We start from the raw sequence: 57,173 nt of genomic DNA on the forward strand, positions 1-57,173 counted from the left end.
CATGTCCTCGTCCCCCTCGTCCTCGCCGGTTTCGCCCTGGCGGCCCAGCGGCACGGCACCTACACCGCAACGTTCGCGACGGCGCTCGCCACCGCGATCCTCGGCGCCCTCGTCCCGCCCTTCCTCATCGTCTCCACGGCCGCGGCGCTCGGCCTGCTCCTGGTCGGATCCGGCGCCCGCCGGCTGCGCGCACTCGTGCTCCTGATCGTTCCTCCAGCCCTGCTCGGGCCGTGGGTCGTCAGCGTCGTCGAGGACTGGCGGCTACTCCTCTCGGGTCCCGGCCTGCTCTCGACTGCGGCGCCGCCGGAGCCGTGGAGAATCCTCGTCGGCGAGGCGGAGGCAGTCGCAGGACCGCTCGCAGTTCCCCTCCTCGCCGCCCTCGCCGCCCTCGTCGCCCTCGGTGCGCTGGGCTATGCGGTGAGGGGCAGGAGCCGTGCAGAGAGCGTCGGCCTGTGCGTCGCCGGTGCCGTGGCCGTCCTGGGGCTCGCCGCCGCGCTCGGCTCGGGGCGCGTCATCGTGGGTTCCGCCGAGACGGGAGTGGGCGCGTCCGCGCCGGCCCACCCGTGGACGGGCATCGGGCTCGAGCTCTGGATGGCGGGTCTGCTCATCGGCATGCTCGTGGGGAGCCGTGTGGTTCGTCGAGCGCAGGACGGCGGGGCCGCGCAGGGCACCCGACGGCAGCCGTGGCGGGTCGTGGCCACGACGTGCCTGGGCGGGCTCGTCGTGGTCCCCGTGCTCGTCCTGCTGGCGGAGTGGGGGATGGCCGGTCCGGGTCGCACCCTGACGGTCGGCGAGGCGACGCCACCTGCCGTGGCGGTTGAGCAGTCCGACGACCCTCTGAGCAACCGGCTCCTGCTCCTTCGTCCCTCCACCGAGGTGGTGGACTTCGTGCTGACCGGGCGCGAGCCCGGTGATCTGTTGCGGGACCTCGACCGCCCCGCCACGGCGGACGACCAGCCGCTCGTCGACGCGGTGGCCCGTCTCGTCGGTGGCCGGTCGACCGAGGTGCTCGATGCATCCGAGCTGGCCGACTGGGGCATCGGCTTCGTGCAGGCCAGGACCGACAGCGGCGACCCGCTGGCCCGCCGGCTCGATGCGACCCGGGGACTGACCCGGCTCGGCGCGAGCGAGCACGGCATCCTGTGGAAGGTCCAACCGCACGCCGGTGCCCCGGGTGCGACGCCGGTCGCGGCCCCGTCCAGAGCACGCATCGTCGACGGCGATGGGCGCCTGATCGCCATTGTGCCCACCCATGGTCCGCACGCCGCTGCAGAGGAAGGACTCCCTGCCGCCACGGGTCCCCGACGGCTCGTCGTCGCCGAGCCGTCCGAGTGGGCCCACCACGGTGTGGTGGAGGTCGACGGCCGTCGCCTGCAGCCGGTGGCAGGGCAGGCTCAGCCGAGCTACGACCTGCCCCCTGCCGGGGGTCTGCTGCGCATCGACCTGACGGCCCACCAGCCGTGGTGGCGGCTGGCCCAGGGCATCGGGCTCGTCATCGTCGTGTTCATGGCCCTGCCCTTCGGCAACCGCCGGTCGAGGAGGTCCGTGCCGTGAACGTACCGCGTCGACAGGGACCGCCCGATGGCGAGCCGCCCTCGCCAACGGCCCGGGGCCGATGGCTCCGCACGCGGCCCGCCCTGATCCGTCCTGCCCTCATCGCTCTGGCGGCTGCTGGGCTGGCGATCGGAGCGACCAGCGCCGAGGGCACGGTTGAGCTCGCAGCTCCCTCCGAACGCGCCGGGCTGCCGCAGGCGTCACAGGTGCTCGTCGAGTCCGCAGCCCTCGTCTGTCCCGGGCAGCAACGCGTCGGCACCCAGGGCATGAGAGACGTGGCCGGTATCGTGCACGTGGCCGCTGCGGCAGCGCCGGAGGCGGCGCTCGCCGGCCTGCCGCGTGCCACTCCTGAACCGGGTCAGGTATCTCTGCTCGACCCGGGGCGACGCACGATGGCGTCGACCGACCAACGGTTCGAGTCCGTCGCCGGTCCGGGAGATGGGAGTGCTCCCGTGGTCGTGAGCGGTGAGGGCGCGCTTGCGCCCGGCCTCGCCGCCACGCAGAGCTGGCTGCACACGGGCGACGACGATCGGGGCTTCGCTCTCACCCCCTGCCTCGAGCCGAGCGCGGACGTCTGGCTCGTCGGAGGTGGCGGTGGTGCGTCACGGACCGAGCGGGTCGTCATCACCAATCCCGGAGCCAATGCCGTCAGCGTGGCGGTCGAGGTCTTCGGTGCGGAAGGGCCCGTCGACGCCTCGGAGCGAACGGCCGTCTCGGTCCCTCCGGCATCGCGGCTGTCGATCTCCCTCGACGCCCTGGCACCCGACGAGCTCCGACCGGGCGTCCACGTCATCGCCACGGGCGGCGTCGTGTCCGCGGTGCTCAATGACGCCTGGATCGATGGTGCGACCGCACGTGGTGCCGACGATGCCACCGCGGCAGCGGCGCCGGCGCGGGACCTCGTGGTCGCTGGCCTCGAGGCCGCCCCGGCGGGCCAGGGAGAGCTGGTCCTGCGACTGGTCAACCCGGGGGACGCCGAGGCCCTGGCTCGGGTCACGCTGCTCACGGCGCGAGGCCCCGTGCAGCCGGCTGGGCTGCGGGCCGTCCGCGTCGGTGCAGGGTCGACGCTCGACGTTCCCCTCACGTTGGCTGCCGGGTCGAGCGGCCTGCGCATCATGTCGGATTCAGCCCTCACGGCTGCGGTCCTCTCCGACCGCCGCCAGGCGACGGGAGAAGACCGAGAAGGCGACTTCGGTTGGGCCCCCGCCCTGCCGCCCATTGCCGTCACCGGGGGAGTGGTCCTGCCCGGTCCGGTGCGTGCAGGGGAGACCCGAACGCTCCATCTGGTCGCCGGTCCGACAGGCGGAGAGGTCACCACGACGCTCGGCACCGGCGATTCCGAGCGAAGCATCACGACCCGGGTCGATGCGTTGACCGCGGTCAGCATCCCGCTCGGCGCCGCCGACCGGATCTGGACCTCCACGACGGCGCGTGACGTCCGCGCCGCCGTCACCGTCGCCTTCGCCGACGGCGGTGTCCCGTACTACAGCATCGTGCCGGTCCCGAGCGCCCCGACGACGGAGACGGCCGTCCCGGTGCGCCAGGTCACGAGCTAGGCCGGAGGCGCGACGGGCTCACCAGAGACCCATGCCGTATGCCGCTGGGCTCGGTCCCGTCCTCGTGCCCAGCCCTCCCGTCCCTTCAGTCGACTGTGCAGTTCGCGTCCGGACGTCGATGTCGAGTGTGCAGAACGCGCCGTTGCGAGTCCGACGCCGGGTGCACACTCGACGCGGGGCTGGGCGGCAACCCGTCAGTCGCCGAAGCCCGGGTCCAGCTCCTCGGGCGAGACGCCCAGCAGCCCGGCCACCTGCTCGGTGACGATGTCGGCCACGAGGGCGGCGACGTCGCGGGGGTCGGAGACGCGCGTCTCGACGGGACGCCGATAGACCACGATGCGGGCCGGGCGGCTGCCGGTGGCGGGGAAGAGCCGCCCGAGGGGAACCTCGCGGTGCTCCCATGGTGCGGGCCCGCGCGGGACGTCCTCGACGGCGAACTCGACGGCGGGAAACGCTCTGCCACACGTTGCCTCGAGACGAGCGGCGGCATCGAGAACGTAGTCGTCGAAGCGATCCCGGCGACTCGACATCGCGGGTACCGGTGGCCAGGCCAAGGGCCCCCGCGGGCCGCGGCCGTGGCGGTCGCGCCCGCGCGACCGGGAGGCCTGGGGCGGAACCTGCCGATGACTCGTGCTCACATCGACACTCTAGATCGGCTGCCTCGGCGTGGTGTGTCGTCGGGGCCGGTGGACCCGACTAGAGTCCACAGTCGTGGGCCTCACCCGTGGTTGCTCGAAGACCGGCTGCGCTCGTCCCGCCGTCGCCACCCTGACCTACGCCTACGCGGACCGGGCCATCGTCCTCGGCCCGCTCGCAACGTACGCCGAGCCCCACACCTATGACCTGTGTCGCGACCACGCCGAGCGGCTCACCGCACCTCGTGGCTGGAGCGTCGTGCGCGTCGGAGGGGAGTTCTCCGATCCGGTGCTCGCTGCGGACGACCTGTTGGCGCTGGCCGACGCCGTGCGCGAGGCGGGACGGCCGGGGTCGCACCGCCGTGCCGCCAGCGCAACGCGGACTGGGACCGGAGGTGACCAGTCGCCGCCGGGGCCCACGCCACGGGGCCAGGCCAGCGCGGAAGCGGGGTCCGGCGTCGTCGAGGCCCGGCGACGGGGGCACCTGCGGATGCTCAAGGACCCATGACGACTAAGGTCGTCGTCGTGCCCGTACTCACTGACTTCGTCAAGGCCTACGACGTGCGCGGGCTCGTTCCCGAACAGCTCTCGCCGGATGTGGCCCGCGCCCTGGGCATCGCCTTCGCCGAGGTCGTCGCGATCCCCGACGGCAAGGATCGCATCGTCATCGGGCACGACATGCGCCCGAGCTCCCCCGATCTGTCGGCTGCCTTCGCCGACGGCGTCACCGGACGCGGCGTCGACGTGACGCTCATCGGGCTGTGTTCGACGGACGGCCTCTACTACGCGAGCGGGGCGCTCGACGTCCCGGGGGCAATGTTCACCGCAAGCCACAACCCGGCCAGGTACAACGGCATCAAGCTGTGTCGCGCCGCCGCCAAACCGGTCGGGCAGGACACCGGCCTCCCCGAGCTGCGCGACCTGGCCCAGTGGCTGCTCGACGGGCGCTCCGGGCTGCCCGCTGCCCGGACCCCTCCCGGCACCATCGAGGTGCGCGACATGCTCGGCGAGTACAGCGCCTTCCTGCGCGGCCTCGTGGACCTCAGCGACTCCCGGCCCCTCAAGCTCGTGGTCGACGCCGGCAACGGCATGAGCGGCCTGACCGTGCCGGCCGTCCTGGGCACGGCCGCCGGACTGCCGCCTCTACCGCTGGAGATCGTGCCGCTCTACTTCGAGCTCGACGGGTCCTTCCCCAACCACGAGGCCAACCCGCTCGACCCGGCGAACCTCGTCGACCTCCAGGCGGCGGTGCGGGTGCACGGCGCCGATGTGGGGCTCGCCTTCGACGGCGACGCCGACCGGTGCTTCGTCGTCGACGCCGATGGTGAGCCGGTGTCACCGAGTGCGATCACCGGTCTCGTGGCCGCCCGCGAGATCGGCCGGGCACGGTCGGCTGGTGAACATGACGTGGCCATCGTCCACAACGCCATCTCCAGTGCCGCGGTTGCCGAGGTGGTCCGGGAGCACGGCGGCACACCGATCAGGACTCGCGTCGGTCACTCCTTCATCAAGGAGGAGATGGCCCGCACCGGCGCCGTCTTCGGTGGTGAGCACTCGGCCCACTACTACTTCCGGGACTTCTGGTTCGCGGACACCGGGATGCTCGCAGCCCTCCACGTCCTCGCCGCCCTCGGCGAACAGGATCGCCCCCTCGCCGAGATCGCCCACGCCTACGAGCGGTACGCCTCCTCTGGCGAGATCAACTCGACGGTCGAGGACCAGGCCAGCGCCGTGGACCGGGTGCGCGCGTGGGCGGTGGCCAGGGACGCCAGCATCGACGAGCTGGACGGACTGACCGTCGCCGCGCCCGAGTCCGAGTCCGAGGACGAGGACGAGGACGAGGTTTGGTGGTTCAACGTCCGGGCCTCCAACACGGAGCCACTGCTTCGGCTCAACGTCGAGGCCAGCGACCGTGAGACGATGACGCGGATCCGTGACGAGGTCCTCGGGCTCATCAGGGGCGCAACCGTCCCAGCCGGGGACGTGAAGGAGCGCCGCGAATGAACAGCGAGCCGAGCGACACCAGCAAGACCATCGAACCCTGGCTACGGGAGATCCTGCGCTGCCCGCGGTGCAAGGGTGTGCTCAGTGACGACCAAGGTCCAGACGACCCGGAACTTCGTTGTGCCGCATGCAAGCTCGCCTACCCGATCTCGGACGGTGTGCCGGTCCTCCTGGTCGACCTCGCGCGCCGGACCGACACCTGAACCGCATGTTCGACGAGTCCGGTCTCGACGACCTCGACGCCCTCGAGCGCCTCGACGCCAGTGGCACGCTTCGCGCCCTGGCCGGCGCCGGTGCGAGCGTCCGACGGGCCCTCGAGGCGTCGGTGAACGCTGGGCTGGAACGCCTCAACGACTTCGAGCCGCGAGGTGTCGTGGTCGCCGCCACGGGCGGGTCTGCCTGTGTGGCAGAGCTGTTCGAGGCGGTGGCCCGCGAGGGCGGGGCCATCCCGGTGCACAGCTGCACGAGCGCGCCGCTGCCCGGTTGGGTGGGTGCGCTCGACCTCGTGGTCGCTGTCTCGCAATCGGGCCGAGCGGAGGGTCCCGTGGCGCTCGCGGCCGAGGCGGCACGTCGCGGTGCGACGTTGCTCTCCGTCGGCGCGCCGGACTCACCCCTCTCGGAGCTCAGCGCACGATCACGCGGCATCCACATCCCGCTGGCCATGCCGGGGTCCTCGTCGCGCACCGCCATGTGGGCGCATGCCACGCCGCTGCTGCTCGCGGCCGATGCGCTCGGCGTCGCCACCGTGTCGACGGCCACCGTGAACGCTCTGGCGGACGTGCTCGACGAGCGGGCCGACGAGGTCGGGCCGTCGACCGAGTCCTTCGAGAACCCGGCCAAGACCTTGGCGGTGGACCTCATCGAGTCGTCCACCATCGTGCTCGGGTCGGGGCACCTGGGCGGAGTTGCCGCGCGTCGAGCCGTTGCGATGTTCGGTCGGACGGGCCGGGTGCCAGTCGCATCAGGGGTCCTGCCAGACGCGGCGAGCCAGGTCGTGGCCTGCTTCGACGGGCCCCTCGCGGGCGGGGAGTCGTCCGAGGTGGACGACATCTTCGCCGACCCCTACCTCGACGGCCCGCGGCGCCCTCCACTCCGGCTCCTGATGCTCCGGCACGCCTCCGACGCGGGGACGGAGCTGCAGGCCCTCGCGGATGCGGTCGTCGCGGCGGCCGAGGACGCCGGAGTCCGGGTCTCCCTCGTCGACGCCGTGTCCGACGACCCGCTGCTCCGGGTCGCGTCGCACGTGGCCCTCACCGACTTCGCCGCCACGTACCTCGCCCTCGGCCAGGGGTACGACCCAGCGACCTCGCCGCACGTGAGACTGCTGAGAGGCGCGCGCTAGAACGCGCCTCCCTGCCACCTACCATGTAGCCCATGGCAGGTGGACTGGTTGCGCTCCTCGATGACATCGCGGCCCTGGCGAAGCTCGCAGCGGCATCGATCGACGACGTGGGCGCAGCCGCAGCGCGGGCGAGCGCCAAGGCGACCGGCGTCGTCATCGACGACACGGCGGTGACACCGCGCTACGTCCAGGGCCTCCAGGCAGAGCGCGAGCTGCCCATCATCAAGCGGATCGCCCTCGGCTCCGTGCGCAACAAGCTGCTCATCATCCTGCCCGTGATCATGCTGCTCAGCCAGTTCCTCCCATGGCTGCTCACCCCCATCCTCATGATCGGTGGCGCCTACCTGGCATACGAGGGGGCCGAGAAGATCTGGGAGGCGGTGTCGGGACACCAGGAAGCCGAGCCTGCCGCAGTGATCGACGCGAAGCAGGAGGACTCCATCGTCTCCGGAGCCATCGCCACCGACTTCATCCTCTCGGCCGAGATCATGGTCATCGCCCTCAACGAGGTGGCGGACGAGCCGTTCGTCTCCAGGCTGGTCATCCTCATCGTCGTGGCCCTGCTCATCACCGGCCTCGTCTACGGGGTCGTGGCCCTCATCGTCAAGATGGACGACATCGGCCTGCGGCTCTCGCAGCGAGCCTCGTCTGGTGCACAGGCCGTCGGACGCGCCCTCGTCAAGGCGATGCCGGTGCTGCTCAGCGTCCTGTCGACCGTCGGCATCGCGGCGATGCTGTGGGTCGGCGGCCACATCATTCTCGGCGGGATCGACGAGCTGGGCTGGCACGGCCCCTACGACCTCGTCCATCACCTCGAAGACGCGGTCCGTGAGGTGGCGGGGGTCGGCGGAGTCCTCGCCTGGCTGGTCAACACCCTCGCGTCGGCCCTGGTCGGCCTCGTCGTCGGCGCCGTCATCGTCGGGGTCATGCACGTGATCCCGCGACGACGCGGAGCGCCGGCGCACTGACGGTAGAATCGGCCACTCCGGCGTGGGTGACGACCCGTGAGACCCAGAGGGGCGCGCCGGGTCCGCACACCAAGCCAAGGAGATCTTCCATGTCCTTTGACCACAAGGTGGCAGACCTGAGCCTCGCCCCGGCCGGCCGGCACCAGCTGCGCCTCGCGGAGCACGAGATGCCCGGGCTCATGGCCCTGCGAGCCGAGTACGCCGAGAGCCAGCCGCTCAAGGGAGCCCGGATCGCCGGCTCGCTCCACATGACGGTCCAGACGGCCGTCCTCATCGAGACCCTGACCGCTCTCGGGGCCGAGGTCCGCTGGGCCTCGTGCAACATCTTCTCCACCCAGGACGAGGCGGCGGCCGCCGTCGTCGTCGGCCGCGACGGGACACCGGACGACCCCGAGGGCGTGCCCGTCTTCGCCTGGAAGGGCGAGACCCTTCCGGAGTACTGGTGGTGCACCGAGCAGATCCTCAGCTGGCCGGCGGGTGCCGATGGCGAGGTCCGTGGTCCGAACATGATCCTGGACGACGGTGGCGACGCCACCATGCTGGTCCACCGGGGCGTCGAGTGGGAGGCTGCCGGCCAGGTTCCCGCGACGACCGACGAGGACTCCGACGAGTTCGCCGTCTTCAAGGAGCTGCTGCGCCAGAGCCTGGCCAGCGACGCCGAGAAGTGGACCCGCATCGCCGCTGGGATCAAGGGTGTCACCGAGGAGACGACGACCGGCGTGCACCGTCTCTACCAGCTCGCCGAGTCCGGTGACCTGCTGTTCCCGGCGATCAACGTCAACGACTCGGTCACCAAGAGCAAGTTCGACAACAAGTACGGCATCCGGCACAGCCTCATCGACGGCCTCAACCGGGCGACCGACGTGCTCGTCGGGGGCAAGGTCGCGGTCGTGTGCGGGTTCGGCGACGTCGGCAAGGGTGCGGCCCAGTCGCTGGCCGGCCAGGGGGCTCGCATCGTGGTCACCGAGGTGGACCCGATCTGCGCGCTCCAGGCGGCCATGGAGGGCTACCAGGTCGCGCGGCTCGAGGACGTCGTCGCCACCGCCGACGTCTTCATCACGACGACCGGCTGCTACGACGTCATCACCGCCGACCACATGTCGCAGATGAAGGACAAGGCGATCGTCGCCAACATCGGGCACTTCGACAACGAGATCGACATGGCGGGTCTCGCCCGGGTCCCGGGCGTCACCAAGACCGAGATCAAGCCGCAGGTCCACGAGTGGTCGTTCGCGGACGGCCAGAGCATCATCGTGCTCTCCGAGGGCCGCCTGATGAACCTCGGCAACGCCACCGGCCACCCGAGCTTCGTCATGAGCAACAGCTTCTCGAACCAGACGATCGCCCAGATCGAGCTGTTCACCAAGAACACCGACTACGACAAGCAGGTCTACACCCTGCCCAAGGTGCTCGACGAGAAGGTCGCCCGGCTCCACCTCGACGCCCTCGGCGTGCGACTCACCGAGCTGACCAAGGGCCAGGCCGAGTATCTCGGCGTGGACGTGGCCGGTCCGTACAAGCCCGAGCACTACCGCTACTGAGCACGTGGCGACGCCGCCCAGCCACACGCGGGCGTATGCCGCTGAGCTCGCCGAGCCCAGCGGCATACGTCAACGCGTGGCCGGGTCACCAGCCCGCGTGGTGGCGGGTCCGCGAAACCTGAACCGACGAAACCCGGGGTCGGTGGACCCGGGGTGCACGAGATCAAAGGCAACACATGAGAAAGCTCCTGAGCGGTGCCTTGGCGCTCACCCTCACCCTCGCGCTCGGCGCCTGCTCCACGCTGGAGGACGCCTTCATGAGCCCCGTGCCCACGGCCGTACCGCGGGCGGAGACGACGCCCGTCGCCGGGACGGCCACGACGTCCAGCGACAGTGCCGCGACGACCTCACGAGTGGTCGACCAGGCCACGCCCGAGTCGGCCATGGAGTCCTGGCTGAGTGCCCTGGTCGCCGGCGAGGGCGTCAAGGTCTGCGCCCTGATGGCGGCGGACGGCCAGCCGGTCAACAGCATCAAGGGCGCCGCTCCCCAGTGTGGGGAGAAGCTGTCGCCGCTGCTCAACTCGCTGCAGGAGCTCAAGGGGATGTTCGACGGCCTGAGCATCGACGGCGCGACCGTCATCGACGACCTGGCCACCTTCGAGGCGGCGACGGTGCGGCCCGCTGTCGCAGCACAGGTGATCCATCGGTTCAAGGCAGTCAAGATCAAGGACAAGTGGTTCGTCACGGAGTGACCCGGGCAGGAGCGCGCCTCCGCCGCATCCTGAGGGGCCGCGCTGCTGTGTGATGATGTGGCCATGACGTGCGACCCCACCCGGGGGCCGCGAAGGGAGAAGACGTGAAGGGTCGGGTTCTGGTCGTCGACGACGACCTCGCCCTCGCCGAGATGCTCGGCATCGTGCTGCGGAACGAGGGCCTCGAGGTCACCCACGTGGCCGACGGAGGCGACGCTGTCCCCGCCTTCCGGGAGGCGCGTCCCGACCTCGTCCTGCTCGACGTGATGCTGCCCGGCCTGGATGGCATGGAGGTGTGCCGTCGGATCCGCGCCGAGAGCGGCGTGCCGATCGTCATGCTGACGGCGCGGACCGACACGGTGGACGTCGTGGTCGGACTGGAGTCCGGGGCCGACGACTACGTCGTGAAGCCCTTCAAGCCACAAGAGCTCATCGCCCGGGTCCGGGCCCGACTCCGTCGCGGCGACGAGCCTGCGCCGGAGAAGCTGACGATCGGTGATCTCGAGATCGACGTCGCCGGACATTCCGTCAGACGGGACGGGAAGGCGCTCTCCTTGACGCCTCTGGAGTTCGACCTGCTCGTCGCGCTCGCGCGCAAGCCGTGGCAGGTCTTCACCCGTGAGGTGCTGCTCGAGCAGGTGTGGGGGTATCGCCACGCGGGCGACACCCGTCTCGTCAACGTCCACGTCCAGCGGCTGCGCTCGAAGATCGAGCACGATCCGGAGCACCCGGAGATCGTGGTCACCGTGCGGGGCGTCGGCTACAAGGCGGGCCCCGCCTGAGGCCTGCCGGCAACGGCAGTGCCTCGGAGTCGGCCGATGGAGATGAGTGAGCGGCCACAGCAGTGATGGAGATGGACGAAACCGTCCGGGGCCACCGGCCCCGGAGCCGCATGGAGCGGCTGGGGCACCAGCTGAGGAGGCTGTGGCGCCGGCCCCTCCACCTCTGGCGCGCCTCGCTCGGCTTCCGCGTCGTCGTGGCGACGATGCTGCTGGGCGTCCTCGTGCTCACGGCGGTGGGCACCTATCTCTACGGCTCCATCGCGCAGGGCCTCGTGGACGGGCGACAGAACATCGCCGCTGCCGACGCCCAGCGTGACGCGAAGGACACGCAGAACTACTTCCAGTACACCGACAAGGTGGACTCCACCGCAGACGTCAGCCAAGGGGCGACCGACCAGATCCGGTCGATGCAGCGCGACAGTGGGACGCAGGAGCGCTACGTCGTCCTGTCCCGCCTGGAGACGAACAACAACCCGAACATCATCGGGCCGATCGAGAGCGGCTCCGTCGGATCCCGCTTCATCCCCAAGGAGCTGTCCCGGGCAGTCGCGGAGAACCCGGATCAACAGCAGATGCAGATCACCACGATCGAGGAGGGCGACAGCACCGTCTCCGCGCTCGTCGTGGGCCAGCAGGTGGCGCTGCCGGTGGTCGGCGACTACGGCCTGTACTTCATCTATCCCATGCAGCGCGAACGGGACATCATCAACCTCGTCGGCCGGACGTTCCTGCTCGGTGGGATCGCCCTCATCCTCCTCGTGGGCGCCGTCGCGTTCGTCGTCACCCGGCTCGTCACCGACCCGGTGCGTCGCGCTGCGATCGTCGCCGAGCGCTTCGCGGAGGGAAACCTCAACGAGCGCATGCAAGCCAAGGGCGAGGACGACCTGGCGCGCTTGGGCAACTCGTTCAATGCCATGGCGGCGTCCCTGCAACAACAGATTGCCCAGCTCGAGAACCTGTCCCGGGTCCAGCAGCGCTTCGTCTCCGACGTCTCGCACGAGCTGCGCACCCCCCTGACGACGATCCGGATGGCCGTGGACCTCATCCACGACGCCCGGGGCACGTTCGACCCCACCGTGTCCAGGTCGGCGGAGCTGCTCATGGGCGAGCTCGACCGCTTCGAGTCCCTGCTGACGGACCTGCTCGAGATCTCGCGCTTCGACGCCGGTGCCGCTGTCCTCGAGATCGAGGCCACTGACCTGCGTGGCTGCGTCGAGCGTGCGGTCGACGCCCACCGCACCCTGGCCGGGCGCAAGGGCATCGAGCTGGTCGTCCGCGAGCCGAGCGTCCCCGTGGTGGCCGAGATGGACTCGCGCCGGATCGAGCGCGTTCTGCGCAACCTCATCGCCAATGCGATCGAGCACGGTGACGGCCGACCCGTCGAGGTCACCCTGGGCGCGAACGACTCGGCGGTGGCCGTCACCGTCCGGGACCATGGGGTGGGTCTGCGACCGGGTGAGGCGGCCCTCGTGTTCACCCGGTTCTGGCGAGCGGATCCCGCCCGTGCACGGACGACCGGCGGCACCGGTCTGGGACTTGCCATCTCGCTCGAGGACGCCAGGCTGCACGCCGGAAGGCTGGAGGCCTGGGGTGCCCCCGGGGAGGGATCGTGCTTCCGGCTCACCCTCCCGCGGCATGCCGATGCCACCATCACCGGGTCGCCGCTGCCGCTGAGTCCGCTTGCCGCCGAAGCCCATCGGGGCCGGGCTGATGCAGGCGACGAGGATCGGGACGCGTTTGATCGCGCATCCGACGACACCATCAAGCTGCGCCGCATCACCCGCACGCAAGAACCGACCGGAGCGGAGCACCCCTCATGAGGCCCGCCCTACTGCGCCGGGCCAAGGTCGTCCTCGCCGCCTTGGTGGTGGCGGGAGTGGCCGCCGGCTGTGCCGGGCTGCCGGACTCCTCGCGGGTCAGCGAGGGGCGTCGGCTCGACGAGCAGATCAACGATCCGTACCGCGTGACGGCGCAGTCACCCATGGCCGGCGCAAGCCCCGAGCAGATCGCCCGCGGCTTCATCCGTGCGGGTGAGGACCAGACTGAGACGCACGCCACCGCGAAGGCCTACCTCACGGCGCCGTCGGTGGGCCGATGGCGCTGGTCGGCCCACGACACGGTCATCTACAACGGGGCCAGCGACCTGCGCGTTCGCCAAACCGGAAACAGCTCCATCGAGGTCAGCGTGACGCCGGTGGGCATGCTGGCCACGGACGGACGCTACCGCGATGCCGAGCCGGGCACGGTGATGCGCACGACCTTCGGCCTGACGCAGGTGGCCGGCGAGTGGCGCCTCGAGCTGCCCGAAGAGGGATTCGGTGTCTGGCTGGAGGCGAGCGCCTTCGACAACCTGTACGTCGCCGTCCCCGTGCACTATGTCAGTCCCTCGGGCCGGGAGCTGATCCCGGACACGCGTTGGTTCCCGCGGGGACCACGGCTCGCCACGAGCCTGGCGCGCGCCCAGCTCGAGCCGGTCCCGCCACACCTCGCCGGGGCGGTCACCACCGGCTTTCCTGCCTCGACACGGCTCGCCGTCAACTCCGTCCCGATCGAGTCGGGGCACGCCCAGGTGGACCTCACCTCGACGGCGTTCTCGGCCGGCCTCGAGGGGCGGCGTGCCATGTGGGCGCAGCTCTCGGCGACCCTGTCGAGAGCCAACGTCTCCTCCCTGTCCATCTCCGTCGAGGGCACCGAGCTGGACCTGGCCGGTGTGGGGACGACGCTCTCCACACCGCAGGAGGTCGGCTATGGGTTCACGCCTGCGCCGTTCTTCGACTCCGCCCTCATCCGCAGCGGGAAGACGTTCAAGCGGATCGATCCCACCTTCATCCCCGACGACGCGAACTCCCAGGGGCGTCGAGGAGTCCAGTCTCTCGAACCGGACGACCCGGTTGTGCCGGACGGCGAATGGACCCAGCTGACCCTCTCGAGAGACGGCAACCAGGTCGCGGCAGTCGGCGGAGACCTCAGGGAGCTGTCGATCTGGCCGGCGCACGAGAAGGTGGTGCGTCTCAAGGGGAGCTGGAGCAACCTCATCCGGCCGGCGTATGACCGGAGCCAGTACCTGTGGATCGCCGGACAGGCAGGGGGGACGGCACGGATCTGGACGGTGAACACGGCGTCACTCGTGCCCCAACCGAAGCCGGTCGCGGTCGAGGTGCCCTGGCTGAGCGGGATGGACATCGTGGCGCTGACGCTGTCGGGCGATGGGACCCGGGCGCTCCTCATCACCAAGAACCCGAAGACCGCCGCGAACCAGCTGCAGGTCGCCGGCGTCGTGCGGGCGCCCAACGGTCAACCGACGGCGCTTGCCGAGCCACTCCGCCAGGCCCAGCCGCTCAGCCAGCTGACGGACGTCGCCTGGATCGGCGCCGAGTCCTTTGCCGTCCTCGGTCGCCTGACGGAGGGGGACGCCGTCACTCCGTGGATCGGCCACGTCGGCCGGGGCCTCGACGGAATGCGGGTCCGCATCGGCCTGCGCGATCCCGGCCTGGAGCGTCTCGAGGAAGCCCCGGGGGCCAGGACGATCACGACGACCGGGAGCCAGCGAGGCCTCATCTGCGTGACCGACGACAACAGGGTGCTGGCCAAGGCCGGTACGAGCTGGCGGCAGATCGGCGAGGGCACGGATCTGCTCGTCCCCGGCCGCTGACCTGCTTGCGGCTGGACCGCAGGTGGACCGCCTGTCCACAGGGCAGGGCGGTTCGGCGATGCCCTCCACAGGCCGCACGATCAGGCTGGCTCGACGGTGCCCACCACGATCTGCTGGGCGGGTGGTCCGTCTCCTCGCCGAGCTGCTCGATCTCGTGCTGCCTGTCGAGTGCGCCGCGTGCGGGCGCCCGGGCGACGCGTGGTGCCGTCGGTGCTCGGCCGCTCTCGCCAGGTCCCGTCTGGCCTCGGGCGTCCGCGTGGTCGCGCCGGACCCGGTTCCGCCAGCCTTCCCCGACTGCTTCGCCTGGGGCCAGTACACCGGCCCGCTGCGCGCCGGTGTCCGGTCCTGGAAGGACGGGGGCAGGAGGGACCTCGATCGAGGCCTCGCGTCGCTGCTCGCCGTCGCGATGGAGGCCGCTCTCCGTGGGTGCGCCCGTGGCTCTCCGGACGGGTCCGCACCGCCGGGTGGTCCGGTCCTCGTCGTCACGGTCCCGTCCTCCGCGCGGGCGGTGCGCCTCAGGGGAGACCGCCCCCTCGAGCGAGTGACGCGACATGCACTCGAGCTCCTGGCCGGCGTCCCAGCGGGCCGACCCGGTCTCCTCGGCCCGCTGGATGCGCTGCACCACCGACGGGTTGTGGCTGACCAGGCTGGTCTGGGCGCGCTCGGCAGGTCCGCAAACCTGGCGGCCTCCATGGAGGTGCGTCGCCGGACGGCCGCACTCATCCGGGGTGCCCGGTGCCTCATCGTCGATGACGTCGTGACGACGGGAAGCACGTTGGCGGAAGGCACGCGCGCCCTGCGAGCCGCCGGGGCGATCGACGTGCGGGCGGCAGTCATCGCAGCGACACCACGCCGTTCGGGACCCTGACCGATGGCTCTGCGTTGGCCTTCCGGGGATGCCTTCCCACAATCGACCAGCCCAAGTACTGTCATCGAAAGGAGACCCCCGGCCCCTGGTGTGGCGTCATCTGGACAGCCTGACCGCGACGGGCCCGATCGAGGGAGAGGGTGGTGCCGAGGTGATGCGGGGGCCTGTCCCGGGCCCCGGACCAAGAGCACTGAGCGCCCGGAGCGCGACCAAGGAGGAACCGTGGAGATTGTCGTGACTGGACGCCGCGTCCAGGTCCCTGACCGATTCCGTGAGCTGTTGAACGAGCGCCTGGGCAAAGTTGCTGCACTGGCGCCCAAGGTGCATCGGATCGACGTCGTCGTGACGCACGAGCAAGTCGCTCGAGGCCGTGGGCCAGAGCGAGTCGAGATCACCTGTCGAGCCAAGGGACCCGTCATCCGCGCGGAGGCTGCGCTCGATGACAAGTACGCCGCCCTCGATGCGGCTGTCGACAAGCTCATGGAACGCCTTCGCAGGGTCAACGACAAGCGCCGCGTGAGCCGGGGCAGGCGAGTGCCCGAGTCGGTGGCGCAAGCGACCGCCCGGATCGATGCGGAGAACGGGTCGGCGGCCGCGGTGACCGAGGAAGCCCGCCCCGGGAGTGCGGAGGGCCCGGAGGAGGGGGGCCGCTTCGGCGCCGTGGGCAGCTCACCCATCGAGGTCCGCGAGAAGGTCCACACCGCGGCTCCGATGTCCCTCGAGGACGCGGTCAACCAGATGGAGCTCGTCGGGCACGACTTCTTCCTCTTCCACGACATGGACACCGACCGGCCCAGCGTGGTGTACCGCAGACGCGGCTGGAGCTACGGGGTCCTTCACCTCGAGACCGAGCAGCCCGTCGCCGCCACGGGCTGACGACGGCCCCGTCCCGAACGACACCCGGGGCGCTCGCCGCTGCCGCGGTGGGCGCCCCGAATCGTGGGCGATGGGGAGATGGACGGATCGTCGGACCGCCCTGCCAAGATGTGGGGGTGAATCCCGCGCCCCCAGATGTCATCAGAGTGCTCATCGTCGACGACCACGCGCTGTATCGGCGCGGGCTCCAGACCGTGCTCGCGACGGAAGACGGGATCGACGTGGTCGGGGAGGCGGCCGACGGCAACGAGGCGGTTGACCTGGCCGAGGAGACCCTGCCCGACGTCATCGTCATGGATGTCGGGATGCCGAAGCGGGGCGGCATCGAGGCCTGCCGTGTCATCAAGCAGCGTATCCCGTCGGCCCGCATCATCATGCTGACCAGCTCCGACGACGAGGAGCACCTCTTCGAGGCGGTCCGGGCCGGGGCCAACGGCTACCTGCTCAAGGACGTGCCGCCGGAGGAGGTGGCGGTCGGGATCCGTGGGGTCTTCGACGGGCAGTCGCTCATCTCGCCCATGATGGCTTCGAAGCTGCTCCAGGAGTTCTCGAAGATGAGCAGGCACGAGGCAGCGGCTCCCGCACCCACGCCGGAGCTCGAGCTGCCGCGCCTGACGGAGCGCGAGCTCGGGATCCTCCGGCTCGTCGCACGGGGCAGGCTCAACCGAGAGATCGCTGGTGAGCTGTTCATCTCGGAGAACACCGTCCGGAACCACATCCGAAACATCCTGGACAAGCTGCAGATGCACTCGCGCATGGAGGCGGCGATGTACGCGGTGCGTCAGCGGCTCATCGAGCCGGGGGAGTGAGGGGCGGCGTGACCGCCCGCCCGGTCCGTCGGCTCACCCTGGCGCAGGCCCGTCGCATCGCGATCGCGGCCCAAGGCCTCCTCGACCCCCGCCCGGAGCCCTTCGCCGCCACCATGCGTCACATCCAGCGCGTCATCGACAGGGTCGGCGTCGTGCAGATCGACAGCGTCAACGTGCTGTCGCGCAGCCACTACCTCCCGTTCTTCGCCAGACTCGGGCCGTACGACCGCACGATCCTCGACCGGGCACGCGACCGGGCGCCCCGGCGGCTCGTCGAGTACTGGGCCCACGAGGCGAGCCTCATCCCACCCGAGACGTGGCCCCTGCTGGACCACCGGATGCGCCGCGCCGCTGACGGTGCCTGGGGATCGATGCGGCGGATCCTCGCCGAGCGCCCGCAGTTCGTCGACCTGGTCCAGCGCGAGGTCGAGGACCGGGGACCGATGACGGCCCGGGAGGTGGAGGTCGCGCTCAGCCACGACCAGCCCCGCGCCAACGACAACTGGGGGTGGAACTGGAGCGAGGTCAAGCAGGCGCTCGAGTACCTCTTCTGGGCCGGTCGCATCAGTTCCGCCGGGCGCACGGCGCAGTTCGAGAGGAGGTACGCATCGCTCGACCGGACCGCACCCGGTCGCCAGAGTGCGGCCTGGCGTGACCGGCCCGGACCCGAGGCCGACGCGGACCGCTTCGTCGAGCTCGTCCGCATCGCGGCCCGGGCGCATGGCATCGGGACCGAGCTCTGCCTCGCCGACTACTTCCGGATCAAGCGCGCCGATGCCCGGGTGGCGATCACCCGGCTGGAGGCCGGGGGCGAGCTCATCCCGGTCGAGGTGCCCGGCTGGCGTCCCGCGTGGCTCCACGCCGGCGCACGCGTTCCGCGGCGGGTTCACGCAGAGGCGCTGCTCAGCCCGTTCGACTCGCTCGTCTGGCAGCGCGACCGGGTCCACGCCCTCTGGGACTTCCACTACCGGATCGAGATCTACACGCCGGCCCCCAAGCGGGTGCACGGGTACTACGTCCTGCCCTTCCTCTACGGGGACGCGCTCGTGGCACGTTGCGACCTCAAGGCGGACCGCGCGGCCGGCGTCCTGCGCTGCCACGCCATCACCTGGGAGGCAGGCGCGCCCCCGGATGCCCATGCGGCGCTGGGGCGCAATCTCGCGTCGATGGCCCAGTGGCTGGGACTCGACCACGTCGTGACGGCAGGGGACGCCTGAGGGCCGGCCCAGCGGCATACGGCCCGGGATGGATCGACAGGGAACCATCACGCGGCGCCGGTCCGTTGGTCCGGAAGGGCTGGCTGCGACTAGCCTAGGCAGGTCCCGTGACCCACACGGGCGATTGTGCCCGCCCAGCGGCGGGTCGCATCACGTTGAGTCGGGAGTGAGTACGCACCATGGTCTTGGGCATCGACAAGCTGCTCCGCGCGGGCGAGGGCAGGACCCTGAAGCGCCTGCAGGGCATCGCCGCGCAGGTCAATGCCCTCGAGGCTGACTTCGAGAAGCTCACCGACGAGGAACTGCGCGACGAGACGCCGAGCTTCCGCAAGCGCCTCGAGGCCGGTGAGAGCCTCGACGACCTGCTCCCCGAGGCCTTCGCGGCCGTCCGCGAGGCCAGCAAGCGCACCCTCGGCAAGCGGCACTTCGACGTGCAGATCATGGGCGGCGCAGCGCTGCACATGGGAAACGTCGCCGAGATGAAGACCGGTGAGGGCAAGACCCTCGTGGCGACGCTCCCGTCCTACCTCAACGCGCTCACGGGCAAAGGCGTGCACATCATCACGGTGAACGACTACCTCGCCGAGTACCAGTCCGAGCTGATGGGCCGCATCCACCGGGCCCTCGGCATGGAGACCGGCTGCATCCTCTCGAGCATGACGCCCGAGCAGCGTCGCGCGGAGTACGCGAAGGACATCACCTACGGCACGAACAACGAGTTCGGCTTCGACTACCTGCGCGACAACATGGCGTGGGAGCCATCTGAGCTCGTCCAGCGCGGCCACCACTTCGCCATCGTCGACGAGGTCGACTCCATTCTCATCGACGAGGCGCGCACGCCCCTGATCATCTCGGGGCCGGCCGACATCGCGACGAAGTGGTACGTCGAGTTCTCCCGGATCGCACAGCGGCTGAGCCGCGGCGAGGACGGCCGCGGCGACTACGAGGTCGACGAGAAGAAGCGCACCGTTGGGGTCCTGGAGAGCGGCATCGCGCGCGTCGAGGACCTGCTCGGCATCGAGAACCTCTATGACACCGTGAACACGCCCCTGATCGGCTACCTCAACAACTCCATCAAGGCCAAGGAGCTGTTCAAGCGGGACAAGGACTACGTCGTCATGAACGGCGAGATCCTCATCGTCGACGAGCACACCGGCCGCATGCTCCCGGGGCGCCGCTACAACGAGGGAATGCACCAGGCGATCGAGGCGAAGGAGGGCGTCGAGATCAAGAACGAGAACCAGACCCTCGCGACGATCACCCTCCAGAACTACTTCCGCATGTACGAGAAGCTCTCGGGCATGACCGGCACCGCCCAGACCGAGGCGGCCGAGCTCAACTCGATCTACAAGCTCGGTGTCATCCCGATCCCCACCAACATGCCGATGATCCGGAAGGACCAGGCCGACCTCGTCTACCGCACCGAGGTCGCGAAGTTCAACGCGGTCGTCGACGACATCGTCGAGCGGCACACGCTCGGGCAGCCCGTCCTCGTCGGCACGACGTCGGTCGAGAAGAGCGAGTACCTCTCCCAGCAGCTGAAGAAGAAGGGCATCAAGCACGAGGTCCTCAACGCCAAGCAGCACGAACGTGAGGCGGCCATCGTCGCCGAGGCCGGCCGCAAGCGCGCGGTGACGGTCGCCACCAACATGGCCGGTCGCGGCACCGACATCATGCTCGGCGGCAACCCGGAGTTCCGCGCGGTCGCCGAGCTCAAGCGCCGCGGGCTCGACCCGGTCGAGACGCCGGAGGAGTACGAAGCGGCGTGGGACGAGGCGTTGGCGGGCGCAGAGGCGGCGGTTGCGGCCGAGCACGACGAGGTCACCGGAATCGGCGGGCTCTACGTGCTCGGCACGGAGCGGCACGAGTCCCGACGCATCGACAACCAGCTCCGTGGTCGGTCCGGTCGCCAGGGTGACCCCGGCGAGTCGCGGTTCTATCTCTCGTTGCAGGACGACCTGATGCGGCTGTTCAACGCGGCCCTCGTCGACCGGTTCATGGTGTCCGCCGGGATGGAGGACGACCAGCCGATCGAGTCGAAGATGGTGACGAACTCGATCCAGAAGGCGCAGGGCGCCGTCGAGGCCCAGAACTACGAGATCCGCAAGAACGTCCTCAAGTACGACGACGTGATGAACCGACAGCGACAGGTCATCTACGAGGAGCGACGCGCCGTCCTCCAGGGGCGCGATCTGCACGAGCAGCTGCGGATGTTCGTCAACGACGTCGTGGGTGGCTACGTCGACGCCGCGACCGCTGAGGGATTCGCCGGGGACTGGGACCTCGAGCGACTCTGGGATGCGCTGCGTCAGGTGTACCCCGTTGGCATCACGATCGAGGCGCTCGAGGACCTCGCGGGTGGCCGGAACGGCATCAACGCCGACCTCCTTCGGGAACAGCTGATGTCCGATGCGCATCACGCCTACGACCAGCGCGAGGAGGCGCTGGGACCGGCCACGATGCGAGAGGTCGAGCGCCGGGTCGTGCTCTCCGTCCTGGACCGCAAGTGGCGCGAGCACCTCTACGAGATGGACTACCTCCAAGAGGGCATCGGGCTGCGTGCGATGGCCCAGCGCGACCCGCTGATCGAGTACCAGCGTGAGGGTTTCCAGCTCTTCGAGGCCATGATGGACGCCATCAAGGAGGAGTCCGTCTCGCACCTCTTCTCGGTGCAGGTCGAGGTGACGCCGCCCGGGCAGCAGGTGGGTGCCACGCCGATGGCTGTCAGCGATCTCGTCGGCGGGGTCGCCCAGACTGCTGCTGCGCAGGCGCCCGCTGCGGAGCCGTCCGAAGCTGCTGCGCCAGCGCGTGACGTGCCAGCGGGTGACGTGCCAGCGGGTGCCGGTCGGACTCGGGCAGCCGTGGCAGCGAACGTGGCTGGGGCGGCAGGTGGCTCGGCTGGGGTGAAGGTGTCGGGCGTCGGCCTGGCGGCACCGGAGCAGCGGTCGTCCGCCCTGCGCTACACCGCCCCGGGCGAGGACGGCCGCGCCGTCGAGACCGGACAGCAGCCCGTCGAGCGCAAGGCGGACCGTCGCGGCAAGAAGGTGAAGCGGCGCCGGCGCTGACCCGGGGTGCCCCTTCCCAATCGAAAGAACGACTTTCGGAGTCAGTTGTCCCCGAAACGTGTTCACTCGATCAAGGCATGGGTGGTCATCCCAGCGGTTTGGTCGGGTCAGCCGACGGCCACCTGAGTCATCAACCACCGCCCGTCGAGCCCCTCGAGGCGGAAGGCGAGCGCGCGGACCCGACCGTGCGAAACGACGACCGCGCAGGCCTCGATCACGCCGTCGGCCGGTTCGCACAGCCGAATCCGACGGACCACGGCGGGGCGTCGGGGACCACTGCGGAGCCGGCGGCTGGAGACGAGGGCCCGCCGCGCGAGCAGCGCGTACACAGTGGGGCTCGTGTGTCGGATGAGCTGCGTGGCCGGCCGCTGACCGGAGATGACCTCGACGACCGCTTGGGCGATCTTGGCCACGAACGGCTCGGGCTCCGGCAGGTCACTGGAATGGGTCGGCCGGTGCGCGAACGCTTCATCCACCGAGGGGAAGAAGTCGAGTGCAAGAGCCTCTTGGGTGTACGGCGTCGACTCGAACGCCCACGCCTCGTCCGCGCTGATCCGGCCGGGACCCGTGTCAGGGATACGTCGTACGGTGAAGGCCGATCCGGCGCACGACCAGTGGCCCCACGGCTCCCTGGGCCCCGCGCCGGTCATCGGAACACCTCGGGGAGCGGCGCCTGCAGCTGCTGACCCGCCTCGATGACGTCCGGATCGTCACCGATGACGGCTCGGTTCGCCCGGTACCAGCGGGGCCACTCGGCTGCGATCTCCGCATCCGTGGCGCCCGGGCCCAGGTGTGCAGCGGCGATCGACCACAGCGTGTCGCCTCGTCGTACGGTGAGCGTGTCATTCGTTGTGCTCGTCGGCCGAGGGGCCGGCGCCAGCAACCGCGCGTGGTGCGGGCTGATCGCCGGTGTCGGAGGGTCGGGCAGCCACCCGGGCCGTGGTGCAGCTGGCGGTGAGCCGTCGTCGTCGCCCTTCGGCACCGAGCTGACCGCCTGGGCGCTCACGGAGCAGCCGGGACTCGGCGCCGGGAGGGCATGCTGCCAACCGTCGGCGTCAGCGGTACCGGTGCCGACGGCGACGGCGACGGCCGCCGGCGCCGGGAGGGCCACGGTGCCGATGGAGGCGCCGAGGGTGAGAGACAGGACCCGGCGCAGGAAATGCGGTGTCAGCGACCGTTCCAGTCGCTCGAAGACGGCTCCCACCATGCCTGGCGCCGCAGCCGCGACGGCGACCAGCGACGTGAGGACCAACCAGCCGGTCAGCAGTGCGCCGGTCCAGGCCAACGCCGCGACGAGGACCTCGTCGATGCTCGCCCGGCCCGAGGAGGAGTCCCCCGGCCAGCTGTCGGAGGCCACTCGAGTGAGGCACCAGCTGGCGCCCCCCCACATGGTGGTGACGAGAAGTCCTGTGACGGCGGGGTACTGACCGCCGCCCCTGTGGTTGTCAACCATGGGAGAGAGCATGGTTCTATTTAATGCTGTTTACTTCTGTTTGACAACGGTTGACTGGTTTTCAAGGGCGGGGACTAGAGTCGGGTCGTTGATGCGTCCGCGACGGATTCGGGGGATTGGCGGTATGAGATGGGAGCGGCTCTTCGAGGAGCTGGACGCCGGGTTTGACGCCGAGGCCGCGGTCGAGCGCGACGCCGAGGTCGCTGACAGGACGCGCCGGGAGCGGGCTCAGATCGCCCTGTACAGCAGACTCCTCGCGAACGTTGGCCGAGGGGCCATCTCCCTCCGACTTCCCGGAGCGCCAGGCCCACGAGTCATCGTCGGCACTCCAACAGACGTCGGTCCGGACTGGCTACTGCTGGTCGACACCGCCAACCAGTCGGTCCTGGTGCCGCTGGCGGCGGTGCGCAGCATCACGGGACTGCGCCCCGGAGCGCAGGAGGCAAGCCTCGTCGGAAGACGGTTCCCGCTGGGGGGCGCGCTGCGTGGGATCAGCCGGGACCGGGCGGTCGTCGACCTCGTGGACGTGGACGGCCTCGTGCTGACCGGGACGATCGACGCGGTCGGTGCGGACCATCTCGACCTGGCCGAGCACGCGCCCGATGAGCCGCGTCGTGCCCGTCACGTCGTGCGGACTCTCGTCATGCCGATCGCTGCCCTCGGCTCCATCCGCCGACGCTGACGCAGGTCCTCCGTCCGTCTGTAGCGCCGCGTTCGTCGAGTCCTCAGTCCTCCACGGTGCCACCGAAGGGGTGGGCCTGCACGAACGACCGCGTCTCTGTGTACATGCGCTGGATGTAGTTCTCGAGCTCGGTGACCTCGACTCGCCACTGGCCACGGCCGCCGATCTTGATGGCGGGCAGCTCGCCCGAGCGCACCAGGGCGTAGGCCTGCGCTGCCGAGATGTTCAGGATCTCCGACACCTCTGCCAGCTGGAGGAACCTCTGGGCCACGATCGCTCCTTCACTTCGCGCCACAACGGGCGTGGTCCACCGAGCACGCCGTCGAACAACTCATACCCCGGGTGGGGTTGCGTCGCACACAGTCCGCCATCTCGGCCTGCCCATGCTAGGCACGCGCTGAAATGGTTGGTGCCGGTTATGCACAGTTCGCCGTCTCCAGAGGCGGTTTGTGCGCGGGTGCGGCAGGATGTTCCCGCGACGTGGCCATGCGCCGTTCCACCGTGACATCAAGGGGGTTGTGACCGCATGGGCGAACTGGCCGTGCCGACGGCAAAGCGGCTGCAGAAGCCGTCCTGGAAGGACAGCCGACTCGTGGTCGGCGTGATCCTCGTCATCGCCGCCACAACCTTGGGGGCCAGGCTCGTCGCGAGTGTCGACGACCGCACGCCGTACCTCGTTGCCGTGGAGAATCTCGTCGCCGGCGAGGCAGTCACCGCTGCCTCCTTCCAGCGCGTCGATGTTGCGCTCGCGGACAGCCTGGGGCGATACGTCCCGGCAGACGCCCCCGTGCCCGAGGGGACGATCATGCTGCGGGACGTCCTGGCCGGAGAGCTCCTGCCCACTGCTGCGCTTGGTGCCCCCGGAGACGTCGGTGTGCAGCGCGTGACCGTCCCCGCCGACGCGCAGTCGACCCCCGGGCTCGAGCGTGGTCATCGTGTGGACCTCTACGTCACGCCGGATGCAACCCGCGGTGTGACCGACGACCGTGAGCCAGGGCGAACGTCGCGACTGCTCCACGCAGTCGCCGTCGTCGACGTGCGGGCCGGGGACGGCGGCTTCGGTGCTGCGGCGACGACGTCAGTGCAGCTCTATGTGCCGGCGGAGCACGTCCGGGCGGTCATCGAGGCGGTGGACCAGGACGCGAAGATCACGCTCGTCCCAGTCAAGGGGCCGGTCAAGGGTCCGGTCAAGGGTCCGGTGGAGGAGCCAGCGGATGAGAGTGGAGACGCATGACCGACGTCATCACCGGCCTCGGACCTGCGTGGGAGTCAGTTGTCGCCACGACCCTCGAGTCGGCAGGCGATCTCAGGGTCACGCGCCGCTGTGCCGATGTCGCCGAGCTGCTCTCCGTCGCGGAGGCCGGACTCGGGCAGTGCGCCGTCGTGAGTGCCGACCTGCACGGGCTCGACCTCGGTCTGGTCCATCGCCTGAGCCAACGCGGCGTCCTGGTCCTGGGCTTGTACCCAACGGGGGATGATGGCGCCGAACGACGACTGCGTCAGCTTCGGATCCCTGTCGTCCTACCCGTTGAGGCGACCGCGGAAGCCTTCAGCTCGGCCGTCCGGGACCATGCGGAGCGTCGCCCCAACGGGCGCCCGAGCGCCACGGATCTGCCCGTGGTGGCGGCGGGAGACCCGTGGGGACAGCTGCTGGTCCCGGATCCGGAGCCGGACGACCTGGCGGCCACCGACCGTGCCCCCAACAACGGCTCCATGCCGGTTCCCGGCCCCGATCCGCTCTCCCCATTCAGCGCGGTGTCCGACGTTGACGACGAGCCTGCTTGGCAACCGCGCGGCATGGAGCCGGACGCCGCCCCATCGTCAGTCTCGGACCCACCGCCCCGTTCGACGATCGTTGCCGTCTGGGGACCGACGGGCGGTCCGGGCCGCACGACGCTCGCGGTGAACCTGGCGGCGGAGATCGCGTCCCGCCCTGGGGAGGTCCTCCTCGTCGACGCAGACACCTATGGCGGCAGCGTGGCCCAGGTCCTCGGTCTGCTCGACGAGGCGCCCGGAATCGCGGCGGCGTGCCGGGCCGCGGACCACGGCACGCTCGACCTGCCAGCCCTCGCGCGCCTCGCTCCCCTCGTCATGCCGGGCCTTCGGGTCCTGACGGGACTGCCCAAGGCGGAGCGGTGGCCGGAACTACGGGCTGCAGCCCTCGAGCGCGTCCTCGAGCTCGGACGCGGACTGGCTCAGGTCATCGTCGTCGACTGCGGTTTCTGCATCGAGAATGACGAGGAGCTCAGCTATGACACCGCCGCACCTCGTCGTAACGAGGCGACGCTGACGACGCTCGCGGCGGCCGACACGGTGCTTGCCGTGGGTGGCGCGGACCCCGTCGGGCTCCAGCGCTTCGTCCGGGCCCTCCAGGAGCTCGGCTCCGTCCCGTCCCCTCCACCCGTGCCCGTGATCAACCGGGTCCGCAGCTCTGCGGTCGGCTCACGGCCCGAGGAGCGCATCGCAGAGTCGCTGCTGCGTTTCGCGGGCCTGGACGGCCTCCATTTCGTGCCCGACGACGCGGCGACCATCGATGCGGCCCTCCTCGCCGGCCGATCGGTGGCCGAGCTCGCTCGGGACTCGGCGTTGGGCGCAGCGTTTGCGGAGCTGGCCACGGCGGTCGCGCCGTGGACCCAGACGCGAGTCACGGGTCGCCGGCGCCGGCTCCGTCGAGCGAGGGCTGCCGGCTGAAGGCAGATCAGGGGGCGAAGAGGATGGTCAGGCCCGCGAAGGTGTAGGCGAGCATGATGAACATGAGCGGGATCTGGCCCACGATGGCGGATCGCCGATCGAGCACCGAGACAGCGCGTTCATGGGCCGCAAGTACCGCCAGCAGATGACCCACCACGATGCTGACCGCCTGGATCGTCGCCACCAGGGTGGCCTGGACCAGGGTGTCATCCGGCGTGATCCCGGCGGTGCCGAGCAGGTCCGCTCCGGTGCCCAGAGGATCGCTGAGCAGGGCCAGCCCGACCGGTGCCTGATAGACGAACAGCGACCAGTAGTGCGCGACGACGTATCCACCGGCGATCGGGATGAGTGATGGGGCGAAATCGGAGGCGAAGTAGAAGGAATCTCGAATCCCTTTGCCCGACAGCATCATTGATGCAGCAGAGGCCAGCCATAGGGTTACTGCCACGGCCGCGAAGAACCCGAGCATGGTCGCGGTCTTGAGCATCCAGGCCGGCACGGCAGCGGTCTGCACGAAGGTCGCCCACGACAGGTTGGCCGAGAACCCGTCATAGGCGGTGCTGCCGAGCATGACGGCAACGGTTGCGACGAGCCCGCGCTCGCCACGCAGCTCGTTGATCCCGTGCAGTGGCGTGCGGAGCACCCACCTTCGGTCGTCCCGGCGCCCGAGCGGCGCGAGGGCGCCGAGCAGGCTCGACCAGGCCTCGAACGGGTCGGCGCGATCGAACCACGCACGGCCGAAGAGGCCGGCGCCCAGAACCGAGACGAGCAGGTAGCCGAGGATGAGCAGTCGCAGGAACGGAAGGCTGGTGTTCTCGGTGGCGACGAGCTCGACCCACGTGAAGACTCCGAGCCCCAGCGCGGCCGGCCACCACCCCGCGCGATAGCGGAAGACGGCGACGTCGGGGGAGACCCGAGCGAGCCGCAACAGCCCCGTGTGCAGGAGCCGCAGCGGGTTGATGACACGCCAGACCGGCCCCAGCAGCATCGAGGCGAACCCGAGGCCGACCCAGAGCCAGACATAGACGACGTGGGGAACCGGGTTTCTCGCGCTGTCCGGGCCGGCAAGGAGGGCAACCAGGGTCCACAGCGTCAGTGCGATCGAGAGAGTCTGGGCCACCCTGCGGAGCCAGCGGGAGTCGAGCACCGAGGCGAGGACGCCGGGAAGCACGAGGCCTTGGGAGCTGCGCAACCGCGGCTCGCGCCAGAGCAGGCCGACTGCCAGGAAGGAGATGAGGAGAGCGGCCAGCGCACTTGTCACGAGGGCGCCAAAGGGAAGGGGCAGGTCGCTGCGACTGCCGACCCCGTGGGTGGGCAGTGCGCCGAGCATGCCGTATGCCGCTGGGCTCAGCACCGCTCGCCCCTACCGAACCGCGACGGTGAGCAGCGTCAGGGCGGGCTCGTGGGTCTCGACCTCGAAGACCCCGGACTCGGTGCCGACGAGCCGCACCGTCGTGGGAACGCCGGCCTTGAGCTCCGCCTCGACGTCACCGAAACCATGGGCGTGCAGCTCGTCGTCGTGGTCGGTCGTCACCGTCAGGTCGAGCGCCTCACCGATGCGAAGGTCCACCTGCGCCGGCGCGGGCGTCACGGTCGTGCCGGTGACCGTGACGTCAAGGGAAGTGACGACCGTCGCAGTGGCGTTGCGGCCCGGGGGTGGTGCGTCAGCCGAGCCGCAGGCTGCGATGCCGGAGAGCGCCAGCAGGCACACGGCATACGGCAGGAGGCGAATCAGAGGCATGGTGCGGATCCTACGTGGGCCCGTCTGGCAGAGTGTGAGCATGTCGGACCGGCTGACTTCCCTCGACGCGTCCTTCCTGTACCTCGAGGAGCCGACCACGGCCATGCACGTTGGGTCGGTCATGATCTTCCAGCCACCGGGCGAAGGCTTCGACCACGACCAGCTCGTGCAGATCATCGAGAACCGCATCGGGGGGATCCCGCGGTTCCGCCAGAAGGTCCGCGACGTTCCCGGTCGCCTCGCCAACCCCGTCTGGGTCGACGACGAGTCGTTCGACATGAGCTACCACGTGCGGCGCGCGGGCCTGCCGCGCCCGGGCACCGACCGTCAGCTCCAGGACTTCGTCGCCCGGGTGCAGCCGCGCAAGCTGGACCGGACGAGGCCGCTCTGGGAGGTGTACTACGTCGAGGGGCTCCAGGGCGGGCGCGTCGCCATCGTCACCAAGACGCATCACGCCATCATCGACGGCGTCCACGCCCTCGACATCGCTCACGTCATCGTCGACTCCGTGCGCGGTGAGGGCCTGGGCGAGGACCAGATGCCGTGGGAGCCCAAGGCGTCCCCCTCGTCGGCGGAGCTGGTCGCCGGCGCCCTCGTTGACGCCGTGCGGCGTCCGACGCAGGTCGTCGACCAGGTCCGTGGTGGGCTCAACGACGCCCTCAATGTCGTGCTCCGGGCCCTCGAGTCGGCCGGGACCGTGGTGTCGGCGGTCGCACGGACGGCCGCGCGACCTGCGCCTGTGTCTCCGCTCAACGCCGAGGTGGGCTCGGCGCGACGGTGGGTGATGGTGTCGACGGACCTCGCGGACTACCGGGCCGTCCGCAAGCGGCTGGCCAAGGGGGCCTACGCAGAGGACGTGACCATCAACGACGTCGTTCTCGCCACGATCACCGGTGCCTTTCGCAGCTGGCTGCTGGCGCGGGGGGAACCCGTCCACGGCGGAACCGTCGTGCGGGCCATGGTGCCGGTCAGCATCTATGGCGACGACCCGGCCGGCATGTACGCCAACCAGGTCATGGCGTGCGTGGTCAGCCTGCCGGTGGGGGAGCCGGGCGCATCGATGCGACTGCACCAGATCGCGTTCGCGATGCGACAGCAGATGGAAGGCGGGCAGGCGGTCGGGGCGACCTCCCTCGCCAACCTGGCCGGCTTCGCACCGCCGACCCTCCATGCTCTCGGGGCCCGGCTCGGCTCGGCGATGTCGCGGCGCCTCTACAACGTCATGATCACCAACGTTCCGGGGCCGCAGACCCCGCTCTACGCCGGTGAGGCAGAGATGTTGTCGACCTACCCGGTCACTCCGCTCGCACGAGGACAGGCCCTGTCCATCGGGATCACGTCCTACAACGGCGGGGTCTACTACGGCCTCAACGCCGATCGTGAGGCGATGCCTGACGTCGACGAGCTCGCCGAGTCGATCGTCGTCTCCCTCGCCGAGCTGAGGAGTGGGAGGGAGTCCTGATGCCGGTGATCCGCATCTACGTGCCGATCGGGAGACGAGATCTGGACGACCTCGCCGAGAAGGGTGGCCTCGACGTCGACCACCCGAGCCCTCGGGCCGCGTTCGCGGTGACTGACGACCTTCGTTCTCGTACAGCAGGGCTCGATCTGGAGGACCTGGAGTTCGCCGCCTTCTCGGACGCGGTCGCCGCGTCTGCTGCGGCTCGTTCGGAGCGGGGAGACCGACGGGTCGTGGCATCGGCGGACGCGGACCCGGCCTGGGTCCTGGACGGGGCTGGCACGCCGGTCAGCCTGGTGACTCTCGCGGTCTCCCTTCCGATGAGCCGCATCGCATCCTTCCACGTCGACGAGGCGGCCGGGGCCGCGACCGGGCCGGAGGCGGACGACCTGCTCTGGTACGACGCGACGGAGCTCGACGAGGTCCGTGCCCTGCTGGCCTGATGTGGCCTCGGCCCGGCAGGACGCGGGCCGGGCCCCCCGGGACGGCGTGGGGGCGAGACAGCTCCAGGCGGATGAGAGGCGGATGAGAGGCGGATGAGAGGCGGTGACCGTGGCCGACGAGCTGGTGGCCCGCTTCGACGCCGCCGGCACCCTGGTCGGAGCGTGCCGGCGCTCCGTCATGCGGCGCGACAACGTCTGGCACGCCGCGTCGTCGATCGTGGTCCGGGGGCCGAGCGACAGCGTGTACCTCCATCGACGGACCCTCTCGAAGGACGTCTTCCCGGGCCTGCTCGACTTCGCCGCCGGTGGCGTGGTCCTCGCGGGTGAGGACCCCGTCGCGGGAGCCCGTCGCGAGCTCGACGAAGAGCTGGGTGTGGGTGGCGTGGAGCTGGTGCCCCTCGGTGTCGTGACCTACGCCGACCACCACACGAGATACCACGCACACCGGTTCATGACGACCTGGAGTGGAGTGGTCCGCTGGCAGCCCGAGGAGGTTGCCTGGGGTGACTGGGTCCCGCTCCAGGAGCTGGTGCGGCGCATCGGCCGCGAGCCAAGGTCCTTCGTGCCCGACAGCGTCGCGGTGTGGCTCCCGGTGCTCCGCCGCTGGGCCCTGGATGAAAATGAGCTCGGCTGACTCGAATATCCCCTTGCTGGAGACGAACGATCGTGCTTTTATAGGCACATGGGCAAGGGAGAGCAGACGAAGGCGGCGATCCTCGACGAGGCGAGCGACCTGGCGTCCCGGCTCGGGCTCGGCGGCCTGACCATCGGCACGCTGGCAACTGCGAGCAAGCTGTCGAAGAGCGGCCTCTATGCCCACTTCGCATCGAAGGAGTCGCTGCAGGTCGAGGTGCTCCAGTACGCCCGCGACCAGTTCACCGACCACGTCATGCGGCCGACCGTGATGACATCCAGGGGCGAGCCGCGCCTCCGGGCCTTCTTCGAGAACTGGCTCGCCTGGCAGGCCGGCCGCTTTGCGGGCGGATGCATCTTTGTCGACGCCGCGAGTGAGTTCGACGACCAAGAGGGTCCGGTTCGGGACGAGCTCGTCCGCGCGGAGCGCGACAAGCTCGAGTCGGTGGCCCTGGTGGTCGGCACGGCGATTGCCGAGGGTCACTTCCGGCCTGACGTGGACGCCGCCCAGTTCGCCTACGAGCTCGAGGGCATCCTGCTTGCCCACCACCACGCGCGTCGCCTGATGCGCGACCCGAAGGCCGACGAGTACGCCCGCCGAGCCTTCGAACGTCTCCTGGACTCCTGTCGCGCCAACCCCGCCTGAACGGGCGGACCCTCCACACCGACCGCTCCGACGGCGGTCCCACCCCGAAAAGGAATCAGCACATGGTCCAGTCATCGACGAAGAAAAGCACGATCGATCGTACGATTGTTCATCACGTTTCCACGACTGCCTTCGCCCTCGCGGACGCGCTCGCACCTCGGCTCGCCGCGGCGTGGGCCTACCGCCTCTGGTTCGAGCTCCCGCCCCCTGCTCGGACCGGGACCACGGATCCGGACGGGATTGTCGAGCTCCTCGGCAGCCCCTTCGAGGCGACCCTTCGCGGTCGGGTCGTCCGTGGCTGGACCTACGGGGAGGGCCCGGTCGTCTACCTCGTCCACGGGTGGAGTGGACACGCGGAGCAGCTGCGACCCCTGGTCCGACACCTGCTGGCACATGGTCTCAAGGTGGTTGCCTTCGACGGCCTGAGCCACGGACGCTCGGACGCGGGAGTGCACGGATCGGGATCCAGCGATGCCGTCGAGCTCGGCCGCTCGCTCGACGCGGTCGCGGCGAGGTTCGGCCCCGCCCGTGCCGTCGTGGCCCACTCCATGGGCGCACTTTCCGCGCTCCTGGCGCTGCGGGACGGATGGCTCGCCACCGAGCGGCTCATCCTCATCGCCCCGGTCGAAGGAGTGCCCGACTTCCTCGCACGGTTCCGGGCCCGGCTGCGCTTCGGTCCGCGGACGGAACGGCTCCTCATCGCGCGCGCCGAGCAGCGTACCGGCTACCCGGTGGCGGACCTGGACGTGGCCCGGCTCGGCGAGCAGCTCGAGTCGCGGCCCGAGCTGCTCGTCATCCACGACCTCGGGGACCGCGAGACGCCGCACGAGCCCTCGGCCCGGCTCGTGGCGGGATGGCCCGGCGCGGAGCTGTACTCGACCGTCGGCCTGGGCCACCGGCGGATTCTGGCTGACGCTGCTGTGGGTGGCACCGTGGCGCGCTTCGCTGCCCGGCTGCCGGTCGAGCCCTTGCTCCACGCCGGCGACGTGCCTCCACCGATGCCACGGTTCGAGCCGCGGCAGAGCAGCGTGGCCTGAGCAGCTCGGGGCTCTGGGCAGCAACGCTGCATCCGCCTTGTTACCGTGCGGTCATGGACTTCACCGCTGCCGAGTACGCCCGTCGGGACGCCGACCGCCTCCGCGAGGTGCTGGCCGGACCGCCGGTGACGTGGACCTTCGTCGGCGACAGCATCACGCAGGGTGTCGCGCACACGCACGGCTGGCGCAACTACGTGGAGCTCTTCGCCGAGCGGGTCCGGGGCGAGCTCGACCGGCGCGGCGATGCGGTGATCAACTCCGGCGTCTCCGGCAGCACGACCCAGGACCTTCTCACCGAGTTCCACTGGCGGGCAGGTCGGTTTGCTCCTGACGTGCTGTTCGTCATGTTCGGCACCAACGACATGAACGATGACGAGGAAGGGGTCCGTGGCTTCCGCTTCCGGCTCGACCAGATCGTTCAGCGGGGCCGGGACGTGGGTGCCACGGTGGTTCTCCAGACCCCGACACCAGTGCGTGACGAGGGTGCCCGGAACCCGGACCTGATGGCGCAGTACGCCGCGACGGTCCGGGACGTGGCGGAGGGGCTTGGCGTCGTCCTCGTGGACCACGCCGGGGTCTGGTCGCGTGCTGCGAAGGAGGCCGGCGACGACATCGCGCCGGACGGGTGGTTGGATGACGCCGTCCATCCTGGTCCGAGGGGGCACCACGCCATGGTGCGCACCCTCCTCGAGGCCCTCGATCTGGCGGATCCCGCCAGCGCCGTCTACTCCCTCGCCGAGGACACGCAGGCCTCGTCACGAGTCTGAGGAGCGCCGCGGGTCTGCAAACCCGACCGGGGTACCGGGGCGGCGGCCTGGGCGCAACCGGGCACAGCGGCATACGGACTCATCGACGTGGCCACAGGCCAAGGTGGGGTGTGATCAGGGTGCGGTCAGGGTCGTCCTCCATGGCAGGGGTGAGCCGAGCCCCGCACACTGGAGGTATGAGCCATCCGTACCAGCCTGATCCGTCCCGCGACGCGGTCGCCGTCAACGACGAGCGCACCTGGGCGGTTCTCGGCCACATCTCGACCATCGTCGCCGCCGTCCTGTCCGTTGGCTGGCTCTCGTTCCTCGGCCCGCTGCTCGTCTGGGCCATCTACAAGGACAAGAGCGCCTTCGTCCGACAGTCCGCCGCCGGCGCCTTCAACTTCAACCTGCTGATCTGGGCCATGACCATCGTCGGCTGGATCTTCTTCATCACCCTGATCGGCATCCCGATCGCGATCATCCTCTGGATCGTCGCCTTCGCAGCCAGCGTCTACTGCCACATCAGGGGCGCGATCCTGGCGAGCCGGGGAGAGCTGTACCGCTACCCGTGGGGCATTCCGGTCCTGCGCTGAACACCGATCTGCTCCTCCCACGCGGGGCGTGGAACGATGGGGTGGTCGCCCACGAGGCGGCCACCCCATCGCCGTGCCACGGCGCCGACGCACACCAGAGCAGGAGTCTCGATGGACGCAGTGACCCACGTGCCAGCACCGGCCAACGAACCGGTGCTCGACTACGCCCCCGGTTCGCCTGAGCGCACCGCACTCGAGGCCGCACTGGCGGAGCTCGGCTCGACCCGGGTCGACCTGCCCCACGTGATTGCCGGCGAGCGAGTCACCGGCGCCGGTGACGAGATCGCCGTCCGGCAGCCGCACGCGCATGCCAAGGTGCTCGGCATGTTGCGAGGCGCCACGACCGATGACGCGTCCAAGGCCGTCGCGGCGGCCAAGGCGGCAGCGCCGGCCTGGCGCGGGCTGTCGTTCGACGACCGCGCCGCCGTCCTGCTCAAGGCGGCGGAGCTCCTCGCCGGACCGTGGCGGGCCCGGCTCAACGCCGCGACGATGCTGGGTCAGAGCAAGACGGCCTACCAGGCCGAGATCGACGCCGCGTGCGAGCTGATCGACTTCTGGCGGATCAACGTCCATTTCGCGCGGCAGATCCTCGAGCAACAGCCGCCCCTGAACAGCAAGGGCGTGTGGAACCGGTCTGACTACCGGTCGCTCGAGGGGTTCGTCTACGCGATCACGCCCTTCAACTTCACCGCCATCGCCGGCAACCTCCCCACGGCGCCGGCCCTGATGGGAAACACCGTCGTATGGAAGCCCTCGGTGGCGCAGCAGCGCGCCGCGAGCCTGATCATGGAACTGCTCGAGGAGGCCGGCATGCCGCCCGGGGTCATCAACATGGTGACCGGTCATGGGGCGGAGGTGTCCAAGGTCGCCCTCACGGACGAGGACCTCGCCGGCATCCACTTCACCGGCTCGACGCCGACGTTCAAGCACCTGTGGAAGGAGGTCGCGACCAACCTGGACCGCTACCGCACCTATCCACGACTCGTCGGGGAGACAGGCGGCAAGGACTTCATCGTCGCCCATCCCTCCGCCGATCCGGCGGTCCTGCGGACGGCGATGATCCGGGGGGCGTTCGAGTACCAGGGCCAGAAGTGCTCGGCGGCCTCCCGCGCCTACGTACCGGCGACGGTGTGGAAGCAGGTGCGCGACGAGATGGTCGACCTGACCAACGGGCTCGAGCAGGGCGACGTCACCGACCTGTCGAACTTCATGGGAGCGGTCATCGACGAGCGGGCGTTCGCCAAGCACCGGGAGGCGATCGACCGGGCCCACGCGACCAACGGCATCGAGGTCATCGCCGGTGGCACGTACGACGACTCGGTCGGGTACTTCATCCGCCCGACGATCCTCGAGATCAGCAACGCCGCGGACGAGTCCTTCCGCACCGAGTACTTCGGACCGATTCTGTCGGTGCACGTCTACGAGGACGGCGACTACGACGGAGTGCTCGCCCAGATGGAGCGGTTCTCCCCCTACGGACTCACGGGCTCGATCATCGCGCAGGACCGTCGCGCGATCGCCGAGGCGACCGACCGGCTGCGCTTCGCGGCCGGCAACTTCTACATCAACGACAAGCCGACCGGTGCCGTCGTGGGGCAGCAGCCCTTCGGCGGCGGGCGGGCCTCGGGGACGAACGACAAGGCCGGCGCGGCCCAGAACCTGCTCCGCTGGACCAGCGTCCGCTCGATCAAGGAGACGTTCGTGCCGCCGACGAGCCACGCGTACCCGCACATGCTCTGACCGGTGACGCCAGGTTTCTCTCGATGCTCACGCGCGCTCGGCGAGCCAGCGGCGGCCGGACTCGTGCTCGCTGCGCAGCGCCCTGATGAAGGCAGGGGCGGCGGCCTTCTCGATGCGACCGCCGATGAGCGGGATGTGCGCCTTGAGGTCCCCGTCGATGTTGAGGTTGGTGCCGTCACGCTTCGGCTCGAGGTGGACCGTGCCCCGCATGGCCACGGGAGCCCCTGCCGCCTCGACGGTGAGCGTGCCCTCCCGCGACCCGTCGGCCCTGGGGGCGTCCCACTGGTAGGTCTCGGTGATCGAGAGCCGTGCTCCGACGATGGACCTGACGAAGTCCGGCAGGCCATCCGTGGCCAGATCACGCCTCGTCACGACGAGTGCACCCGCGCCGTTCTGCCGCACGGCCACATCGTGCTGCAGCGCCCCCGAGTCAGCACACTTGCGCTCCTGGAACTCCGGGTTGGTCTTCATCGCGTACACGACCTCCACCGCGGCTTGGTAGGTGATCGTCTCGGTGATCCGCATGAGCCAACGCTAGAGCAACCGCGAGGCCGGGGACCGGTCAGGACCCGAGGCGGGCTCGCTCGCTCAAGGCGGCGAGCGGGGGACCCGAGCGGGCCAGCTCGCGGGCGATGCGGGCCAGCTCCTTCCCCTGTGCGGCACTGACCCGGTTGAGCAGCTCCTGCAAGCGCTCGCGTCGTCGCAGTCGGTCCACCGGATCGACCCGGCTCGGCCCCTTTGCCTCGACGATGATGCTGCCCTCGATCACGAGGTCGCTCCGCGCGGCGTCGTCGGCCAGCGTCCGGATGCGGGCCGAACCGGCCTGCACCGTGGCGGTGAACGACTGCAGGGCCGCTCCGACGGCGTCGAGCTCACGGGCGGCGCCGGTGAGCAGCTCGCGCTCCCGGGCCGAGAGGTCTGCGCGCCCACCTCGTGCGGCGCGCTCGGCCGCCTCGGTGAGCTCGACGACGAGGTCCGTGAGGATGATGGCCTGCTGGCGAAGAGCTCCGCCGAGAGCCGACGTCGAGCCCGGGTCGCCCAGCCCCATCATGGTCGCTCCACCCGACGGCGGCCCGAGGTGCCCGGTGCCATGGGGCGATCCAGCGGGGCCGTCGCAGTGCGGTGGGCCCGAGGGTCGCCGCCGTGCCGGGGCTTGCTCACCTCGAGCAGCCTCTCCTCCATCGCATCGGACAACGCGCGGAGCGTGTCCGCGGCCTGCTCCACCCAGGCGTCCAGCTCGCGCTGCGTGCCGATGTCGCCGAGGTCCGGCAGATGGGTCAGCAGGTCGTTTGCGAGGTCTCGGGTGACGCGCCGGGCACGCGTCAGGGCGCGCAGGGTGGCCGAATCGACCGGTCCACCCGTGTCGGCGGCGTCCGTCCCGTACCCGGTCATGGCCCCACCCTATTGACTGCGCAGAGCATGCCGTCGCCGTTCTCCACCGGTCCGGCGAGGCCTGTTCGGGACGCCCGTCGAACGGGGATAGGCTCACTTCGTGAGATGCGCGCCACGACGGTGTGGCCCGCACGAGCCCATGATGAGGAACAAGAGCATCGCATGTCTGCGCCACTCGAACAGTCCCGGATCGACGTCCTGCAAGCCGCGGCAGCGGCGTTGAGCGCGACCACACCAAAGGGAAGGGCCAAGGCCAGAACGGCGCCACGGCAGGCCTTGGACTCCTTCCTCAAGGCCTACTACCACCTGGTCGCCACCGAGGAGCTGATTGCCCGAGATCCTGCGGAGCTCGCCGCAACCGCCTTGCGGCACAAGCAGTTCGCCCAGTCCCGCCCCGTTGGCACCTCCAACATCCGAGTGGTCAACCTGGATGTCGACGCCAGCGGCAAGGAGACGACGTCCACCAGTGTCGACATCGTCGTCGACGACATGCCGTTCCTCGTGGACTCGGTGGTCTCCGCGCTCGGTGGATTCGACCGAGGCGTGCGCAGCATCGTGCATCCCCAGCTCGACGTCACGCGGACAGTGACGGGCGCTCTGGTCGAGGTGCGCACCGACCCCTCCACCCCGGTGCCTGACGACGTCGCGCTGATCCGGGAGTCATGGATGCACCTCCAGATCGACCGGCTGCCAGACGCTGCGATCCCAGAGGTGGAGGCGCGGTTGCGTCACGTGCTCGACAACGTCCGTGACGCGGTCGAGGACTGGCCCAAGATGCGCGCCCACGCCCTCACCATCGCGAGCGACCTCAAGGCCGCGACACCGCCGGGAACCAGTCCGCACGAGGCGCGTGAGGCCAGTCGTTTCCTCGAGTGGCTCTCGCACAACAACTTCACCTTCCTCGGTTACCGTGAGTACTCCCTCACGCACGAGGACGGCAAGGACGTCTCGCGACAGGTGCCGGGCACCGGGCTGGGACTCCTTCGCTACGACCGGCCCCAGGCGGGCACCGGAGTGGTCCTCACGCCGGCCGCGAGCCGGGCCGCTCGCGACTCGACCCTGCTGATCATCACCAAGGCCAACTCGCGGTCCACCGTCCACCGGGACGTGTATCTGGACTACATCTCGATCAAGAAGTTCGATGCCCGCGGCGAGTGTGTGGGGGAGCAGCGGTTCCTCGGGCTCTACGCCTCCGGGGCCTACAACGACTCCATCCACGACATCCCGTTGCTCGACGTCCGGGCCCAGGACGTGCTGCGGCTGACCGGGCTCACCGCGGAGAGCCATTCGGGCAAGGACATCCTCCAGATCCTGGAGACCTACCCGCGTGACGAGCTCTTCCAGACGAGCGCTACGCACCTGGCAGAGGTTGCCACGCGGGTGCTCCACATCCAGGAGCGTCGCAAGACCAAGCTGTTCCTGCGACCGGACGAGTTCGGGCGGTTCATGTCCTGTCTCGTCTACCTGCCGCGGGACCGGTACAACACGACGGTCCGGCTGAAGATCCAGGCCATCCTGCTCGAGGCGTTCGGCGGGGAGTCCATCGACTACACCACCCGGGTCAGCGAGTCGACCCTGGCCCGCCTCCACTTCGTCGTCCGGGTGCCCCTGGGTGTCGACATCCCCGAGGTCGACGCGGCCGCACTCGAGCAACGCATCGTCGACGCCACGCGCACCTGGGACGAGGACCTGGTCGAAGAGCTCGGCCGCCGGCGTGGTGCCGAGGGGGCGGCCCGGGCGATGGCCGCCTACGCGAAGGCGCTCCCCGAGGCCTACAAGGAGGACTTCGGGGTCGAGATCGCTGGGGCCGACCTCGACCGGATCGAGGCACTTGACGACTCACCGTCGGCGACGGCCCTCCACCTCTACCAGGACCCCCAGTCGAACGACCCCCGTGAGCGCCGCTTCAAGCTCTACCGACGAGCGGACCTGTCCCTGACCCAGGTGCTGCCACTGTTCACCCACCTGGGCGTCGAGGTGACCGACGAGCGGCCGTACCAGTTCGCCGGACCAGACGGTGGCGAGCTGCACATCTTCGACTTCGGCCTGCGTGTCGATGCCAAGCACTGGGCCCGAGGGACGGCGGCCGACGATGTGCGGAGCCGTTTCGAGGAGGCCTTCCGAGCCGTCTGGCACGGCGAGATCGAGTCCGACGGCTTCAACGCCCTGGTCCTCATCGCTGGGCTCACGTCGCGTCAGGTCGTCATCCTGCGCACCGTCGCGAAGTACCTGCGGCAGTCGGCATCGACGTTCTCGCAGGACTACGTCCAGTCGGCGCTCGTGGCCCACACGGAGATCGCCCGCAGCCTGGTCGAGCTCTTCGAGGCTCGCTTCGACCCCGACCTGTTCCCTGACACGGCAGCCGGCAAGGACAAGCGAGCGGGCCGGTCCAAGCGGCTCGTCGCACGGATCCACGAGGCGCTGGACGACGTGGCCAGCCTCGACCACGACCGGATCATCCGTGCCTTCCTGGGCGTCATCCGAGCCAGCCTGCGCACGAACTTCTACCAGGTGACCGACGACGGCAGGCCCAAGTCCTACGTGTCGCTCAAGCTGGACCCGAAGAAGGTCCCGGACCTGCCCGCTCCACGGCCGATGTTCGAGGTCTGGGTCTACAGCCCGCGGGTCGAGGGCGTGCACCTGCGGTTCGGCAAGGTGGCGCGTGGCGGACTGCGCTGGTCCGACCGCCGGGAGGACTTCCGCACCGAGATCCTCGGCCTCGTCAAGGCGCAGATGGTCAAGAACGCCGTCATCGTGCCGACGGGCTCGAAGGGCGGCTTCTACGCGAAGCAGCTGCCCAGCCCCGCCGTGGACCGTCAGGCGTGGCTCGACGAAGGCGTCGCCTCCTACAAGATGTTCATTTCGGGCCTGCTGGACCTCACCGACAATCTCGTGTCCGGCGAGGTGGTTCCGCCTGCTCGCGTGGTGCGCCACGACGGCGACGACACGTATCTCGTGGTCGCCGCGGACAAGGGCACGGCGAAGTTCTCCGACGTCGCCAACGGCATCTCGGCCGACTACGGGTTCTGGCTCGACGACGCCTTCGCCTCCGGTGGTTCCGCCGGGTATGACCACAAGGGCATGGGCATCACCGCCCGCGGAGCCTGGGAGTCGGTCAAGCGGCACTTCCGGGAGATGGGCGTCGACACCCAGAGCGAGCCGTTCACCGTCGTCGGTGTCGGCGACATGAGTGGTGACGTCTTCGGCAACGGGATGCTGCTGTCCGAGCACATCCGGCTCGTCGCCGCCTTCGACCACCGGCACGTCTTCATCGACCCGAACCCCGACCCGGCATCCTCATACGCCGAGCGTCGCCGGCTCTTCGAGCTGCCCGGCTCCTCGTGGGCGGACTACGACCGCTCCCTCATCTCGACGGGCGGCGGCGTGTTCGACCGGTCACTCAAGTCGGTGCCGATCACCAGTGAGATGGTCCAGGCCCTGGGACTGCGGTCCGGGACCAAGAGCCTGACGCCCGCGGAGCTGATGAAGGCCATCCTCCTCGCCCCGGTCGACCTGCTCTGGAACGGCGGCATCGGCACCTACATCAAGGCGAGCGGGGAGAGGCACTCCGAGATCGGCGACCGGGCCAACGACGCGATCCGCGTCAACGGCGGAAGCCTGCGTTGCAAGGTCGTGGGCGAGGGTGGCAACCTCGGTGCCAGCCAGCTCGGCCGGATCGAGGCCGCGCTGGCCGGTGTCCGGATCAACACCGATGCCATCGACAACAGCGCCGGGGTCGACACGTCCGACCACGAGGTGAACATCAAGATCCTGCTCACCGAGCTGACCCGCTCCGGCGAGCTGACCATGAAGCGGCGCAACGCCCTGCTCGCGTCGATGACCGACGAGGTGGCCGAGCAGGTCCTGCGGGACAACTATGAGCAGAACGTCCTGCTGGGCAACGCGCGGGCCCAGCAGCATGTGATGCTCCCGGTCCACGGCCGGCTGATCCAGTTCCTCGAGGAGCACGGCGACCTCGACCGGACCTTGGAGTTCCTGCCGAGCGAGGCCGAGATCGCGCGGCGGCAGAAGGACGGCAAGGGCCTGACCTCACCGGAGTTCGCCGTGCTCGTCGCCTACGCGAAGCTGCACCTCAAGGACCATCTGACCAACTCGTCCCTGCCCGATGACCCCTGGTTCGCCAGCACGCTGGCGGAGTACTTCCCCAAGCCGCTGCGGCGCAAGTTCGCCGAGCAGATCGAGTCCCACCCGCTCCGCCGCGAGATCATCACGAACTCGGTCGCCAACAGCGTGGTCAACCGTGGCGGCATCACGTTCGCCTATCGCGCGGTCGAGGAGACGGGTGCGTCCCCCGAGCAGGTGTCTCGCGCCTACGTCGTGTGTCGCGAGATCTTCGACCTCGCCGGCTACGTGACCCGGGTCGAGGGTACGGACAACGTCGTCAGCACCGCCGCCCAGACGAGCCTCTACCTCGAGTTCCGCCGACTCCTCGACCGGGCGATCCGCTGGTTCCTGACGACACGACCGGCCACGCTCGACATCGCCGCCGAGGTGGCCCGGTTCCGGCCGGGCATCGCGGCCCAAGCCGGTCGGATCCCCGAGCTGCTCCAGGGACGAGAGCGGGCCCGTCTGCTCTCGCGGGCGCGCGACTTCGAGGGCAAGGGGGTCCCCGCGGACCTCGCCCTCGCCGCAGCGTCGTTGCTGGACTCGTACTCGTTGCTCGACTGCATCGAGATCGCGGCCGACACGGGAGAGCGGCTCGACCAGGTCGCCGACGTCTACTTCCTGACCTCGGACACCTTCTCCATCGACGCGATGCTCACCAGGGTCACCTCGCTGCCGCGCGAGAACCGCTGGGACGCGATGGCTCGGGGCGCGTTGCGAGACGACCTGTACGCCGTCCTCGACGTGCTGACGCGCTCGGTCCTCGAGGTGAGCGAGCCGGGAAGTCCGGCGGCAGACCGGCTCGCGCAGTGGTCCGACATCAACGCCGACTCGCTCGAGCGGGCCCAAGCGGCCCTCGGCGGGATCGAGCGGATGTCCTATGCGGGCATCGCCGCCCTGTCGGTCGCGCTCCGCACGCTGCGCACCGTGACGAAGCCCGCGTCGTCCACCGTGGGTGAGGCGAGTCGGACGCCCGCCCTCGTGCAGTCGCCGGGCGACCGCCCTGCGGCCAAGGCGCCAGCCAGCACGACGGCCACGGCGACCAAGGCCCCGGGCAGGACGGCAAAGGGCCAGCCGTCGCCGCCCACCAAGGTGCCCGCGAAGCGGGCTGGGTCTGCGCGGCCGGCTGCCTCGAAGTCGGCTGCCTCGAAGTCGGGGGGCGCCAAGCAGGCGAAAGTGGACAAGGCCACGGCTCAGCCCGGGCCCACGCGCCCGAAGTCGTCCCGCTCGGCCAGCTGAGGCACGAGATCCGCCTTCGTCCCCCACCCCGGAGAGCGAGGACGAAGGCGGGTCCGAGCCCAGCGGCATACGGCATGGTCCGTCTGCATGGGGGGAACAGAGGACGCATAGGCTCACCGTGTGGCAACCCTGAGTGAGCTCCTGCACAGCCGGACCGCTCTCGGCGACGCCGAGGTGGAGTGGCTGCACCTGCTCGTTGGCGACTGGCAGCTGATCGCCGACCTGTCCTTTGCCGACCTCGTGCTGTGGGTGCGCCCAGCCACCCGCACGACCGGCAGGGATGGCACGGCCGGCACGGACGGCACGGCCGGCCCTTGGGAGGCGGTCGCGCACGTGCGTCCGACGACCGGTCACCTCGTCTTCGTCGACGACCAGGTCGGCCGGACGGCGGATGGCGAACACGTCGGCCCGCTGCTGGACGAGGCAGCAGCCGAGCAGCGCATCCTGCGCGTGCGGCAGGTGGAGGTGCCGAGCGACACCGGACACCAGTCGGTGCGCGAGGAGTACATCCCGGTCGTCCGCGAGGGCAGTGTGGTCGCCATCATCACCCGCCACACCAACCTCTGGACGACTCGCACGCCGAGCCGCCTCGAGATCACCTACCTCGCGACGGCGGACGCGCTGTGTCGCATGGTCTCGGCCGGCGAGTTCCCGCACAGCACCGCTCCCACGGGGCTGCGCCGTGGCGCTCCGCGGGTGGGAGACGGTGTCATCCGCCTCGACATCGACGGGATCGTCACCTACGCGAGCCCCAACGCGGTGTCGGCCCTGCACCGGCTGGGACACCTCGGGGAGGTCGTCGGGGCCAGCCTGGCCCAACTCGTCACGGACAACCTCCGGGAGTCCTATCCCGTCGACGAGGGGCTGCCCCTCGTCGTCACCGGTCGCCAGCCGTGGCGAACGGAACTGGCCGGTGCCGGTACGACGGTCTCCATGCGGGCCATCCCGCTGACGGAAGCGGGTCAGCGGTTCGGTGCACTGGTGCTGCTACGTGACGTCGGAGAGCTGCGGCGGCGCGAGCGCGAGCTGATGACGAAGGAGGCGACGATCCGCGAGATCCATCACCGCGTCAAGAACAACCTCCAGTCGGTCGCGGCGCTGCTCCGGCTCCAGGCTCGCCGGGTCCCCGAGGGGGAGGCCAGGACGGCGCTCGAGGAGGCCGAACGGCGCGTCGGCACGATCGCCATGGTGCACGACCAGTTGAGCCAGGGCATCGACGAGTCGGTGGACTTCGACGCCATCGTCAAACGCGGCGTGCAGGCCATCGTCGACGTCTCCTCCAACGGCGCGCCGATCACCACGTCGCTCGAGGGGTCCTTCGGCAGACTCCGCCCCGAGGACGCGACCGCGCTCGCCATGATCGTGAGCGAGCTGGTCCAGAACGCCATCGAGCACGGACTCGGCGACAGCGGCGGACGGATCCGGGTTCTCGTCGAGCGACTGAGCGACGAGCGCGGCAGGCCGATGCTCGTGGTGTCGGTCGAGGATGACGGCACGGGGATCGATCCAGAGCGACCCCCCGGCTCCGGCCTGGGCACGCAGATCGTGCAGTCGCTCGTCGCGGACCTCCAGGGGCGGATCGCGTGGGAACCGGCGTCACCGCGAGGCACGCGCACCCGGTTCACGGCCAGCCTGCGTCCACTGCCGTAGCTCGACCAGACAGACGGCACAGACATGGGCAGATATGGATGGATCTGACAGATCTGGACGGATGCGAACAGCCCTTGGACGCTGAGCACAGCAAAGCCCGGTGACTGGCGGCACCGGGCTCGAAGGCGATGGACTCGCGACGCTCAGCCGGCGCGGCGGGCTCTCGCATTCCTGCGCTTGAGGGCGCGGCGCTCATCCTCGCTCAGGCCACCCCAGACCCCGGCGTCCTGACCGGTCTCCAAGGCCCACTTCAGACAGGTGTCGATGACTGGGCAGGTCCGGCACACGGCCTTGGCCTCCTCGATCTGCAGGATGGCCGGACCGGTGTTCCCGATGGGGAAGAACAGCTCCGGGTCGGCATCCAGACAGGCAGCGCGGTCGCGCCAATCCATATGGCTCGTGCTCCTTCATCATGTCGTTCGGCACCACACGTGGCTCGGTGTGAGTGCGGTTCTCGGCGCCAGCGTCGTTGTCGGAGCCATTACTCGTGGGACCTCGGTGGGACCGGGGAAGCGCTCCCCTGACCAACGGAGACGCGCACGAATAGGTTCCGTACGCGTCGCTCGTTGCCACCAGTCGGCGTCAACCAGTGTGCTGGGAGGCCATGCGACGTGGCAAGGCTTTGGGCGCAGATCACACCGAGACCCGATCCTATCCGCAGTTCCCGTCCAGATCCATACCAACCTCGCGTTGACGCGGGCGCATCAGGTGTGATCTCGCGCGCACTAGGCTCGGTCAGGTGACCGAGCCGACGCACCCGACCGACCGCCCGAGCTCCGCCGGCGCCCCGTCAAGGCTTTCGCGTGCCGCATTGGTTGCGGGCCTGCTCACCCTGGCCGAAGCCCTCGTCGTGCTCGCCTTCGCTGGCTTCTACGTCTACGAGATGGCCGTCGGCGCAGCCGACTCGCTGACCACGGCGCTCACGTCGGCGGCCTTGATCCTCATCTTCGGCGTGGCCCTGCTGGTCGTGGCTCGCGGATGGCTTCGCGGGCAGCGGTGGCCGCGCACGCCGACCCTGCTGTGGAACGTCCTCCTGCTCCCGGTCGCCTGGTCGCTCCGCGACTCCGACCAGACCCTCATCGCGGCTGCCGTCGCGGCCCTGGCCGTCGCGAGCATCGGGGCCGCGCTGGCGGCACCGGCGCACCGGCTGGGCGAGCTGGGCACGGGGGACTGACGCGCCTCGGGATGGAGTGCCTGGCCCGGGGATCGCTCAGCCGATCCCGATCCAGTCGTTCCATCCGTTGTGGAGCACGAGCCAGGCGATCAGCCCATAGCCCGCCTGCCCCGGGTGGGCGCGGTCGGGGCTGGCGGCGAGATCCGCCGTCCACTGGTCGTGGCTGACCAGTGGACGGAAGCAGTCGACATAGGTGATCCCGCGGCGGGCGCAGACGTCCGCCTGCGCCTCGGCCAGCGCCTCGATGCGCCGGTTGAGCTCCGCGTCCAAGCACGGTGTCAGGCCGACGACGAAGACGCCGATCCCGGCGTTGGTCGCCTCGTCGATGACGTTGGCGAGGTTGAGCCGGGACCGCGCCATCGTCATGCCACTGCGGATGTCGGCGGTGCCGAAGGAGAGGACCAGCCGTCGCTCGGACCGGCCCTTCCAGCGTGGATGCGCCTCGCCGGCCCAGCGCGCAACAACGTCACCGGAGGTGCTGCCTCGGACACCGAGGTTGTAGGCGCTGAGATCGAGATCGGGGTGCTGGGTGCGTGCCACGACCCGGCCGACCCAGCCGAGGCCCTTCGGGTCCCCGTAGCCGGCCGTCGTCGATGCGCCGACGAAGACCATGCCGACGTCGCGGACGCCGCCGGCGACGGTGAACTCCGCTGTGGGGGAGAAGTACCGCTCGGGTGCGGACGGCTCGCTCGGCGTCGACCCCTCACCCTCCGCGGCGAGGTGAGCGACGGACTCGCTCGGCCGGGCAGGGGAGGCGCTCGACCCCGTTCGGACACTGTCGTCGAACCGGGTGTGAGAAGTGGGATAGGCCGGCCCCGTGCCAAAGGTCGGCCGATCCGGATCGTGCGAGGAGTTGGTCACGTGGATCAGTCCTCGTCGTCGTCGAGTCGCGCCAACCAGGTCGCCAGACGGTCGATCGGTACCTCGAACTCGGGGTTGAGGTCGACGAACGTTCTCAGCTGCTCGGCGAGCCAGTCCAAGCGCACCTCCTCCGCGCCGCGCCGGCTGGCGAGCTCCTCGATGCCCCGGTCGGTGAAGTACACGGTTGGAGGGTATCGCGTGGGGTTCGCCACGCCATGGAGGCTCGGCCGGTGGGCGAGGGGGCCACAGATGCCGTATGCCGCTGGGCTCGGCCCCCGCCCCAGGCCCGTCCCGGCCCCTCCAGTCATCAGACGGAGGGTGCCGAACCCATGCGTGGCCCGACTCGGTGCCAGGAGTCTCAGCGACCGAAGGCGTGGTCCATCAGCTCTGCCTGCTCGATGGCGTGCTTCTTCGTCGAGCCGGTCGCGGGCGACGCGGAGGCCGTGCGAGCGATGACCCTCCACGGTCGGGTCTCGCCGAGCTCGGAGAGATCCTCGTGGATCCACTGCGCCATGAGCGGCCAGGCGCCCTGGTTGCGTGGCTCGTCCTGGATCCACACCAGCTCCGCACCGGGGTAGCGGGACGCGGCCTGCCGGAGCTCCTCGAGCGGGATGGGGTAGAGCTGTTCGACCCGGATGATCGCCGTCGACGTGTCCTCGCGCTTCGACCGCTCGGCGTCGAGCTCGTGCACGATCTTGCCCGAGGCGAAAAGGACCCGGTCGACGTTCTGCGTGACGCCCTCGTGGTCGGCCAGCACGGGCTGGAAGCCACCTTGGGTGAAAGCCTCGACGGGGCTGGCCGCGGCCTTGCTCCGCAGCATCGACTTCGGGGTGAAGACGATGAGCGGCGTGCGGGGGCGGGCGTAGGCCTGGCGCCGGAGCAGGTGGAAGTAGCTCGCCGCCGTCGACGGGAATGCGACGGTCATGTTGTTCTCGGCGCACAGCTGCAGGTAGCGCTCGATTCGGGCCGAGCTGTGGTCCGGGCCTTGGCCCTCGTAACCGTGCGGGAGGAGCAGGACGACCGAGCTGCGCTGGCCCCACTTCTGCTCCGAGCTGCTGATGAACTCGTCGACGATGGTCTGGCCGCCGTTCGCGAAGTCGCCGAACTGGGCCTCCCAGAGGACGAGTGCGTCTGGGCGCTCGACGGAGTACCCGTACTCGAAGCCCATGGCGGCGTACTCCGACAGGAGCGAGTCGTAGACCCAGAATCGCGCCTGCCCCTCGCCGAGGTAGAGCAGCGGCGTCCACTCCTCGCCCGTGTTCTTGTCGATGAGGACGGCGTGGCGCTGGACGAAGGTGCCGCGTCGGCTGTCCTGCCCCGCGAGTCGGACAGGCGTCCCCTCCTTGAGGAGGGTGCCGAACGCGAGCAGCTCGGCCATCGGCCAGTCGATGCCGCCCTCGTGGACCATCTGGACCCGGCGGTCCGTCAGCTGCTTGAGCTTCTGGTGGATCGTGAAGCCAGCGGGCGGCTTGCCGAAGGTCTCGCCGATCTGCACGATGTGCTCGGCCGGGACTCCCGTCTGCGTCGACGAGCGATGCGTTGCGCGGTCGTCGAGGACCTGCGCCGTCGGCTTCTCGAGGCCGGCGTTGTCGGGCACCTCGGTGTCAGGGTCGGCGGAGCGTTGCTCCAGCTCGGCCGACTTCGCCGCCTCGCGCGTCTCGATGAAGACGCGTTCGAGCTGCTGCTGGTAGTCCCGCAGGGCGACCTCGGCATCCTCGACGCTGATGTCGCCGCGGCCGATGAGGGACTCGGTGTACAGCTTGCGGACCGAGCGCTTGGCCTCGATGAGGTTGTACATCAGCGGCTGGGTCATCGAGGGGTCGTCGCCCTCGTTGTGTCCACGCCGGCGGTAGCAGATGAGGTCGATGACGACGTCCTTGTTGAACTCCTGCCGGAAGTCGTAGGCGAGCTCGGCGACGCGTACGCACGCCTCGGGATCGTCGCCGTTGACGTGGAAGATCGGCGCCTGGATCATGCGCGCCACGTCCGTCGAGTAGACCGAGGACCGCGACGAGCTCGGTGAGGTCGTGAAACCCACCTGGTTGTTGATGACGACGTGGATCGTGCCACCGGTCCGGTAGCCGCGCAGCTGCGAGAGGTTGAGGGTCTCCGCGACGACGCCCTGGCCCGCGAAGGCTGCGTCGCCGTGCATGAGGACGGGCAGCACGGTGAAGGACTCACCGGCAAGGTTGAGCCGGTCCTGCTTGGCGCGGACGATGCCCTCGAGCACCGGGTTGACCGCCTCGAGGTGCGACGGGTTGGCCGCGAGGTAGACCTTGGTCTTCTTGCCGTCCTCGGAGTGGAACTCGCCCTCGGTGCCCAGGTGGTACTTGACGTCGCCGGAGCCCTGGACCGACTGCGGGTCCTGCTTGCCCTCGAACTCACGGAAGATCTGGCCGTAGGACTTGCCGGCGATGTTGGCGAGGACGTTGAGACGCCCCCGGTGTGGCATGCCGATGCAGACCTCGTCGAGGTCGTCGCCGGCGGCGCGGCAGAGGATGCGGTCGAGCAGTGCGATGACCGACTCGCCGCCCTCGAGCGAGAAGCGCTTCTGTCCGACGAACTTGGTCTGGAGGAAGGTCTCGAAGGCCTCAGCGGCATTGAGGCGCCGCATGATGCGCAACTGCTCCTCGCGGGAGATCTTCTTGTAGGCGACCTCGACCTTGTCCTGGATCCACTTGCGCTGCTCGGGGTCCTGGATGTGCATGTACTCGATGCCGACGGTCCGGCAGTACGAGTCGCGCAGGATCCCGAGGATCTTCCGGAGCCTGAGGAAGGGTGCGCCGCCGAACCCGCCCGTGGCGAAGGTGCGCTCGAGGTCCCACAGGGTCAGGCCGTGCGTCGTGACGTCGAGGTCGTGGTGTCGCCGTTGCTTGTACTCGAGCGGGTCCGTGTCGGCCATGAGGTGGCCGCGCACCCGATAGGCATGGATGAGCTCCTGCACGCGAGCGACCTTGTTGATGTCGTCGTCATGGGAGGAGTCGATGTCCCGGATCCACCGGACCGGCTCGTACGGGATGCGCAGCGACTCGAAGATCTCGTCGTAGAAGCGGTTCTCGCCGAGGAGCAGCTCCTGCAGGACCCGGAGGAACTCGCCGCTCACGGCACCCTGGATGATCCGATGGTCGTACGTCGAGGTGAGGGTGAGGATCTTGCTCACCGCGTTGCGGTTGAGCGTCTCGGTGCTCGCACCCTGCCACTCGGCCGGGTAGTCGAGGGCGCCCACACCAATGATCGCTCCCTGGCCCTTCATGAGGCGTGGGACCGAGTGCACCGTGCCGATCCCACCGGGGTTCGTCAACGAGATGGTCGTGCCCTGGAAGTCCTCGATGGTCAGCTTGTTGTTGCGGGCCTTCTTGACCATGTCCTCGTAGGCGGTCCAGAAGTGGACGAAGTCCATCCCCTCGGCCGACTTGATCGAGGGGACCACGAGCGTGCGCGAGCCGTCTGGCTTCTGCAGATCGATGGCGAGGCCGAAGTTGACATGGGCGGGCTGCAGGAGGGCAGGCTTGCCGTCCTTCTCCGTGAAGCCGTAGTTCATCTCGGGAATGAGGGAGAGCGCCTTGACCATCGCGTAGCCGATGATGTGCGTGAAGCTCACCTTGCCGCCGCGGGAGCGCGCGAGGTGGTTGTTGATGACGACCCGGTTGTCGATGAGCAGCTTCGCGGGGACGGCGCGGACACTCGTCGCCGTGGGCACCTCGAGCGAGGCCTCCATGTTGGCGACCACGCGGGCCGGGGCCCCACGTAGCGGCGTCAGGGCGTCCTGGCTGACGGGGCCGGTCCCCTTGACCGCCGGGATGTCGCGGGGCTTCGGCGAGGCGGCCTTCTCGGCGGCCGGGGCCGCCGGGGCGGGGCTACGTGGGGCGGCCGGGGCGGCGTTCGCCACGGGTGCTGGGGCAGGAGCCGTCTCAGCCGATGGCCGATCGGGGGCCGACGGGGCCGGAGAGGTGGCTGCGGAGGTGGCCGCCGGGGCGTCCGAGGTGCTGGCAGCGGTCGTCGAAGGCGACTGCGGGGCTGACGTCTGCGGGGACGGCTGAGCCGTGGGAGCACCGTTGCCGGCGGGAGCGTCCTTGCGGCCCTCGGCGTCACGCGGACTGTAGTCCTGGAAGAACGCCCACCACGCGCGGTCCACCGAGTCCTTGTCAGTCAGGTACTGCTGGTACAGCTCGTCTACGAGCCAGTCGTTCGGTCCGAAGGTGGCCATCGGGTCACCGGACGTGGACTGTTCAGACACGCGAATGCGCCTCTTTCGTTGCCTGGGGTGCGTCGGGAGGAGTACACGCCAAGCCTAGCCCCGAACGGATCAGGACCCGACAGACGTCTGAATGGCGAAAGTCGCGCAGGGGTGACGGCAGCGGGAGCCGGCGGGGCGGCATACGGACAAGGGAATTCGCGGGTGGACCCGGCATGGTGGCCAGGTCAGGAGATGTCGGCGCGCACCGTCCGGATCGTGCCGACGAGCGCCAGGATCACCGCGTAGCCGGTGAGGACGAGCGCGCCGGCCCACCAGGCAAGCTGGTCGGACACCGTCCCGCCGAAGCTGATGTTCTGCACGTCCAGGGTCGCGTTCGTCGCCTGCGTGGGCAGGTAACGGGCGATGTTCGCGCCGATCTCGGTCAACGGCAGTACCGCTCCGATGATCGGCTCGACGATCCAGGCGATGCCGATCGCGATGAGCAGGGCTGCGACCTGGTTGGGGATCAGGATGCCGACTCCGAGGCCGATGAGCGCCCACAGGCCGAGCACGAGCAGGGACAGCGCAAGGGTCCGCCAGATCTCCGGGTCCGCGAACGGCTCGTGTCCGCGCGACGAGAGGATCGTCGCGCCGGTGACCACCGATGCGATGAGGGAGGCCAGCCCGTACATGGCGCCCAGTGCCAACAGCAGGATGGTCTTGGCCACCATGACCCGGGTGCGCTTGGGCTCGGCCAGGAACGTGGCGGTGATCGTCTTGTGGCGGTACTCGGAGCCGACGGTCATGACGCCGATCGCCAGGGTGAGCAGGTAGCCGACGCCGATGCCGCTCGTGTAGGTGGTCCGGGCCAGCTCGGCGTCAGAGGTCGGGACGCCGGGCCCACCCTCGCCCATCACGGCATCGCTGGTGAACAGGAAGGCGAACAGGGCCGCAAAGGCCGCGCCGGCCACGACGATCGCGATGAGCATGCCCCACCACAGTCGCGTCGTGAAGAACTTGCGGAACTCCGACCTGACGGCCTTGCTCACCGCGCCTCCTCCTGCCGTCGCGCCTCGGGGTCTCTCGGGTCCGGCGGCGCAGCGTCCGGGGTCACGGCGAGCAGGCTCGGGTCGATGGGCGGTCCGCTCGGCGGGGGCAGCTGGCCGACCGGTGCAACCGGTTCACCGAGGTTGCGGTTGCGGTGCTGGTCCGAGTCGGTGAGGTTGAAGTAGAGCTCCTCGAGGTGGGTCTTCTCCGCGCGCAGCTCGTGGATCGCGATGTCAGCAGCGTGTGCGAGGTCTCCCACCATGGCGAGGTCCTCCGTGGTCACCTGGATGCCGCCGTCCTTGCGCTTGAGGCTGAGTCCGCGCCCGGCCAAGGTGCTGGCCAGCCGGTCGGGGTCGGAGGTGCGCACGAAGGCGGTCGGCTCGCCCCTCAGCTCCTCGACGGTGCCCTGTGCGACCCGCTTGCCGTTGGCGATGATGACGACGTCGTCGACGGTCTGCTCGACCTCGGACAGCATGTGGCTCGAGATGAGCAGCGTGCGGCCCTCCGAGGCGAGGTGGCGCAGGAACCCGCGCAGCCACCGGATGCCGTCAGGATCCAGGCCGTTGGCGGGCTCGTCGAGGATGATGACGCGAGGGTCTCCGAGCAGGGCGGCGGCGAGCCCGAGTCGCTGCCGCATGCCCATCGAGTAGCCGCCCGCGCGCTTGCTGGCCGCAGCCGGGATGCCCACGAGCTCGAGCATCTCGTCCACGCGGCTCGCCCGGATCCTGGCCGCGGCGGCCAGGGTCAGCAGGTGGTTGCGCCCGGTGCGCCCCGGGTGGAAGTTCGTCGACTCGAGGGCCGACCCGACGACGGTGAGCGGGTTGGCGATGTCGTGGTAGCGCCGGCCCTCGATCGTCGCGGTGCCGGCGGTCGGACGGATCAGCCCGAGGAGCATCCGCAGGGTCGTCGTCTTGCCCGCACCGTTGGGGCCGAGGAAGCCCGTGATCCGGCCGGGCACGACGTCGAGGTCGAGGTGGTCGACGGCGGTGAACCGACCGAACCGCTTGGTCAGTCCGCGGACCTCGATCCGCCCCTGCTGCGGATCTGCGGCCGGCCTGGTGCCGCCGGTGGCGGGCTGTGCTGGGGTGGCGGCCGACGCGGCTGTCACAACGCCTCCTTCAAGGCCCCCGAAGGGCGATTCCTCAATGTGCGTCCAACTCAATCACACCGCGACGACTGACGTGCAGGTCCATATAGTGGGCGCGGTGAGGGCAGGTGAGGGCAGGTGCAGGCAGATGAGGGCAGGTGAGGTCAGGTGAGGACGCAGTGAGGATGCGGTGACGGAGTGGCTTCTGCTGCTCGCAGCGATCCTTCTGACCGGCGGCACCGCCGTCTTCGTCGCTGCGGAGTTCTCCCTCGTCGCCCTCGACCGGCCGACCGTCCAGAAGGCGATCGACGCCGGGGACGGCCACGCCCGGATCGTCCTCCAGTCACTCAAGCAGCTGTCCACCCAGCTGTCCGCGGCGCAGGTCGGTATCACCATCACGACTCTCGTCGTCGGCTACCTCGCCCAGCCGTCCATCGGCCGCCTCCTGGCCGGCCCGCTGGCCAGCCTCGGGCTTGCGCAGCCAGCGGTCGAGGCCATCTCCAGCGCCCTCGCCCTCGTGCTGGCGACCGCGTTCTCGATGGTCTTCGGCGAGCTGCTCCCGCAGTTCCTCGGCATCTCGGCGCCCCTGACGACGGCGAAGGTCGTCGCGCTGCCGGTCCGGGTCTTCGCGACGGTGGCCAAGCCACTCATCCTCGCGCTCAACGGCTCCGCCAACGCGTTCCTGCGCGCGATCGGGATCGAGCCCCAGGAGGAGCTCTCCGGCGCGCGGACGCCACAGGAGCTCGCGAGCCTCGTGCAGCGGTCGGCCGAGGCGGGGACCCTCGAGGTCACGACCGCGCGCCTGCTCACGAAGACGCTCGGCTTCGGTGAGCGCACTGCCGACGACGTCATGACGCCACGCGTGCGCTGTGCCGGCATCCACCGCGACGAGTCGGCCGACGACGTCCTCCGGCTGTCGCGGCGGACTGGTCACTCGCGCTTCCCCGTGCTCGGCAACGACTGGGACGACATCGACGGCGTGGTCCACGTCAAGCGCGCGATGGCCGTCCCGCACGAGCGCCGCAAGGACGTCCCGGTGTCCGCGCTCATGTCCGACCGACTCGTCGTGCCGGAGACGATCCGGCTCGAGCCGCTGCTGCGGCAGCTGCGGGCGGGCGGCTTCCAGGTGGCCGTCGTCGTCGACGAGTACGGCGGCACCTCCGGCATCGTCACCCTCGAGGACGTTGTCGAGGAGATCGTCGGCGAGGTGGCGGACGAGCACGACCGGAGGCGGCAGAGCGGACGCGAGCTCACCGACGGGTCGTGGACGGTCCCGGGCCTGTGGCGACCGGACGAGGTCCGGGACGCCTTCGACGCCGAGGTGCCCGACGGCACGACGTACGAGACGATGGGCGGCTACGTCATGGCCCGTCTGGGCCGGGTGCCAGTCGTCGGCGACGTGATCGCCGTCCCCGGCTGGCGCATCCACGTCACGGGCATGGCCCGGCGCCGGGTCGACCGCCTGCGCTTCGTCCCCGACCCCGACTCGGCGCCCGAGCCACCGGGCCCAGCGCCCGAGACCGTGGCGGAGGTGCCGCGATGAGTGGCCCCTGGGTCTACGTCGTCTCGCTGATCCTGCTCTTCGGCAACGCGTTCTTCGTCGGTGCCGAGTTCGCTGCCATGGCCGTCCGCCGCTCGGCCCTGGAGCCGCTCGCCGACGCCGGAAGCAGGCGCGCGGCCACGAGCATCGAGGCGGTCGAGCGGCTCGGGTCGATGCTCGCGACCGCCCAGCTGGGTATCACCGTGTGCTCCGTGGGACTCGGCGCCCTGGCCGAGGCCGCTCTGCACCACCTGTTCGAGCCGATCTTCGCGGGGTGGGGAATGGGCACGGCCTGGGCGGGCGGCGTGGCGCTCGCGGTCGCCCTGCTCATCGTGTCCTACCTGCACGTCGTGGTGGGGGAGATGATCCCCAAGAACATCGCCATCGCCGGCCCGGAGCGGTCCGCGCTCCTGCTCGTGCCGCCGCTCTACGCCATCACGCGCGCCCTGCGCCCGGTCATCAGCGCGATGGAGACGCTCGCGAAGGCGCTCGTGCGTCTCTTCGGGATCGAGCCCAAGGATGAGATCTCGTCGGCCTTCACCGCGGAGGAGGTGGCCCACATCGTCGGCGAGTCGCACCGCGAGGGGCTCATCGAGGAGGCGCGACTCGGACTCGTCTCCAAGACGCTGGAGTTCTCCGACAAGCTCGCTCGCGACGTCGCCGTCGGGCTCGAGGGGTTGACGACCGTGCAGCTCGGTGCCACTCCCGCGGACATCGAGCGGCTCGTCGCGAGGCAGGGTTTCTCGCGCTACCCGGTCCTCGATGCGGGCGGGGACATCGCCGGCTACCTGCACCTCAAGGACGTGCTCTACGCCGACGACGCGCGCCACGAGCTGCCCGTCCCCCCGAAGCGGATCCGCCGGCTCGCGACCGTCCGGGAGGGCGACGAGGTCGAGGACGTCCTCGCCACGATGCAGCTCACCGGCGCCCACCTCGCCCGGGTCATCGACGAGTCCGGAGAGGTGACGGGCGTCGTCTTCCTCGAGGACGTGCTCGAGGAGCTCGTCGGCGAAGTCACCGACACGACCCAGCGTTGAGCGATCGGTCGGGTCAACCACGCCCATGCCGTATGCCGCTGAGCTCCTTCCCGGGCCGCGCGTCCTCCCAGCCCTCCCGGCCCCAGACGCCGCAACACACCGAGCAGGTGACGACACACCGGGACCCGATCCCGGTGTGTCGTGACCTGCTCGGTGTGTTGCGGGATCAGCGCCTAGCCTGTGGCGCATGTCCAGCAGCGTGACAGGCGTGACAGGGCCGGCTCGGCGTGGCCGGACCGCGTGGATCGACGCGTCGGCTGGAGTGGCCGGTGACATGTTGCTCGGGTCGCTCGTCGACGCCACCACGTCGCTCGCCAACGTTCGATCCGCTGTCGAGGCGGTCATCCCCGAGACGGTCAGGATCACGGCCGCCGACACCACCCGGCTCATCAACGTGGCCCCCGAGCTCTCCACGGTCGAGACCGCCGCGGCCGCTCTGGACCGCCCGGTCCGCGAGGTCCTCGAACGTGCCGTTGCCGCCGCGGTCGAGACTGGACTGGTCCCCGGAGGGCCCGCTCCCGCCGGCGGTGGGTGAAGGTGGGCGTGGTGCACTACGCAGCGCTCCTGCGCGGGATCGCACCGAGCGGCAAGAACATGACGAACGACAAGCTGCGAGGAGTGTTCGAGGGGCTCGGGTTCGAGGGAGTGGCCTCGGTGCTGGCCAGCGGCAACATCGTGTTCGGCAGCTCTGAGACGGACGTGCCCGCCCTCGAGCGGCGGATCGAGGCCGCGCTCACCAGCGAGCTCGGCCTCTCCAGCCGCACCATCATCCGCGCGCACCGCGAGCTGCGCGCGCTGCTCGACAGCGACCCCTTTCCCGGTCTGACCCACGGACGTGGCACCTACCTGACCGCGACCTTTCTCAAGGACCTCGCGCCGCCGACCGGTCCTGTGCCGGGGAAGTCGGACCCGCTGACGCAGTTCGTCCGGTACGACCCGGTGGCCAGGGTCGTCCTCGCCGTCATCGACAACGGCGACCCGGGCAGGACCCCCGACTTCATGTCCTGGCTGGAGAAGCTCCACGGGAAGGGCATCACCACTCGCAGCTGGCTCACCGTCCAGCGCATCGTCGCGAAGCTCGAGAGCTGACCCCGTCGCACCGGCGCGCCGCCGTCAGCTCGGGTCGGCAGCGATCTGCGCCGCGAGGTGCCCGCCGCCGTAGCCGTTGTCGATGTCGACCACGCCGACGCAAGGCGAGCAGGCGTTCAGCATCGACAGCAACGGAGCGAGCCCCTCGAACGCCGCGCCGTACCCGACGGAGGTCGGAACCGCCACGACCGACGCGATCGGCCAGGTCAACCACGCCCATGCCGTATGCCGCTGAGCTCCTTCCCGGGCCGCGCGTCCTCCCAGCCCTCCCGGCCCCAGACGCCGCAACACACCGAGCAGGTCACGACACACCGGTGCCCGGTCCCGGTGTGTCCTGACCTGCTCGGTGTGTTGCGGGATCAGCACCTAGCCTGTGGCGCCTGCCGAGCAGCGTGACAGGCGTGACCGGGCCAAGCGAGGATCCGGCCAACCTCGTCGTGCATCCCATCGGGCAGCACCAGCAGGACCGCCTCCGCGTGAGGCCCTAGGGCACGAGTGAACAGCACCGGTCCAGTCGTCGTGCCAGTGTCATGAGCATGCTTGAGGGCCAAGGCAATCGATGCCACCTGCCCCGGTGTCTTGCGCTCGCAGACAACGGCCTCCGGGTAACCCCTGCGGACAACGGCATCCGGGTAACCCCTGCGGACCGCCCGACGGAGGTCGAGCTCGGCGACGCCCTCCAGGTCGCCCGGGACGAATGGCCCGAGGTCAGCCATGGCCCAGGCGCACGAGGGGGAGAGTGAAGGCCCCCGACTGGATCCCGGCGACGTCGACCGCGACGAACCGGGAGCCGGCCTCGACCCCCACCGCGTGGGTCGCCGCGCGCACCTCGGGCTCCATGGCGCGGCCCAGCTCGAGGTCGGGCAGCTCCACCCGAGCCACCTCGCCGCGGTGCCTGACGGTGCAGCCGGGGAAGCCCAGCGCCCGCAGACCCGCCTCGGGCGCCTCGACCTGCGCGAGCTTGGCCGCGCAACCTCGGAGAAGTGCGGTATGCGGGACGCCAGGCACGGAGCGCCCGGCTTGTTGGCGTTGGGCAGGCCGAGCGCGCGAGCGAGCGCCCGGACGTCCGCCTTGGTCGGTCCCGCGGCGGCGAGCGGACGCAGCACGTCATGGCTCGTCGCGCCCGGGCCCCGGGGCGGTCCGGTCGCCGGGCGTCGGCGTTCTCGCCGTAGGCCACGGCCACCAACCCCTGGGCATAAGCCACCTCGTCCGAGATCCGGCTGAAGAGCTCGTCCTTGCAGAAGAAGCAGCGGTCCGGACCGTTCGCACGGTACATCGCGTGGTCACCCTCGTGACGAGCTGCACGGCGCCCGGGAGGTGGCGGCGG

General features: G+C 70.0%; 50 protein-coding genes and 2 pseudogenes. 35 read left to right on the top strand and 17 right to left on the bottom strand.

Annotated elements, in window-relative coordinates:
- Window positions 1–1,554 (top strand): annotated as a pseudogene (locus tag VJN29_RS15660) (glycosyltransferase family 2 protein); the annotation flags it as partial.
- A complete protein-coding gene (locus VJN29_RS15665) occupies window positions 1,551–3,110 on the top strand; it encodes a DUF5719 family protein (protein WP_324144564.1) in 1,560 nt (519 codons plus the stop codon). The pseudogene VJN29_RS15660 and the gene VJN29_RS15665, both read left to right, overlap by 4 nt.
- Window positions 3,111–3,304: 194 nt before the next feature.
- Here VJN29_RS15665 and VJN29_RS15670 read toward each other — a convergent pair whose 3' ends face one another.
- A complete protein-coding gene (locus tag VJN29_RS15670; RefSeq protein ID WP_324144565.1) occupies window positions 3,305–3,640 on the bottom strand; it encodes a metallopeptidase family protein in 336 nt (111 codons plus the stop codon).
- Between the two features lie 181 nt (window positions 3,641–3,821).
- Here VJN29_RS15670 and VJN29_RS15675 point away from each other — a divergent pair, with 181 nt between their 5' ends.
- The 15 genes from VJN29_RS15675 (at window position 3,822) to secA (ending at window position 21,561) form a co-directional block, all read left to right on the top strand.
- Window positions 3,822–4,253, top strand: coding sequence for a DUF3499 domain-containing protein (locus VJN29_RS15675; RefSeq protein ID WP_324144566.1), 432 nt, complete (start codon window positions 3,822–3,824; stop codon window positions 4,251–4,253).
- Window positions 4,250–5,749, top strand: coding sequence for a phosphomannomutase/phosphoglucomutase (locus VJN29_RS15680; protein WP_324144567.1), 1,500 nt, complete (start codon window positions 4,250–4,252; stop codon window positions 5,747–5,749). The genes VJN29_RS15675 and VJN29_RS15680 overlap by 4 nt, the downstream gene beginning before the upstream one ends.
- The gene (locus VJN29_RS15685; RefSeq protein ID WP_324144568.1) at window positions 5,746–5,952 is read left to right on the top strand and encodes a Trm112 family protein; all 207 of its coding nucleotides are present in this window, start codon (window positions 5,746–5,748) and stop codon (window positions 5,950–5,952) included. Before VJN29_RS15680 ends, VJN29_RS15685 begins: the two co-directional genes overlap by 4 nt.
- Before the next feature lie 5 nt (window positions 5,953–5,957).
- The gene (locus VJN29_RS15690) at window positions 5,958–7,091 is read left to right on the top strand and encodes an SIS domain-containing protein (RefSeq protein WP_324144569.1); all 1,134 of its coding nucleotides are present in this window, start codon (window positions 5,958–5,960) and stop codon (window positions 7,089–7,091) included.
- A 32-nt stretch (window positions 7,092–7,123) separates the two neighbouring features.
- The gene (locus VJN29_RS15695) at window positions 7,124–8,059 is read left to right on the top strand and encodes a DUF808 domain-containing protein (RefSeq protein WP_324144570.1); all 936 of its coding nucleotides are present in this window, start codon (window positions 7,124–7,126) and stop codon (window positions 8,057–8,059) included.
- Window positions 8,060–8,148: 89 nt separating this feature from the next.
- Window positions 8,149–9,600, top strand: a complete 1,452-nt coding sequence (gene ahcY, locus VJN29_RS15700; protein WP_324144571.1) for an adenosylhomocysteinase — start codon at window positions 8,149–8,151, stop codon at window positions 9,598–9,600.
- A 176-nt stretch (window positions 9,601–9,776) separates the two neighbouring features.
- A complete protein-coding gene (locus VJN29_RS15705) occupies window positions 9,777–10,292 on the top strand; it encodes a hypothetical protein (RefSeq protein WP_324144572.1) in 516 nt (171 codons plus the stop codon).
- 104 nt (window positions 10,293–10,396) lie between these two features.
- Window positions 10,397–11,074: an MtrAB system response regulator MtrA gene (gene mtrA, locus VJN29_RS15710; RefSeq protein WP_324144573.1), complete on the top strand. Its 678-nt coding sequence runs from the start codon at window positions 10,397–10,399 to the stop codon at window positions 11,072–11,074.
- Window positions 11,075–11,145: 71 nt separating this feature from the next.
- Complete coding sequence (gene mtrB, locus VJN29_RS15715; RefSeq protein ID WP_324144574.1) at window positions 11,146–12,894, top strand: MtrAB system histidine kinase MtrB; 1,749 nt, start codon at window positions 11,146–11,148, stop codon at window positions 12,892–12,894.
- Window positions 12,891–14,726: an LpqB family beta-propeller domain-containing protein gene (locus VJN29_RS15720; RefSeq protein WP_324144575.1), complete on the top strand. Its 1,836-nt coding sequence runs from the start codon at window positions 12,891–12,893 to the stop codon at window positions 14,724–14,726. The genes mtrB and VJN29_RS15720 overlap by 4 nt, the downstream gene beginning before the upstream one ends.
- 121 nt (window positions 14,727–14,847) lie before the next feature.
- Entirely contained in the window at window positions 14,848–15,594 is a 747-nt protein-coding gene (locus VJN29_RS15725) for a ComF family protein (RefSeq protein WP_324144576.1), read from the top strand.
- 222 nt (window positions 15,595–15,816) lie between these two features.
- On the top strand, window positions 15,817–16,470 hold the full coding sequence (hpf, locus tag VJN29_RS15730) for a ribosome hibernation-promoting factor, HPF/YfiA family (protein WP_324144577.1): 654 nt from the start codon (window positions 15,817–15,819) through the stop codon (window positions 16,468–16,470).
- Window positions 16,471–16,586: 116 nt separating this feature from the next.
- Complete coding sequence (locus VJN29_RS15735) at window positions 16,587–17,279, top strand: response regulator transcription factor (protein ID WP_324144578.1); 693 nt, start codon at window positions 16,587–16,589, stop codon at window positions 17,277–17,279.
- Between the two features lie 8 nt (window positions 17,280–17,287).
- Window positions 17,288–18,496 (top strand): winged helix-turn-helix domain-containing protein, encoded by a 1,209-nt coding sequence (locus VJN29_RS15740; RefSeq protein WP_324144579.1) that lies wholly within the window; start codon window positions 17,288–17,290, stop codon window positions 18,494–18,496.
- A 179-nt stretch (window positions 18,497–18,675) separates the two neighbouring features.
- Window positions 18,676–21,561 (top strand): preprotein translocase subunit SecA, encoded by a 2,886-nt coding sequence (gene secA / locus VJN29_RS15745; protein WP_324144580.1) that lies wholly within the window; start codon window positions 18,676–18,678, stop codon window positions 21,559–21,561.
- A gap of 107 nt (window positions 21,562–21,668) precedes the next feature.
- On the opposite strand, the gene VJN29_RS15750 is transcribed toward secA, so the two are convergent.
- A complete protein-coding gene (locus VJN29_RS15750; RefSeq protein WP_324144581.1) occupies window positions 21,669–22,211 on the bottom strand; it encodes an Rv3235 family protein in 543 nt (180 codons plus the stop codon).
- On the bottom strand, window positions 22,208–23,014 hold the full coding sequence (locus tag VJN29_RS15755) for a LysM domain-containing protein (RefSeq protein WP_324144582.1): 807 nt from the start codon (window positions 23,012–23,014) through the stop codon (window positions 22,208–22,210). Before VJN29_RS15755 ends, VJN29_RS15750 begins: the two co-directional genes overlap by 4 nt.
- 124 nt (window positions 23,015–23,138) lie before the next feature.
- Between VJN29_RS15755 and VJN29_RS15760 the strand changes: the two genes are divergently transcribed.
- Complete coding sequence (locus VJN29_RS15760) at window positions 23,139–23,696, top strand: hypothetical protein (RefSeq protein ID WP_324144583.1); 558 nt, start codon at window positions 23,139–23,141, stop codon at window positions 23,694–23,696.
- Between the two features lie 43 nt (window positions 23,697–23,739).
- Here the strand turns inward: VJN29_RS15760 and VJN29_RS15765 are convergent, their stop codons facing one another.
- Entirely contained in the window at window positions 23,740–23,967 is a 228-nt protein-coding gene (locus tag VJN29_RS15765) for a helix-turn-helix domain-containing protein (RefSeq protein ID WP_324144584.1), read from the bottom strand.
- Between the two features lie 255 nt (window positions 23,968–24,222).
- Between VJN29_RS15765 and VJN29_RS15770 the strand changes: the two genes are divergently transcribed.
- Together VJN29_RS15770 and VJN29_RS15775 are read left to right on the top strand one after the other, a co-directional pair.
- Window positions 24,223–24,930: a hypothetical protein gene (locus VJN29_RS15770; RefSeq protein ID WP_324144585.1), complete on the top strand. Its 708-nt coding sequence runs from the start codon at window positions 24,223–24,225 to the stop codon at window positions 24,928–24,930.
- Window positions 24,927–26,387: an AAA family ATPase gene (locus VJN29_RS15775; protein WP_324144586.1), complete on the top strand. Its 1,461-nt coding sequence runs from the start codon at window positions 24,927–24,929 to the stop codon at window positions 26,385–26,387. The genes VJN29_RS15770 and VJN29_RS15775 overlap by 4 nt, the downstream gene beginning before the upstream one ends.
- 7 nt (window positions 26,388–26,394) lie before the next feature.
- Here VJN29_RS15775 and VJN29_RS15780 read toward each other — a convergent pair whose 3' ends face one another.
- A complete protein-coding gene (locus tag VJN29_RS15780) occupies window positions 26,395–27,741 on the bottom strand; it encodes a hypothetical protein (RefSeq protein WP_324144587.1) in 1,347 nt (448 codons plus the stop codon).
- A gap of 9 nt (window positions 27,742–27,750) precedes the next feature.
- A complete protein-coding gene (locus tag VJN29_RS15785; protein WP_324144588.1) occupies window positions 27,751–28,128 on the bottom strand; it encodes a hypothetical protein in 378 nt (125 codons plus the stop codon).
- A gap of 40 nt (window positions 28,129–28,168) precedes the next feature.
- On the opposite strand from VJN29_RS15785, the gene VJN29_RS15790 reads away from it, so the two are divergent.
- The 8 genes from VJN29_RS15790 to pruA all read left to right on the top strand — a co-directional run bounded on the left by VJN29_RS15790 (window position 28,169) and on the right by pruA (window position 35,428).
- Complete coding sequence (locus VJN29_RS15790; RefSeq protein ID WP_324144589.1) at window positions 28,169–29,590, top strand: wax ester/triacylglycerol synthase family O-acyltransferase; 1,422 nt, start codon at window positions 28,169–28,171, stop codon at window positions 29,588–29,590.
- Window positions 29,590–30,030 (top strand): DUF6912 family protein, encoded by a 441-nt coding sequence (locus VJN29_RS15795; RefSeq protein WP_324144590.1) that lies wholly within the window; start codon window positions 29,590–29,592, stop codon window positions 30,028–30,030. Before VJN29_RS15790 ends, VJN29_RS15795 begins: the two co-directional genes overlap by 1 nt.
- Before the next feature lie 109 nt (window positions 30,031–30,139).
- The gene (locus tag VJN29_RS15800) at window positions 30,140–30,664 is read left to right on the top strand and encodes an NUDIX hydrolase (protein ID WP_324144591.1); all 525 of its coding nucleotides are present in this window, start codon (window positions 30,140–30,142) and stop codon (window positions 30,662–30,664) included.
- A gap of 48 nt (window positions 30,665–30,712) precedes the next feature.
- Window positions 30,713–31,309, top strand: a complete 597-nt coding sequence (locus VJN29_RS15805) for a TetR/AcrR family transcriptional regulator (RefSeq protein ID WP_324144592.1) — start codon at window positions 30,713–30,715, stop codon at window positions 31,307–31,309.
- 62 nt (window positions 31,310–31,371) lie between these two features.
- A complete protein-coding gene (locus VJN29_RS15810; protein WP_324144593.1) occupies window positions 31,372–32,346 on the top strand; it encodes an alpha/beta hydrolase in 975 nt (324 codons plus the stop codon).
- A 53-nt stretch (window positions 32,347–32,399) separates the two neighbouring features.
- Window positions 32,400–33,113: an SGNH/GDSL hydrolase family protein gene (locus VJN29_RS15815; RefSeq protein WP_324144594.1), complete on the top strand. Its 714-nt coding sequence runs from the start codon at window positions 32,400–32,402 to the stop codon at window positions 33,111–33,113.
- 176 nt (window positions 33,114–33,289) lie between these two features.
- Window positions 33,290–33,688, top strand: coding sequence for a DUF4870 domain-containing protein (locus VJN29_RS15820; protein WP_324144595.1), 399 nt, complete (start codon window positions 33,290–33,292; stop codon window positions 33,686–33,688).
- Between the two features lie 111 nt (window positions 33,689–33,799).
- Complete coding sequence (gene pruA / locus VJN29_RS15825) at window positions 33,800–35,428, top strand: L-glutamate gamma-semialdehyde dehydrogenase (RefSeq protein ID WP_324144596.1); 1,629 nt, start codon at window positions 33,800–33,802, stop codon at window positions 35,426–35,428.
- 27 nt (window positions 35,429–35,455) lie between these two features.
- Here the strand turns inward: pruA and VJN29_RS15830 are convergent, their stop codons facing one another.
- From VJN29_RS15830 to VJN29_RS15840, 3 genes are read right to left on the bottom strand one after another with little or no spacing between them, the layout of a single operon-like run.
- Window positions 35,456–35,953, bottom strand: coding sequence for a DUF2505 domain-containing protein (locus VJN29_RS15830; RefSeq protein ID WP_324144597.1), 498 nt, complete (start codon window positions 35,951–35,953; stop codon window positions 35,456–35,458).
- Window positions 35,954–35,990: 37 nt separating this feature from the next.
- Entirely contained in the window at window positions 35,991–36,479 is a 489-nt protein-coding gene (locus VJN29_RS15835; RefSeq protein WP_324144598.1) for a hypothetical protein, read from the bottom strand.
- Entirely contained in the window at window positions 36,476–36,820 is a 345-nt protein-coding gene (locus tag VJN29_RS15840; protein ID WP_324144599.1) for a hypothetical protein, read from the bottom strand. Before VJN29_RS15840 ends, VJN29_RS15835 begins: the two co-directional genes overlap by 4 nt.
- 162 nt (window positions 36,821–36,982) lie before the next feature.
- On the opposite strand from VJN29_RS15840, the gene VJN29_RS15845 reads away from it, so the two are divergent.
- Complete coding sequence (locus VJN29_RS15845) at window positions 36,983–42,184, top strand: NAD-glutamate dehydrogenase (RefSeq protein WP_324144600.1); 5,202 nt, start codon at window positions 36,983–36,985, stop codon at window positions 42,182–42,184.
- 120 nt (window positions 42,185–42,304) lie between these two features.
- The gene (locus VJN29_RS15850; RefSeq protein ID WP_324144601.1) at window positions 42,305–43,834 is read left to right on the top strand and encodes a sensor histidine kinase; all 1,530 of its coding nucleotides are present in this window, start codon (window positions 42,305–42,307) and stop codon (window positions 43,832–43,834) included.
- Between the two features lie 143 nt (window positions 43,835–43,977).
- On the opposite strand, the gene VJN29_RS15855 is transcribed toward VJN29_RS15850, so the two are convergent.
- Window positions 43,978–44,226, bottom strand: a complete 249-nt coding sequence (locus VJN29_RS15855) for a WhiB family transcriptional regulator (RefSeq protein WP_013493302.1) — start codon at window positions 44,224–44,226, stop codon at window positions 43,978–43,980.
- 347 nt (window positions 44,227–44,573) lie between these two features.
- Here VJN29_RS15855 and VJN29_RS15860 point away from each other — a divergent pair, with 347 nt between their 5' ends.
- Window positions 44,574–45,008 (top strand): hypothetical protein, encoded by a 435-nt coding sequence (locus VJN29_RS15860; RefSeq protein ID WP_324144602.1) that lies wholly within the window; start codon window positions 44,574–44,576, stop codon window positions 45,006–45,008.
- A gap of 36 nt (window positions 45,009–45,044) precedes the next feature.
- Here the strand turns inward: VJN29_RS15860 and VJN29_RS15865 are convergent, their stop codons facing one another.
- The 5 genes from VJN29_RS15865 to VJN29_RS15885 form a co-directional block, all read right to left on the bottom strand.
- Window positions 45,045–45,869 carry a GDSL-type esterase/lipase family protein gene (locus VJN29_RS15865; RefSeq protein WP_324144603.1) on the bottom strand — a complete coding sequence of 275 codons (825 nt, stop codon included), beginning with the start codon at window positions 45,867–45,869 and terminating at the stop codon, window positions 45,045–45,047.
- Window positions 45,870–45,874: 5 nt separating this feature from the next.
- Window positions 45,875–46,051 (bottom strand): DUF6104 family protein, encoded by a 177-nt coding sequence (locus tag VJN29_RS15870; RefSeq protein WP_324144612.1) that lies wholly within the window; start codon window positions 46,049–46,051, stop codon window positions 45,875–45,877.
- Window positions 46,052–46,227: 176 nt separating this feature from the next.
- Entirely contained in the window at window positions 46,228–50,106 is a 3,879-nt protein-coding gene (locus VJN29_RS15875) for a multifunctional oxoglutarate decarboxylase/oxoglutarate dehydrogenase thiamine pyrophosphate-binding subunit/dihydrolipoyllysine-residue succinyltransferase subunit (protein WP_324144604.1), read from the bottom strand.
- Between the two features lie 185 nt (window positions 50,107–50,291).
- On the bottom strand, window positions 50,292–51,095 hold the full coding sequence (locus VJN29_RS15880; RefSeq protein WP_324144605.1) for an ABC transporter permease: 804 nt from the start codon (window positions 51,093–51,095) through the stop codon (window positions 50,292–50,294).
- A complete protein-coding gene (locus VJN29_RS15885; protein WP_324144606.1) occupies window positions 51,092–52,201 on the bottom strand; it encodes an ABC transporter ATP-binding protein in 1,110 nt (369 codons plus the stop codon). The genes VJN29_RS15880 and VJN29_RS15885 overlap by 4 nt, the downstream gene beginning before the upstream one ends.
- A 169-nt stretch (window positions 52,202–52,370) precedes the next feature.
- On the opposite strand from VJN29_RS15885, the gene VJN29_RS15890 reads away from it, so the two are divergent.
- From VJN29_RS15890 to VJN29_RS15905, 4 genes are all read left to right on the top strand, one after another.
- On the top strand, window positions 52,371–53,723 hold the full coding sequence (locus tag VJN29_RS15890) for a hemolysin family protein (RefSeq protein WP_324144607.1): 1,353 nt from the start codon (window positions 52,371–52,373) through the stop codon (window positions 53,721–53,723).
- Entirely contained in the window at window positions 53,720–54,757 is a 1,038-nt protein-coding gene (locus VJN29_RS15895; RefSeq protein ID WP_324144608.1) for a hemolysin family protein, read from the top strand. The genes VJN29_RS15890 and VJN29_RS15895 overlap by 4 nt, the downstream gene beginning before the upstream one ends.
- A 187-nt stretch (window positions 54,758–54,944) precedes the next feature.
- Window positions 54,945–55,292, top strand: a complete 348-nt coding sequence (larC, locus tag VJN29_RS15900; protein ID WP_324144609.1) for a nickel insertion protein — start codon at window positions 54,945–54,947, stop codon at window positions 55,290–55,292.
- 11 nt (window positions 55,293–55,303) lie between these two features.
- Window positions 55,304–55,846: a DUF1697 domain-containing protein gene (locus VJN29_RS15905; RefSeq protein ID WP_324144610.1), complete on the top strand. Its 543-nt coding sequence runs from the start codon at window positions 55,304–55,306 to the stop codon at window positions 55,844–55,846.
- A 24-nt stretch (window positions 55,847–55,870) separates the two neighbouring features.
- On the opposite strand, the pseudogene VJN29_RS15910 reads toward VJN29_RS15905, so the two are convergent.
- A pseudogene (locus tag VJN29_RS15910) lies at window positions 55,871–56,041 on the bottom strand (1-(5-phosphoribosyl)-5-amino-4-imidazole-carboxylate carboxylase); the annotation flags it as partial.
- 513 nt (window positions 56,042–56,554) lie between these two features.
- The gene (locus VJN29_RS15915; protein WP_324144611.1) at window positions 56,555–56,854 is read right to left on the bottom strand and encodes a hypothetical protein; all 300 of its coding nucleotides are present in this window, start codon (window positions 56,852–56,854) and stop codon (window positions 56,555–56,557) included.
- Between the last annotated feature and the right edge of the window lie 319 nt (window positions 56,855–57,173).

The sequence above is a fragment of the Intrasporangium sp. genome (assembly GCF_035280925.1).
Classification (GTDB): domain Bacteria; phylum Actinomycetota; class Actinomycetes; order Actinomycetales; family Dermatophilaceae; genus Intrasporangium.

Bases quoted from the DNA above. Each gene is read 5' to 3' on its own strand.
- VJN29_RS15705 (WP_324144572.1), top strand. From the start codon at position 9,777: ATGAGAAAGCTCCTGAGCGGTGCCTTGGCGCTCACCCTCACCCTCGCG.
- VJN29_RS15855 (WP_013493302.1), bottom strand. From the start codon at position 44,226: ATGGATTGGCGCGACCGCGCTGCCTGTCTGGATGCCGACCCGGAGCTG.
- VJN29_RS15895 (WP_324144608.1), top strand. From the start codon at position 53,720: ATGAGTGGCCCCTGGGTCTACGTCGTCTCGCTGATCCTGCTCTTCGGC.
- VJN29_RS15750 (WP_324144581.1), bottom strand. From the start codon at position 22,211: ATGACCGGCGCGGGGCCCAGGGAGCCGTGGGGCCACTGGTCGTGCGCC.
- VJN29_RS15785 (WP_324144588.1), bottom strand. From the start codon at position 28,128: ATGCCTCTGATTCGCCTCCTGCCGTATGCCGTGTGCCTGCTGGCGCTC.
- VJN29_RS15695 (WP_324144570.1), top strand. From the start codon at position 7,124: ATGGCAGGTGGACTGGTTGCGCTCCTCGATGACATCGCGGCCCTGGCG.
- VJN29_RS15760 (WP_324144583.1), top strand. From the start codon at position 23,139: ATGAGATGGGAGCGGCTCTTCGAGGAGCTGGACGCCGGGTTTGACGCC.
- VJN29_RS15720 (WP_324144575.1), top strand. From the start codon at position 12,891: ATGAGGCCCGCCCTACTGCGCCGGGCCAAGGTCGTCCTCGCCGCCTTG.
- VJN29_RS15790 (WP_324144589.1), top strand. From the start codon at position 28,169: ATGTCGGACCGGCTGACTTCCCTCGACGCGTCCTTCCTGTACCTCGAG.
- VJN29_RS15775 (WP_324144586.1), top strand. From the start codon at position 24,927: ATGACCGACGTCATCACCGGCCTCGGACCTGCGTGGGAGTCAGTTGTC.
- VJN29_RS15840 (WP_324144599.1), bottom strand. From the start codon at position 36,820: ATGACCGGGTACGGGACGGACGCCGCCGACACGGGTGGACCGGTCGAT.
- VJN29_RS15670 (WP_324144565.1), bottom strand. From the start codon at position 3,640: ATGTCGAGTCGCCGGGATCGCTTCGACGACTACGTTCTCGATGCCGCC.
- VJN29_RS15795 (WP_324144590.1), top strand. From the start codon at position 29,590: ATGCCGGTGATCCGCATCTACGTGCCGATCGGGAGACGAGATCTGGAC.
- VJN29_RS15845 (WP_324144600.1), top strand. From the start codon at position 36,983: ATGTCTGCGCCACTCGAACAGTCCCGGATCGACGTCCTGCAAGCCGCG.
- VJN29_RS15685 (WP_324144568.1), top strand. From the start codon at position 5,746: ATGAACAGCGAGCCGAGCGACACCAGCAAGACCATCGAACCCTGGCTA.
- VJN29_RS15755 (WP_324144582.1), bottom strand. From the start codon at position 23,014: ATGGTTGACAACCACAGGGGCGGCGGTCAGTACCCCGCCGTCACAGGA.
- mtrB (WP_324144574.1), top strand. From the start codon at position 11,146: ATGGACGAAACCGTCCGGGGCCACCGGCCCCGGAGCCGCATGGAGCGG.
- VJN29_RS15835 (WP_324144598.1), bottom strand. From the start codon at position 36,479: ATGATGGGGCTGGGCGACCCGGGCTCGACGTCGGCTCTCGGCGGAGCT.
- VJN29_RS15820 (WP_324144595.1), top strand. From the start codon at position 33,290: ATGAGCCATCCGTACCAGCCTGATCCGTCCCGCGACGCGGTCGCCGTC.
- VJN29_RS15810 (WP_324144593.1), top strand. From the start codon at position 31,372: ATGGTCCAGTCATCGACGAAGAAAAGCACGATCGATCGTACGATTGTT.
- VJN29_RS15830 (WP_324144597.1), bottom strand. From the start codon at position 35,953: ATGCGGATCACCGAGACGATCACCTACCAAGCCGCGGTGGAGGTCGTG.
- VJN29_RS15680 (WP_324144567.1), top strand. From the start codon at position 4,250: ATGACGACTAAGGTCGTCGTCGTGCCCGTACTCACTGACTTCGTCAAG.
- larC (WP_324144609.1), top strand. From the start codon at position 54,945: ATGTCCAGCAGCGTGACAGGCGTGACAGGGCCGGCTCGGCGTGGCCGG.
- secA (WP_324144580.1), top strand. From the start codon at position 18,676: ATGGTCTTGGGCATCGACAAGCTGCTCCGCGCGGGCGAGGGCAGGACC.
- pruA (WP_324144596.1), top strand. From the start codon at position 33,800: ATGGACGCAGTGACCCACGTGCCAGCACCGGCCAACGAACCGGTGCTC.
- VJN29_RS15770 (WP_324144585.1), top strand. From the start codon at position 24,223: ATGGGCGAACTGGCCGTGCCGACGGCAAAGCGGCTGCAGAAGCCGTCC.
- VJN29_RS15690 (WP_324144569.1), top strand. From the start codon at position 5,958: ATGTTCGACGAGTCCGGTCTCGACGACCTCGACGCCCTCGAGCGCCTC.
- VJN29_RS15815 (WP_324144594.1), top strand. From the start codon at position 32,400: ATGGACTTCACCGCTGCCGAGTACGCCCGTCGGGACGCCGACCGCCTC.
- ahcY (WP_324144571.1), top strand. From the start codon at position 8,149: ATGTCCTTTGACCACAAGGTGGCAGACCTGAGCCTCGCCCCGGCCGGC.
- VJN29_RS15805 (WP_324144592.1), top strand. From the start codon at position 30,713: ATGGGCAAGGGAGAGCAGACGAAGGCGGCGATCCTCGACGAGGCGAGC.